Origin of the sequence: uncultured Veillonella sp., assembly GCF_963543145.1 — a bacterium.
Taxonomy (GTDB): Bacteria; Bacillota; Negativicutes; order Veillonellales; family Veillonellaceae; genus Veillonella.
Genome location: NZ_CAUTZP010000011.1, coordinates 1 through 57,671 on the forward strand (window position 1 = coordinate 1; position 57,671 = coordinate 57,671).

Annotated in this window: 49 protein-coding genes (1 of these 49 running past the window's edge); 36 read left to right on the forward strand and 13 right to left on the reverse strand. The window is 39.5% G+C overall.

Annotation, left to right across the window (positions count from 1 at the left end):
- Positions 1-659: aconitase family protein (locus RWZ05_RS06005; protein WP_314642931.1), on the reverse strand; the 659-nt coding region annotated here is incomplete at its 3' end.
- Between the two features lie 424 nt (positions 660-1,083).
- On the opposite strand from RWZ05_RS06005, the gene RWZ05_RS06010 reads away from it, so the two are divergent.
- The 3 genes from RWZ05_RS06010 (at position 1,084) to RWZ05_RS06020 (ending at position 5,553) form a co-directional block, all read left to right on the forward strand.
- On the forward strand, positions 1,084-1,989 hold the full coding sequence (locus RWZ05_RS06010) for a LysR family transcriptional regulator (RefSeq protein WP_314642932.1): 906 nt from the start codon (positions 1,084-1,086) through the stop codon (positions 1,987-1,989).
- Positions 1,990-2,405: 416 nt separating this feature from the next.
- A complete protein-coding gene (gene cooS / locus RWZ05_RS06015; RefSeq protein ID WP_314642934.1) occupies positions 2,406-4,571 on the forward strand; it encodes an anaerobic carbon-monoxide dehydrogenase catalytic subunit in 2,166 nt (721 codons plus the stop codon).
- 619 nt (positions 4,572-5,190) lie between these two features.
- Entirely contained in the window at positions 5,191-5,553 is a 363-nt protein-coding gene (locus RWZ05_RS06020; RefSeq protein ID WP_314642935.1) for a hypothetical protein, read from the forward strand.
- A 124-nt stretch (positions 5,554-5,677) separates the two neighbouring features.
- On the opposite strand, the gene bioB is transcribed toward RWZ05_RS06020, so the two are convergent.
- Positions 5,678-6,706, reverse strand: coding sequence for a biotin synthase BioB (gene bioB / locus RWZ05_RS06025; protein ID WP_314642937.1), 1,029 nt, complete (start codon positions 6,704-6,706; stop codon positions 5,678-5,680).
- Positions 6,707-7,034: 328 nt separating this feature from the next.
- On the opposite strand from bioB, the gene RWZ05_RS06030 reads away from it, so the two are divergent.
- The 6 genes from RWZ05_RS06030 to hemQ all read left to right on the forward strand — a co-directional run bounded on the left by RWZ05_RS06030 (position 7,035) and on the right by hemQ (position 15,925).
- Positions 7,035-8,306: a DNA repair exonuclease gene (locus tag RWZ05_RS06030; protein WP_314642939.1), complete on the forward strand. Its 1,272-nt coding sequence runs from the start codon at positions 7,035-7,037 to the stop codon at positions 8,304-8,306.
- Entirely contained in the window at positions 8,296-11,178 is a 2,883-nt protein-coding gene (locus tag RWZ05_RS06035) for an AAA family ATPase (RefSeq protein WP_314643000.1), read from the forward strand. The genes RWZ05_RS06030 and RWZ05_RS06035 overlap by 11 nt, the downstream gene beginning before the upstream one ends.
- Before the next feature lie 136 nt (positions 11,179-11,314).
- Positions 11,315-12,358: a uroporphyrinogen decarboxylase gene (hemE, locus tag RWZ05_RS06040; RefSeq protein WP_314642940.1), complete on the forward strand. Its 1,044-nt coding sequence runs from the start codon at positions 11,315-11,317 to the stop codon at positions 12,356-12,358.
- Between the two features lie 4 nt (positions 12,359-12,362).
- Positions 12,363-13,283, forward strand: coding sequence for a ferrochelatase (hemH, locus tag RWZ05_RS06045; RefSeq protein WP_314642941.1), 921 nt, complete (start codon positions 12,363-12,365; stop codon positions 13,281-13,283).
- Complete coding sequence (gene hemG / locus RWZ05_RS06050) at positions 13,280-14,920, forward strand: protoporphyrinogen oxidase (RefSeq protein WP_314642942.1); 1,641 nt, start codon at positions 13,280-13,282, stop codon at positions 14,918-14,920. The genes hemH and hemG overlap by 4 nt, the downstream gene beginning before the upstream one ends.
- Positions 14,921-15,193: 273 nt before the next feature.
- On the forward strand, positions 15,194-15,925 hold the full coding sequence (hemQ, locus tag RWZ05_RS06055; protein WP_314642944.1) for a hydrogen peroxide-dependent heme synthase: 732 nt from the start codon (positions 15,194-15,196) through the stop codon (positions 15,923-15,925).
- 390 nt (positions 15,926-16,315) lie between these two features.
- Here the strand turns inward: hemQ and RWZ05_RS06060 are convergent, their stop codons facing one another.
- The gene (locus tag RWZ05_RS06060) at positions 16,316-17,653 is read right to left on the reverse strand and encodes an MFS transporter (RefSeq protein ID WP_314642945.1); all 1,338 of its coding nucleotides are present in this window, start codon (positions 17,651-17,653) and stop codon (positions 16,316-16,318) included.
- 358 nt (positions 17,654-18,011) lie between these two features.
- On the opposite strand from RWZ05_RS06060, the gene RWZ05_RS06065 reads away from it, so the two are divergent.
- The 10 genes from RWZ05_RS06065 to RWZ05_RS06110 all read left to right on the forward strand — a co-directional run bounded on the left by RWZ05_RS06065 (position 18,012) and on the right by RWZ05_RS06110 (position 30,726).
- The gene (locus tag RWZ05_RS06065) at positions 18,012-18,698 is read left to right on the forward strand and encodes a Crp/Fnr family transcriptional regulator (RefSeq protein ID WP_314642946.1); all 687 of its coding nucleotides are present in this window, start codon (positions 18,012-18,014) and stop codon (positions 18,696-18,698) included.
- A gap of 71 nt (positions 18,699-18,769) precedes the next feature.
- Positions 18,770-22,447, forward strand: a complete 3,678-nt coding sequence (locus tag RWZ05_RS06070) for a nitrate reductase subunit alpha (protein ID WP_314642947.1) — start codon at positions 18,770-18,772, stop codon at positions 22,445-22,447.
- The gene (gene narH, locus RWZ05_RS06075) at positions 22,437-23,864 is read left to right on the forward strand and encodes a nitrate reductase subunit beta (RefSeq protein ID WP_314642948.1); all 1,428 of its coding nucleotides are present in this window, start codon (positions 22,437-22,439) and stop codon (positions 23,862-23,864) included. The genes RWZ05_RS06070 and narH overlap by 11 nt, the downstream gene beginning before the upstream one ends.
- Positions 23,864-24,388 (forward strand): nitrate reductase molybdenum cofactor assembly chaperone, encoded by a 525-nt coding sequence (gene narJ, locus RWZ05_RS06080; RefSeq protein WP_314642949.1) that lies wholly within the window; start codon positions 23,864-23,866, stop codon positions 24,386-24,388. Before narH ends, narJ begins: the two co-directional genes overlap by 1 nt.
- Positions 24,385-25,056, forward strand: coding sequence for a respiratory nitrate reductase subunit gamma (gene narI, locus RWZ05_RS06085; protein WP_314642951.1), 672 nt, complete (start codon positions 24,385-24,387; stop codon positions 25,054-25,056). The genes narJ and narI overlap by 4 nt, the downstream gene beginning before the upstream one ends.
- 281 nt (positions 25,057-25,337) lie before the next feature.
- Positions 25,338-25,940, forward strand: coding sequence for a hypothetical protein (locus RWZ05_RS06090; protein ID WP_314642952.1), 603 nt, complete (start codon positions 25,338-25,340; stop codon positions 25,938-25,940).
- A 251-nt stretch (positions 25,941-26,191) separates the two neighbouring features.
- Positions 26,192-27,463 carry a putative porin gene (locus RWZ05_RS06095; RefSeq protein ID WP_314642954.1) on the forward strand — a complete coding sequence of 424 codons (1,272 nt, stop codon included), beginning with the start codon at positions 26,192-26,194 and terminating at the stop codon, positions 27,461-27,463.
- Between the two features lie 142 nt (positions 27,464-27,605).
- On the forward strand, positions 27,606-28,211 hold the full coding sequence (locus tag RWZ05_RS06100; protein ID WP_314642956.1) for a hypothetical protein: 606 nt from the start codon (positions 27,606-27,608) through the stop codon (positions 28,209-28,211).
- A 288-nt stretch (positions 28,212-28,499) separates the two neighbouring features.
- Entirely contained in the window at positions 28,500-29,705 is a 1,206-nt protein-coding gene (locus tag RWZ05_RS06105; RefSeq protein ID WP_314642957.1) for an MFS transporter, read from the forward strand.
- A gap of 136 nt (positions 29,706-29,841) precedes the next feature.
- On the forward strand, positions 29,842-30,726 hold the full coding sequence (locus tag RWZ05_RS06110; RefSeq protein ID WP_314642958.1) for a LysR family transcriptional regulator: 885 nt from the start codon (positions 29,842-29,844) through the stop codon (positions 30,724-30,726).
- 42 nt (positions 30,727-30,768) lie between these two features.
- On the opposite strand, the gene RWZ05_RS06115 is transcribed toward RWZ05_RS06110, so the two are convergent.
- Positions 30,769-31,383, reverse strand: a complete 615-nt coding sequence (locus RWZ05_RS06115) for a LysE family transporter (protein ID WP_314642959.1) — start codon at positions 31,381-31,383, stop codon at positions 30,769-30,771.
- A 135-nt stretch (positions 31,384-31,518) separates the two neighbouring features.
- Positions 31,519-32,559, reverse strand: a complete 1,041-nt coding sequence (locus tag RWZ05_RS06120) for a putative sulfate exporter family transporter (RefSeq protein ID WP_314642960.1) — start codon at positions 32,557-32,559, stop codon at positions 31,519-31,521.
- A 347-nt stretch (positions 32,560-32,906) separates the two neighbouring features.
- Between RWZ05_RS06120 and RWZ05_RS06125 the strand changes: the two genes are divergently transcribed.
- The 4 genes from RWZ05_RS06125 to RWZ05_RS06140 all read left to right on the forward strand — a co-directional run bounded on the left by RWZ05_RS06125 (position 32,907) and on the right by RWZ05_RS06140 (position 37,766).
- The gene (locus RWZ05_RS06125; protein ID WP_314642961.1) at positions 32,907-33,452 is read left to right on the forward strand and encodes a carbonic anhydrase; all 546 of its coding nucleotides are present in this window, start codon (positions 32,907-32,909) and stop codon (positions 33,450-33,452) included.
- Positions 33,453-33,956: 504 nt separating this feature from the next.
- A complete protein-coding gene (bioD, locus tag RWZ05_RS06130; protein WP_314642962.1) occupies positions 33,957-34,709 on the forward strand; it encodes a dethiobiotin synthase in 753 nt (250 codons plus the stop codon).
- A 111-nt stretch (positions 34,710-34,820) separates the two neighbouring features.
- Positions 34,821-36,209 carry an adenosylmethionine--8-amino-7-oxononanoate transaminase gene (gene bioA / locus RWZ05_RS06135; protein ID WP_314642963.1) on the forward strand — a complete coding sequence of 463 codons (1,389 nt, stop codon included), beginning with the start codon at positions 34,821-34,823 and terminating at the stop codon, positions 36,207-36,209.
- A 216-nt stretch (positions 36,210-36,425) separates the two neighbouring features.
- On the forward strand, positions 36,426-37,766 hold the full coding sequence (locus tag RWZ05_RS06140; protein WP_314642965.1) for an anaerobic C4-dicarboxylate transporter: 1,341 nt from the start codon (positions 36,426-36,428) through the stop codon (positions 37,764-37,766).
- A 91-nt stretch (positions 37,767-37,857) separates the two neighbouring features.
- Here the strand turns inward: RWZ05_RS06140 and RWZ05_RS06145 are convergent, their stop codons facing one another.
- From RWZ05_RS06145 to RWZ05_RS06155, 3 genes are all read right to left on the reverse strand, one after another.
- Positions 37,858-38,268: a transcriptional repressor gene (locus tag RWZ05_RS06145; RefSeq protein ID WP_314642966.1), complete on the reverse strand. Its 411-nt coding sequence runs from the start codon at positions 38,266-38,268 to the stop codon at positions 37,858-37,860.
- A gap of 102 nt (positions 38,269-38,370) precedes the next feature.
- Positions 38,371-39,189: a metal ABC transporter permease gene (locus RWZ05_RS06150; protein ID WP_314642967.1), complete on the reverse strand. Its 819-nt coding sequence runs from the start codon at positions 39,187-39,189 to the stop codon at positions 38,371-38,373.
- Positions 39,182-39,967 carry a metal ABC transporter ATP-binding protein gene (locus tag RWZ05_RS06155; RefSeq protein ID WP_314642969.1) on the reverse strand — a complete coding sequence of 262 codons (786 nt, stop codon included), beginning with the start codon at positions 39,965-39,967 and terminating at the stop codon, positions 39,182-39,184. Before RWZ05_RS06155 ends, RWZ05_RS06150 begins: the two co-directional genes overlap by 8 nt.
- 147 nt (positions 39,968-40,114) lie before the next feature.
- Here RWZ05_RS06155 and RWZ05_RS06160 point away from each other — a divergent pair, with 147 nt between their 5' ends.
- From RWZ05_RS06160 to RWZ05_RS06180, 5 genes are all read left to right on the forward strand, one after another.
- Complete coding sequence (locus RWZ05_RS06160; protein ID WP_314642970.1) at positions 40,115-41,020, forward strand: metal ABC transporter substrate-binding protein; 906 nt, start codon at positions 40,115-40,117, stop codon at positions 41,018-41,020.
- A 199-nt stretch (positions 41,021-41,219) separates the two neighbouring features.
- Positions 41,220-41,891 carry a hypothetical protein gene (locus RWZ05_RS06165; protein WP_314642971.1) on the forward strand — a complete coding sequence of 224 codons (672 nt, stop codon included), beginning with the start codon at positions 41,220-41,222 and terminating at the stop codon, positions 41,889-41,891.
- A 181-nt stretch (positions 41,892-42,072) separates the two neighbouring features.
- Positions 42,073-42,756, forward strand: coding sequence for a hypothetical protein (locus tag RWZ05_RS06170; RefSeq protein WP_314642972.1), 684 nt, complete (start codon positions 42,073-42,075; stop codon positions 42,754-42,756).
- A 29-nt stretch (positions 42,757-42,785) separates the two neighbouring features.
- Positions 42,786-43,415 carry a hypothetical protein gene (locus tag RWZ05_RS06175; protein WP_314642973.1) on the forward strand — a complete coding sequence of 210 codons (630 nt, stop codon included), beginning with the start codon at positions 42,786-42,788 and terminating at the stop codon, positions 43,413-43,415.
- 149 nt (positions 43,416-43,564) lie between these two features.
- Positions 43,565-44,173 (forward strand): hypothetical protein, encoded by a 609-nt coding sequence (locus RWZ05_RS06180; RefSeq protein WP_314642974.1) that lies wholly within the window; start codon positions 43,565-43,567, stop codon positions 44,171-44,173.
- Between the two features lie 15 nt (positions 44,174-44,188).
- Here RWZ05_RS06180 and fliB read toward each other — a convergent pair whose 3' ends face one another.
- The gene (gene fliB, locus RWZ05_RS06185; RefSeq protein WP_314642975.1) at positions 44,189-45,097 is read right to left on the reverse strand and encodes a flagellin lysine-N-methylase; all 909 of its coding nucleotides are present in this window, start codon (positions 45,095-45,097) and stop codon (positions 44,189-44,191) included.
- A gap of 159 nt (positions 45,098-45,256) precedes the next feature.
- On the opposite strand from fliB, the gene RWZ05_RS06190 reads away from it, so the two are divergent.
- The 3 genes from RWZ05_RS06190 to RWZ05_RS06200 all read left to right on the forward strand — a co-directional run bounded on the left by RWZ05_RS06190 (position 45,257) and on the right by RWZ05_RS06200 (position 47,382).
- Positions 45,257-45,820, forward strand: a complete 564-nt coding sequence (locus RWZ05_RS06190; protein ID WP_314642977.1) for a peptidase — start codon at positions 45,257-45,259, stop codon at positions 45,818-45,820.
- Between the two features lie 516 nt (positions 45,821-46,336).
- Positions 46,337-46,945 carry a ribonuclease E gene (locus tag RWZ05_RS06195; protein WP_314642978.1) on the forward strand — a complete coding sequence of 203 codons (609 nt, stop codon included), beginning with the start codon at positions 46,337-46,339 and terminating at the stop codon, positions 46,943-46,945.
- A gap of 158 nt (positions 46,946-47,103) precedes the next feature.
- The gene (locus RWZ05_RS06200) at positions 47,104-47,382 is read left to right on the forward strand and encodes a PepSY domain-containing protein (protein WP_314642979.1); all 279 of its coding nucleotides are present in this window, start codon (positions 47,104-47,106) and stop codon (positions 47,380-47,382) included.
- A 528-nt stretch (positions 47,383-47,910) separates the two neighbouring features.
- On the opposite strand, the gene alr is transcribed toward RWZ05_RS06200, so the two are convergent.
- On the reverse strand, positions 47,911-49,023 hold the full coding sequence (gene alr / locus RWZ05_RS06205; RefSeq protein WP_314642980.1) for an alanine racemase: 1,113 nt from the start codon (positions 49,021-49,023) through the stop codon (positions 47,911-47,913).
- A 349-nt stretch (positions 49,024-49,372) separates the two neighbouring features.
- Here alr and RWZ05_RS06210 point away from each other — a divergent pair, with 349 nt between their 5' ends.
- The gene (locus tag RWZ05_RS06210) at positions 49,373-50,326 is read left to right on the forward strand and encodes an NAD(P)-dependent oxidoreductase (RefSeq protein WP_314642981.1); all 954 of its coding nucleotides are present in this window, start codon (positions 49,373-49,375) and stop codon (positions 50,324-50,326) included.
- Positions 50,327-50,460: 134 nt separating this feature from the next.
- Here RWZ05_RS06210 and pflA read toward each other — a convergent pair whose 3' ends face one another.
- The 3 genes from pflA to pflB all read right to left on the reverse strand — a co-directional run bounded on the left by pflA (position 50,461) and on the right by pflB (position 53,682).
- Positions 50,461-51,237 carry a pyruvate formate-lyase-activating protein gene (pflA, locus tag RWZ05_RS06215; protein ID WP_314642983.1) on the reverse strand — a complete coding sequence of 259 codons (777 nt, stop codon included), beginning with the start codon at positions 51,235-51,237 and terminating at the stop codon, positions 50,461-50,463.
- Positions 51,238-51,249: 12 nt separating this feature from the next.
- Positions 51,250-51,489 carry an autonomous glycyl radical cofactor GrcA3 gene (gene grcA3, locus RWZ05_RS06220; RefSeq protein ID WP_005387698.1) on the reverse strand — a complete coding sequence of 80 codons (240 nt, stop codon included), beginning with the start codon at positions 51,487-51,489 and terminating at the stop codon, positions 51,250-51,252.
- 75 nt (positions 51,490-51,564) lie between these two features.
- A complete protein-coding gene (gene pflB / locus RWZ05_RS06225; protein WP_314642984.1) occupies positions 51,565-53,682 on the reverse strand; it encodes a formate C-acetyltransferase in 2,118 nt (705 codons plus the stop codon).
- Positions 53,683-54,199: 517 nt separating this feature from the next.
- Here pflB and RWZ05_RS06230 point away from each other — a divergent pair.
- From RWZ05_RS06230 to RWZ05_RS06245, 4 genes are all read left to right on the forward strand, one after another.
- Positions 54,200-55,066: a DMT family transporter gene (locus RWZ05_RS06230; protein ID WP_105084089.1), complete on the forward strand. Its 867-nt coding sequence runs from the start codon at positions 54,200-54,202 to the stop codon at positions 55,064-55,066.
- Between the two features lie 163 nt (positions 55,067-55,229).
- Positions 55,230-56,252 (forward strand): ATP-binding cassette domain-containing protein, encoded by a 1,023-nt coding sequence (locus RWZ05_RS06235; RefSeq protein ID WP_314642987.1) that lies wholly within the window; start codon positions 55,230-55,232, stop codon positions 56,250-56,252.
- Entirely contained in the window at positions 56,252-56,923 is a 672-nt protein-coding gene (locus RWZ05_RS06240) for a methionine ABC transporter permease (protein WP_005381510.1), read from the forward strand. Before RWZ05_RS06235 ends, RWZ05_RS06240 begins: the two co-directional genes overlap by 1 nt.
- Positions 56,924-56,977: 54 nt before the next feature.
- A protein-coding gene (locus RWZ05_RS06245; protein WP_314642990.1) for a MetQ/NlpA family ABC transporter substrate-binding protein crosses the window boundary here: on the forward strand, positions 56,978-57,671 show its 5' portion. It continues 131 nt past the right edge of the window; the window shows 694 of its 825 coding nt (coding positions 1-694); its start codon is at positions 56,978-56,980; its stop codon lies beyond the right edge, outside the window.

Below are 57,671 nucleotides of genomic sequence, written 5' to 3' on the forward strand. Positions count from 1 at the left end.
AGCTCTAATAAATCTATTGCGTCACTGACGACAGTAGTGGATAGTTGTTCAAACGTGACACGTATGTGTCGTGTTTGTAATTGCTCTGGGAAGTTTATAATTTTTAATTCGTCATCCTGGCTGATACGGTCGTAGTCAGAAGGGTTAACAAAGTTAAGTGGTACGACGCCGTGGTTAATTAGATTATTTTTATGAATACGTGCTAAGGATTTAGTGATGACTGCTTTTACACCTAAATACATGGGTGCAATGGCTGCGTGTTCACGGCTAGAACCTTGTCCATAGTTTTCGCCACCAACTATAAAGGATTTACCATATCGTTTGGCACGAGATACAACCTCTGGACTGCTGAGATAGATGGATGCATCTAGTGTGCCGCTGCGACCTTTAAAGTTGCGATTCGATGTGCGAAGGGATACACCATTAGTGCGAGGTGCTTGGACGATCCCTACGCAAGGACCGCAACCACATTCCAAAATACGAGCCCCTGCATCGACTAATGTTGAAATAATGCCATCTCGTAATGCCATGGAGAAGATTTGTCGACTACCGGTGGCTACTACAAGGCTCACATCAGGATGGACTGTATGGTCTTTTAAAATAGCCGCCGCCTTAGCTAGGTCTGTGTAAGATGCATTTGTACAACTGCCGATAAACACTTGGTCGAACCATTGCCTGCACGAGATAGGTAAAGACCATATTTTTTAGCAATAGACTGTAAATAAACGTGATCATCAGGATTTTTATTGTCAGCATATAGTAAATTGTGATCTACATAGCTGACGGATAATTCGGTTTTAACACGAGGTATGTTCATTGTTTCAAAGGCTAAGTATGCCTGTGTGCCTGTCACGTCATGTGTTAGTATTAGTATTAGTATTACTATTACTATTAGTACCAGTATTAGGCTATAGTGCTTTTGGTAGTTCTTTTTCTAGTACTTTTGTCGTTAGTTTGCTAATTAGAGGGATAACAACAATAAAATATCTAATGATTTTTCTGTATTCATACTATCATTTGTTATGTAATGATGATAATATTTGTTAATGATAAGGTAATAAGGTTTTGTTATAAGGTGTTTTTATGGATATCAAGGATATAAAATATATTAGTACTATCGTTGAGATGGCATCGTTTTCAAAGGCGTCTAAAAAATTATATATTTCTCAGCCCGCGTTGAGTCAAAGTATTCGTCGTATCGAAGCAGAGTTAGGTGTTCCTATGTTTGCTCGTGATCGCACTAAGGTTGTGCCGACGGCAGCAGCGTTACAAATTGCAAAAGAGGGAATGCCTTTGGTTCAAAAGGTAGAGGCCCTAACGCAGTCTATCATCAACCAAGGCACTGATGTGGCATATCATGTGCGGATTGGTTTGTCTCAGTTTTATGGTCATCATATGTTGGGGAAAACATTAAAGAGTTTTCAACAAATTGAACCGTCTTGGGAGTTCCATGTGGTAGAAGGGGAGTCTCATTTCTTAGAGCAACAAATTTGTGATGGTTTAGTTGATGTAGGCCTGTTCCCGACACCTATTTATTCTCAAGCTCTTGAAAGCTATCCCGTACTTGATGAGCAAATTTTACTAGCTATTAGCGCAAATAATAAGAAAGCCATTGCCGTTGCAGATTCTCTCATGACACCTGATGGCATTCGAGAAATTGCACCGTTTGGACCATTTCCATTCATTTTATTGCGAGAGGGATTAAAGCTACGGTCTTTGGTAAATCGATTATGCCAAGCGGAGTCCTTCGTGCCAAAAGCTGTTATTGGTTCTGAAAACTTAGATACCTGCCGCTCTTTAGTAGAAGATGATTATGGTATTACTTTCTTGCCTAGCACACTCAATAGGAAAGGCGATGATGATAAAGTTAAATTCTATCCTTTAGCATCAAAACTTTGTTTCCGTCAATTAGTTCTTGTAGCAAGATCAGATAGAGCGAAGCGATTCCATTTGCCGGAAGTAGCAAATATTATGCAAAAATTCTTATAAATTATACAGATGGAATATTGGAGTATTTAGTACTAGAAGTAAATACTAATTCGGATTTATAAATATATACATAAAGTATTATATAGATAGATATATATATAGTATTATATAGATAAAAGAGTCTAATTCCTTAAAAATAACGAATTAGACTCTTTTGCTTTATGAAGAGAAACTGAAGATATCGAATTTGATAAATATGGTAAAATACAGGGTTTTTAGATACAAATGAGTCAAAAAATTCTCAAAAAATAATTGACAAATGTCCTGTCAGAAAATATACTTAAAGTATCTTAAAACATATTCAGAAGATAGGATTTAAAACCCACAAGTATGGTGGAGTTAAACAAGTGAATAAAAGTAGAATATGTTTTCTTGTTGTTGACGGTTGGCCTATGTAGGCCCCTAGGAGGTTTAAAATGAATAAAGATGTGGAAAATAAAAACACCCATGACCACAACCATGGCGAACACCATCATGACCATGACCATTGCCATTGTGGCGGTCATCATCACCATCACGATCACGACCATGATCATCATGACCACGATCATGAACATGGTCACGACCATAGTCATGGCAAAGCGCTACCAACGGATAAATGGGTGCCACACACTCATGAACCAGGGGTACCGCATGAACATGGCGTAAACGACTACATGAAAGCCGTTGCGGAATACCGTAAAACATGGCCTACAAAACAAGATGTAATTGAACAAACACCAGATCCTGCTGTGCGTGAAATGATTCTTCGCATGGAGCAAATCGGTTGTGATACAGTATTTGACCGTTTTGATAAACAACAACCACAATGTACATTCGGTATTGCAGGTGTATGTTGCCGTATTTGTTTCATGGGTCCATGTAAAATTACACCTAAGAGCCCTCGTGGCGTCTGCGGTGCAGATGCTGACCTTATCGTAGCTCGTAATATGACACGTGCTGCTGCAGGTGGTTTGACTCAACATGGTGCGCATGCTCGTGAAATCTTGATTTCTTTGAAAGCTGCTGCTAATGACCAATTGGATATTCCAATTTTAGGGGAAGAAAAAATCCGTACTGTATGTAAGGCTTTCAACATCCCTGAAGAAGGTCGTTCCTTGAAAGAAGTGGCTAATGATTTAGCTGACGTATTGCTCGAAGATTTAAGCCGCGCATTGCCAGGTGAATATAAAACAATTACAGCTATGGCTCCTGCAGAGCGCCGTGAAGTGTGGAAAAACCTAGATATCTTGCCTGTTTCCGCGTACAATGAAGCATTTGATGCATACCATCGTACATGCGTAGGTACAGATGGCGATTGGGAAAGCAACATGAAACAATTCTTGCGTTGTGGTCTTGCTTTCACATTCACAGGCGTAGTAGCTGCTGACATCGCAACAGACGCATTATTCGGTCTTGGTGGTCGTCGTACATCCAAAGTAAACATCGGTGCCTTGAAAAAAGGTTATGTTAATATCGCTGTTCATGGGCATTTACCAACATTGGTTTCTCAAATTTGTAAGATTGGTGCGTCCGAAGAGTACTTAGAAAAAGCGAAAGCTATCGGTGCTAAAGGTATCCAATTCTACGGTATCTGCTGCTCTGGTTTGTCCAGCATGTACCGCTATGAAAACGTTATTCCATTGTGTAATGCTATCGGTGCTGAACTTGTACTTGGTACAGGCGCTCTTGATTGCTGGGTAGCTGACGTTCAAGACGTTTACCCTGCTATCATGGACGTAGCACGTTGCTTCAACACAAAAGTTATCACTACATCTGATGCAGCTCGTTTACCAGGTGCAGAACACATCGGTTACGATCATCACCACACTAATTTGGCTGAAACAAAAGAATTGGCGCGCAAAATCTTGGATCGTGCTCTTGAAGCTCATGAATTGCGTAAAGGTATGCCTGTATTCATTCCGCCATATGAAATCACTGCAGAGGTTGGTTTCTCTCCAGAATCCACTGTTAAACATTATGGTTCCTTCAAACCATTGGCAGAGGCTTTAAAATCTGGTAAAGTTCGTGGTATCGTTAACGTAGTAGGTTGTTCCAACCCTCGCGTTATCTACGAAAAAGCTACTGTAGATATCGTTGATACACTCATTAAAAATGGTTGTATCATCTTAACAAATGGTTGTGCATCCTTCCCATTGATGAAACTTGGTTACTGTAATACAGATGCTATTAAAAAATGTAGTCCTGCATTGCAAGAGTTCTTGGGCGATGATCAACCACCAGTATGGCATGTTGGCGAATGTGTAGATAATGCACGTTCTTCTGGTATCTTCGGTGGTATTGCGGCTGAATTAGGCTTAAATTTACCACAGTTGCCGTTTGCTATGTCTAGCCCTGAATGGTCCAATGAAAAAGGTATCGATGCATCCCTTGGCTTCCGCTTGATGGGTATTAACTCTTATCACTGCGTTGAGCCACCTACACAAGGCTCTGATGCTGTAACAAAATGGCTTAAAGAAGACACTAAAGACATCTTAGGTTCTGTTATGTATGTTAATACAGATCCTGCTAAAGTAGCTGAAAAAATCTTAGCAGATATTGATGCTAAACGTGCTGCTTTAGGCTGGGCTGAAGTAAAATAATAAAATTGTAAATCATACATAGTAGTTTGTCGTTATAAAACAACACCCTCAAAAGCTAGAGGAGATTATTTCCTAAAGCTTTTGAGGGTATTTTTGTGGATTATAGGGTAACATATGGGTTATAGGACAAAAGGGTTATAGGACAAAAGGGTTATAGGACAAAAAGTGTTGCTATTTCAGTCCCAAAGATTGGGAAGCTTGCGATTATAATTAGTTAGACAACGAAAAAAGGACTCCATAAGGAGTCCTTTTTTCATGTAAGGGGAGTGTTAGTATTAATATCAAATGAACCATGTATTTAAACAAGTAGTAGGTTTGGGGTTAGTAATACTTGTCGGGAGATAAATACACGTATAGTAACCAGGGAATTGTTACCTCTGTTTATCATTTGACATTGTTATTATAAAAATAATAAATGAGCTAAAAATGAAGATATTTAATAAATTGCTTTAAATTTCTTATATTTCTAAAAAACTTAATAATTAAGTTTAATTATTGTTGATAAATATGGGGTAATTTTGGTATTATATATAAAGGAGAAGTTGTATATTTTATAAAGGTTTGATGGTATTAAGCTTTTATAAAGTATACAGCTCTATAGCATGAGAGGAGCAGTCATATGAGTAAAATATTAACCATATTATCGCTTTTGTGGCTACTCAGTATCGGGGGGACTGCTAACGCAACGGACTGGTACTATGTTGGGCCAGATGCATCAGGAAACCAATTATTTATTGACAACGACAGCGTACAAAAGAGTGACTATGATGCGCTTTTGTGGCTGCGAGTTAATGAACTGGGTGGCGACGAATTGCGATATAAAGTGTATATCAGTAGATATAATCGAACCATGGAAACATTGAAGGTAGATGCGTACATGGCAGACGGGACGCCGTATGAAAATGTAGAATTTAATGAAAACCCTGAGCCTATTGAGGGCAATACGAATGGCCAAGCCATTTACAATTTATTATGGCATTAAAAGAACCATCTAGCACAGCAAACTAGATGGTTCTTTTTGTGTGTAAAATATTTATAAATCCTTAGGAATATTTTTTATATACTACATCCTCAAAAAGTAGAGAATGGTATATACATGAAGTTCATTAGACTTGAGCCGTATTACGTTGTAGTTCTAAGTCTTGAATCATTTGGAGATCGTCCTTAGGAGAGCGACCGCCTGTTGTTAAGTAGCCACCAACCATGATGCCGTTAAGGCCACCTTTTAAAGCATAAGCCTGTAAGTCGCGTAGATTTACTTCACGGCCGCCAGCGGTACGAATCAATGCATTTGGCAAGATGAAACGGAATACGGCGAAGGTGCGTAAGATATCTAGTGGACGTAAAGCTTTGTTGTTTTCAAACGGAGTACCTTTAACAGGGTTCAAAATGTTTAATGGCACGGAGTCAATATGTAAACGTTTAAGCTCGAACGCCATTTCTACGCGTTGTTCTAATGTTTCGTTGAGACCGAGGATGCCGCCAGAGCAAACGCGAATGCCTGCTTTTTGTGCATTATCGATGGTAAACATTTTATCTTCGTAGGAATGTGTTGTACAAATATCTGGGAAGTGGCTAGGTGCAGTTTCGATATTGGAGTGGTATCGAGTTACACCGACTTCTTTCAATTTGATCGCTTGTTCGTAAGTTAACAAACCGAGAGAACAGCAGATTTCAAGGCCGATTTCGTTTTTGATACGGTCTAATACATGAATGATTTGGTTGAATTCATCTGGGTTATTAGTATTACGACCACTCGTTACGATGGAAAAACGAATAGCGCCTGCTTCTTTAGCTTTACGTGCTGCTTGGAGAATGCTTTCTTCATCCATGAAAGGATACTCTTGAACGCCTGTGTTGTGGTGTGCGGATTGAGCACAGAATTTACAGTTTTCAGGGCATTTGCCAGATCGTGCATTTACAATGGCGCATACATCCACAGAGTTGTCATTGAAATGCTGGCGAATTTTATCAGCCATAGCAAGTAAAATCATAGTGTCATCGTCTGAAGTGTGAATCAGCTCGATTGCTTCTTCCTTAGTGATTTCACCGCCGTTCATAATACGATTTGCGATAGTAAGGATTTTTTCGTATGTACCCACTTGGGATGGTTGTTGATCTGTAGGCAAAGCCATAATAGCCTCCAAAAATTGTTAACTTAATAAAAACATAAAATATTGACAATTTGATTGTAAACGTTTGAATATAAATTGTCAACCTGTTGGATTTAGTGGTTAACATAATTGAATAAAAATTTACTAACTATCTATTACATGAAAAAACTATGTGATTATCCTATAATTTATATTTATTAATGTTTAAGAGAAGTTTATTTTAACTATGTGTTTTTGTCCCTAATTGATAGCTATTTTTAACTTATCTTTAACGTTTTGTAGTATAATAGACTATTGTAATTACTATATATAACTATAATAAAAGTACTAATACAAGGAGTGGATATAGATGCAGCCATTTCGATTTATACACTGTGGTGACCTGCATTTAGGGGCACCCTTTCAATATGCTACAGGTATTAGCCGCGCCATTGATCGCGCCGTGAGCGAAGCTACCTACGTAGCCTTTGATACAATCATTAACACTGCTATCGATGAGCATGTTCATGCGGTCGTCATAGCTGGTGATATTTATAATAGCGAAGACCATAATTTAGAGGCCCAAGTGCGTTTTGTGCGCGGTATGTATCGTTTGGCAGAACATCGCATTGCAGTCTATATGGTGCAAGGAAATCATGATCCTGCTGAAAGCTGGAAGGCGCAGTTGCAGATGCCAGATAATGTACATGTATTTTCTAGTGAGCAAGTACAACGTTTTCCGTTAATTGTTAACAATATTGAAATCGGTGGCGTTTATGGTATCAGTTGTGGTCATGGTAATGAAAGCGAGAATTACGCTCGTCAATATCGTGCTTTTGAACGAGATGAGTTTTCTTTGGCCGTCATGCATGGCACGGTAGGTTCTAGTGTAGGTGCCGAAAATCACAACGTGACTGGTCCCTGTAATTTGACGGATTTAGCTGAGGCTGCAATGGATTATTGGGCCTTAGGACATATTCATAAATCCCAAATTCTTAGTGAGGAGCCTCTCGTTGTATATGCGGGCAATCCGCAAGGTTTACATCGTAAAGAGCTTGGTCCTAAAGGTTGTTATTTAGTTTCCGTATCTCATAATGGTCATTGTGAACTGAGATTTATTGAAACTAGTGCCATTCGCTTTGAGGAAATCAAAATCGATATTGCTGGTATGCAAAATGAAGCTGATTTCTTAGAGATTTTACGCCATAAAAAAGAGAATTTACGTAAACAGCACAAGAAAAATATTTTGCTATCCATTGTTCTCAGTGGTACTGGCCCGCTACATCGGCTATGTACACAAGAGGGCGTGCGTAATTTGTGGCTTCAAGAGTCGCAAAGTGAAGAAAAAAGTAAATCTGTATTTGTAATGCCTTATCGCATTATCTCCAATACGCGCCCTACCGTTAATTTAGCGGAGCGCCGTTTATTATCCGATGTAGTAGGCGACTATTTGCGTGCTTACGACGATATGGTGGAAGGGAATGCTGTACAGACGGCACGACAAATCTTGGCGGATCGCCCTGAATTTAAACGGTTAGGCGTATATGCAGATGTATTGAGCGATGAATTAATAATGCGTGCTTTGAAACGTTGTGAAATAGAAGGTGTTACTGTATTGATGGGGGCTAATGATGAACATTAAACGCATACGATTTGATGAATTTGGCCCGTATCGTGATTGGTCTTTTACAACGGGTAACAATGGGGTTCAGCTCATATATGGCCCTAATGAAAGCGGTAAAACATCGCTGCTTGAAGGGATGCGCACCTTATTATTTGGGGGCACGCATAAGGCCTATGGGCCTATGACTGGCGCTCTCGATGTGGAACGCAATGGTGAAAGCTACTATATTGGCCGTAAAGGTAAACAACTAGATTTTTATAAACCAGGAAATCCTGCTATCCATGAAGAGCCTGCTCAGTATTGGTGGCATGGCATTGATAAAAAGACATATAATCGCATCTTTGCATTGACCTTAGAAGACTTGCAAGGCCTTGATGTATTGCAAGAGGTAGAGGTTCGGTCTCGTTTCTTTGGTGCTGAAGGGGGAGAGCACTTAGGCTCTGTCGTTAAGGATGTGGAAAAAGGGGCAACCAATTTGCTGGTAGCATCCTCAAATGGCAAACGTCGTATTAATGTATTGATGGATGAGCTGAAGGAAAATCGCCAGAAGCTAAGTCAATTGGCAGAACACGAAGCACAATACGTGGAATTGCAGAAAGCCTTTCACAGTACGGAACAAACGGAAGCTGAACTACAAGGTCAGTTGCAAGAGTGGAAGGAATACCGTGATGGCGTAGATGTCGTATTGCGCGCATGGGATACGTATCGCCGCAGTGAAGAGGCGCGTATGCACATGCAGCAGTACAACAGTGAACTCGCCTTGAGCCGTGATGAGTTCCTTACTATCGACGAAGACATCAAACGAGCTCGTGACAATATGCAATTATGGCAAGAAAAGGAAGCGGCGTTAATGCCAGCTAACTTTAGCCCAGATAGCCCGTTTGGTACTTATGGTCAAGATATTGAGGCTCTCATTCAACAAGGTGCTAAGTGGGAACAATTACGCCGTGAGTGCGAAGAAGGCGATGCATATATCCATAAGGTGAGAGAGCAATTAGAATTCTCTCGCAAGATGTATTCCGCATGGCGTGATGATGAACCTATGGCTGAGGATGTTAACTGGTTTGAAGGTGAACGCTTAGCTAGTCGTCTGCGCACTGCTAAAGACCAATTGTTGCATTGGCAAGACCGTAAGCCTGCAGAGGTTTCTGATGATTTACCAACAGCTAACCTGGAGGGAGCATCTTTGCCAAATTATAGCGAAGAAGAGTTGGCGAAAAAAGAACATCTTGAACGTGAGTTAGAGTTGATCTTAATGGATATAGATCGAGTGACTACAAAACGAGATAGTTATGGTCCAGCTGCGCAACCGACGAATTTACCAAAATGGTTACAACGCATTAGTGGCATAGGTGCCGTTATTAGCGTATTGCTTGTGTTAGCAGGATTATTAGTTCTTGAATCTGTGCTCTATACGATAGGCGGTTTCATCCTATTGATTCTGTCTATGGCGTTATTCTGGTATGCTACGTGGAGAGCCCATAATGGTAACTCCGATGTATCTAAATTAAACTATGAGTTACAAATCTTATCATCTCGTAAATCCGATGTAGAACATCAGTTAGAGGCTTTGATTAAGGCGGCTACGCCAGTTATAAGCCCTGTACCATCGTTAGCAGGGGCTGCTCATCTCGATCGTTGGATTCAAGAAGGCCATACATTACAAGGTATTTATGATGAAGCCCTTGCAGCTTGGCAGAATTGGTTGCCTCAAGGGGCTGCGAAGAGCCTCACAGAAAATGATTTCTTCGGCCTCAAGCAAGAATATGATCAATACCATGAACAGTTGCGGACTATTGAAGGTTACGAGAAGCGTTTAGCAGAGCATAAAGAGGGGTTACGCGTTATCGAAGACCAAGCGATGACCTTGTGGTATAACCTTGGTGTAGAGGCGCCTGTATCTCCCACTGAGCTTAAACGCATTTATAATCAATATAAAAACTTCCAACAAAATAAAATCGTATGGGAACAAAAGGAAGCACAACGCAAAAGCTTCCGCAACGAATACGATAACTGGCACCGCAAAGAAAAAGAGTTGTTACTTCGTCAACAAGAACTATTGCATAAAGCTGGTATGGAAAGCTCCAATGAGTATCGCCAACATCTTATCGACGAAGACCAATATAAGCAATGGCAGACCATTTATAAGCAAAGTCAAGTTCAGTTAGATTTATTAGCACCTGATGCGGAGAATAAAGACTTGTTCTATCGTCGTTTGCGAGAAGGTAATAAAGATAATTGGCTCGATGAACTGGCTCATTCCGAACGGGAGATGGCATCTATTGAAGATAAATTAGCTACCTTGTACGAGCGTCGTGGTCAAATTGTGGAGGCTATGCGCACTCTTGGATCTGACCAAGAGCAACATCAAATGTTGCAAGAGCGCGAAGCTCTTCAGAGTGAATTAGAGGATGCCTTGGAAGACTGGGCTACACAAGTTTTGATGAGCCACTGCATGGATAAAGCACAACAATCTTACGAGCAAGAAAAACAACCTCACATGCTTGAACTGGCATCCTCTTATATAGAACGTTTAACTGGTGGTATCTATACCTTTGATATCCTCGGTATCAACGAAGGGGTTGCTCTTGTTAACGGTAATGGTGAGCGATTAGAGCTTAAGTTCTGGTCTAGCGGCTTAGCTGACCAAGTGTACTTAGCGTTGCGCTTGGCATTGGCAAAGGTGTTCTCCTACCAAGTCGAGTCCTTGCCGATTATCTTAGACGATATTCTTGTGCGTTTTGACGAAAACCGTCAACGTAGTGCGTTGGAACTATTGGCGGAAATTGGTAAGAGCCAACAAATCTGGTTATTTACATGCCAACGTACTGTATATGATATGGCTCAATCTATTACTGGTATTGATCGGCATAGATTAAGTCGCAGTTAATTAAAATCCCTGTGGAGGCTCTTAGCTTTCACAGGGAATAATAAAGAATAAAATCATGTAAGCGGTTGTAACTAAAGTAACTGTTTTAGTTATGTAACTGTGTTAGTATACATTTAGAAAGAAAGGGGTTGAGTACTTGAATACAGCATATTTGGACATGATCCAAGGGAAGAACCCTGGTGTGACGCCTGTGTGGTATATGCGACAAGCTGGTCGTAGTCAAGCGGAATACCGCAAAATTAAGGAAAAATATACGCTCTTTGAAATTACAAAAGAGCCTGAATTATGTGCTCGCGTTACGGAGTTACCTGTTAAGGAATACGGCGTTGATGCGGCCATCCTTTACAAGGACATCATGAGCCCTATGGTGGCGATGAATGTAAATGTAGAATTGAAAGCTGGCGTAGGACCTGTCTTTAGCACGCCTATTCGATCCATGGCCGATGTAGATAGATTAGAAGCCTTTGATCCTACAAAGGTGGATTATATTGCAAAGACGATTACGTTGTTAACATCTGGCATGCTCGACGTACCGCTCATTGGGTTCTGTGGTGCGCCGTTTACGATTGCGTCCTACCTCATCGAAGGGGGCCCGACGAAGAACTATAATAAAACTCGGGGCATGCTCATCGGTGCGCCTGACGTGTGGAATGCGTTGATGACAAAATTGGCTGACATGTCTATTGCTTACTTGTCCATGCAAGCCGAGGCAGGTGCTAATGCGCTACAAATCTTCGATTCTTGGGTAGGGGCTGTGAATGCGGATCAATACAAACAAGGGATTTACCCTCATATGGAACGTATTATCAAGACGGTAAAAGCAAAATACCCTCATTTACCGATGGCTATGAATGGTGTTGGTACAGATCATTTAGTATCTATTTGGTCTCATTTGCCACTCGACGTTATCGCGCTAGATTGGCGTAGCTCCATCGTTATGGCTAACGAGCGTGGCGTAACACAAACGGTACAAGGCAACCTTGATCCGGCGTACTTATTCGGAGATGAAAAAACATTGGCCCGCGAAGTGGACCGTATCTTGCTCGAAGGTATTCGTTATGGTCGTCATATCTTCAATTTAGGGCATGGTGTATTCCCAGAGGCAGATCCTCAAAAGCTCCATTGGTTAACGGACTATGTCCATGAACGTAGTCGTGAGCTGTGGGCTCAAGAGGGTTAAGTTGGTGAAAGTAGAGAAAAAAGGATTATTATTTCTATCCTATGGAAGTCCTTCAAGTAAGGAAGAGCTAGTGCCATATATGACGAGTATTCGTCATGGCCGCGTACCCACAGAGGGCGAGATTGCAAATCTTACTCGTCGCTATGACATGATACAGCAATGGTCTAATATAGAGTTGCAGAATATGGCAGAGAGTCAATATAAAACGTTGATGACTTTATTGCCAACCATGCCATCAGCTATTGGTTATTTACATATGAAACCATCTATTGCTGAGGCGGTAGACTCTTTAGTCCGCCAAGGGGTGGAGCATATTATCGCTATTGTGACGGCTCCATTCTTTACATCGCTTGGTACAGGTGCCTATGAAAAACAAGTGCAAGCAGCCATTGGTAAGCATGGGGCTGTAACATTCGACTTTATTCGTTCTTGGTGGGACCAACCAGCTTTTACAGAATATTGGCAAAAAGCAGTCGCAGATTGTGCTACTAAATTAGAGAGTGTTCATACATCAATTGAAGATGTATTCGTTATTTTTAGTGCTCATAGCATACCTCTTATCGATAATCACGGCGGTGATTCTTATGCATTCGCATTACATGAAAGTGCCCAAGAGATTGCAGAGCATTGCAAGTTATCTAAGTGGACAGTGGCGTGGCAAAGTGCGGCTCCTCACGGTCAATGGTTAGGGCCTACCGTGGAGGATGCTATCGACGAGGCTTTACAGACTGGTGCCACACACATTGCTTTCGTGCCCTTTGGCTTTGTAAGTAATCATGTTGAGGTCTTATACGATAATGATGTAGAGTGTAAAGAGCTCGTTGAAAATGGGGGCGCCATTTATTTGCGGGTACAGATGCCGAATTGTAATGAAACATTCTTACAAGCCATGGCGAGTGCAATAGTAGAAAGGATTCATTCGTGAACGTAACAATTGTGGGCGGTGGCCTAACAGGGCTTACAGCGGCTTATTATCTAGGCCATGCTAAGCCAGAGTGGAATATTACTCTTTACGAACAAGCACCACGATTTGGTGGGAAAATACAAACACAACGAGTTGATGATTTCGTTGTAGAACTCGGGCCAGATTCTTATTTGGGTCGAAAGACTGAAATGACAGATTTAGTACACGATTTAGGGTTAGGTGATACCCTTGTATCGAATGAGACGGGGCAAGCCTTTGTATATGATCAGGGCACAATTCATCCGATTCCAGGGGGTTCTATCATGGGTATCCCTACGGAAATGATGCCCTTTGTGAAAGCAACGCTCATTTCTTGGCCTGGAAAATTGCGTGCTGGCTTAGATTATTTCAAAAAGCCTTATAAGCTCGATGAACATGGTGATGTGTCCATTGGTCATTTCTTCCAATACCATTTAGGTCAAGAAATGATGGATAAGCTTATCGAACCACTATTAGCTGGTATCTATGGTGGAGATATCTATAAAATCAGCTTATTATCTACGTTCCCTCATTTTATTCAAGTAGAACAAAAATATGGGAATATGGTAAAAGGTATGATGGCTGCTAAGATGGGCCACTCCAAAGCGGGGGTTACTAAAGCGGCTAAAGTTGCCATTGCTGAAGGTGACGTTCCACGTGCTGGTAAAGGGACTATGACAGACCGCCAATTTGAAAACCATGAAGCAAAGTCTAGTCAAACAGCATCTATGAATCATAGCTCAAACAGTTCTGGACATAGCACAAATACTAGTCCACACCAACAAACTAGTAAGGTTCAAGCAGATATGGCAAGTCGTAAGGGGACTGCGGCTCAATCTGGTATGTTCCGCCAGTTAACAGGTGGGCTTGAAAGCGTGATTACCGCAATTGTTGATGCTATGCCTAGTAATGTGCACTTGCATACAGGAACACTAGTTTCTAATATTCGCTATGTTGAAGGTATGTATGCTATCGATGTGGTTAAGGGGCATAATGACTCAGCTGAAGAGGTGCTTCTTGATAAAGCTCCTACTATGGCGGACCATGTGATTATTTCTACACCGCCTGCAACATATACGCAATGGTTTAAGGATGACCCGGGTTTTGATTTCTTGCGTTCTATGGAGCAATCAAGTTGTGCTATTGCTATTATGGCCTTTGATAAAGCTACCTTTGATGGCGATTTAAAGGGCTCTGGACTTTTGATTACACGTAAGACGGATACACCGCTTACAGCGTGTACTATTCTAAATCAAAAATGGCCCCGAACAACGCCTGATGATAAAGTTGTATTGCGCGTCTTTATCGGTAAACCAGGAAATGATGTGGTAGAACAATATAGTGATGAAGAACTTTCAGAATTAGCAGTGGAAGAAATTCAACACATCATGCGTTTCGCTGCTAAGCCTGAATGGGTGCGCATCAATCGCCTCATCCACTGCATGCCACAATACAATGTAGGGCATCGTGCAGGTATTAAGGCTGTACGTAAACATGTAGCTGAAAACTATCCAAATTTACACCTCATCGGTACGCCATTTGATGGCATTGGTATTCCAGATGGTGTAAAACAAGCAAAAGAATTAGTGCAGGCTATGGTAGACGGCAATGAAAACTAGTAAATATTAGTAAATATCAGTAAATATTAGTGAATATTAGTGAATATTAGTGAAATACAAATACTGATCTGAACGAAAAGTAATACTAATATGGGACAATTAATTACAGTCTACTATTAGCTGTATATTGATATTTCATATTGAAAATTAATATTAATAAATAATTATAAGAAAAGACTCCATATGCTATAATAGTATATGGAGTCTTTTCGATTCTTATAGTAATAGAAATATATCATTTTAATATAATCACCATAGATAGGAGTGATCATAATGGGAAAAGCAATCCCTACAGTAGAAGGTTGGCATAGCCAACACATGGTATTTGCCATGGATTTTAGCGCATGGAACTGTTTTACAGCTGATGAAAAAGCAGCAGCGCGCAACGAATTAAAAGCATTCTTAGCAGAGCTTGAAGCTAAGCATCAAGCTAAAGAAGGTAGCTATGCATTCTATGATTGTAATGGTGCAAAAGGGGATTTGATTCTATGGATCCTTGGACCATCCCTTGAATACTTGGCACAAGTAGAACGCAAGTTCCGTCGTCTAGCAATTGCTAGCGTATTGGTACAAACTTATTCCTACACATCTGTAACAGAAGTAAGTGCTTACGTTAAGGCTAAACTTGATACGGAAGAAGTTAACCAAAAACTTTATCCTCATGTACCTCGCGATAAATACATCTGTTTCTACAATATGTCTAAAAAACGCGAAGGCGATGATAACTGGTTCATGCTACCACCACAAGAGCGCGGTATGTTAATGAAATCTCATGGCGAACTTGGTAAAACATACTTAGATGTTCTATCTGAATTCACCACAGGTGGCTGTGGTCTAGATGACTGGGAATGGGGCATTACGATCTTCAGTAACGACGATATCCAATTCAAAAAAATCGTATACGATATGCGCTTTGAAATCGCCAGTGCAAAATACGGCATCTTCAGCGACTTCTACGTTGGTACCATCATCGACGATGCACTACTAGAAGAAATCTTTGGATAATAAAAGAGCCTGCTTTTAGCAGGCTCTTTTTTCTTCCCTTAAAATGAAGGTTATAATTTTGAACAGAAAATTTGCTGTACGCACTGTACTTGTACTGCGTAAAATATAATTCACTATGTCTGAGTATCTTATTCATAACTATATTTTTATAAAAGAGAACCCCGCATCAATCCGACTTACGAGGTTCTTCCTGCCCACTAAGATAACAGAAACTATAATTTACATTTTGCTAAAATGCTAATACACATCTAACTTTTAATAAAAGAACTCCCGCATAAAATCCGACTTGCGGGTTCAAGGCCTATGGCCGCAGAACTAATTCGCATGGAGGATTGTTGAGGGAGTCTTTTATTACCTTATTTGGTTGTAAATTATAGTTTCTGTTACATCTTATACGTTCATGTTCGCACCTTTACGTACATAGAACCAGAAGCATACAGCTACTGTTACAAGGTTGAAGATTAATAATACAGCAAAGGCTGGGTGAATATTACCGAATGTGGAATACACAAAGCCGAAGATTTTAGGTGTAATGAAGGCACCGTATGCAGCTACAGCAGCAACGAAGCCAGTAATTAAAGAGGATAACAACGGATTGCCGAATACGTGTGGAATCATACGGAATGTTGCACCTGTTGCGAAACCACAGCATACGAAGGTCAATACGGACATAGCAAAGAAGAATGGGAAGTTGTGCATATCTACGCCAACTGCAATCAATGCAGTTGTTGCACACAAGCCGAGGAGGCTAACAAAGGTAACTTTTGTACCGCTGTTAATTTTGTCGGATAACCAACCACCTACAGGGCGGAGAGCACCTGCTACAAGGGGACCTACGAAGGCGATAGATGCAAATGGAACTTCAGGGAACTCTTTACCTACTAATAAACCTAGTGCTGCTGCATATCCAGAGAAGGCACCGAAGGAACATGTATAGAGTAATGTAAGTGCCCAGGTGTGCTTGTTACCAAAGATTTGAACAAGGTTCTTAGGATTTGGTTTTTCTAGTGGCAAGTTATCCATGAAACGTGTCATCAATGCAAGGATAACAACGAGTGGTACGACCCACATGAAAGCTGCGTTGGCAAGATATACGGTGTTGCCTTTAATAATAGCTGGAGTTACACCGAATACACTACCTAATGCGGCAGAGCCCATAGCGAATGGAGCCAAGAAGTAGATAACGGAAATACCAAGGTTACCAACACCACCGTTGATACCAAGGGCTGTACCTTTTTCGGATTTAGGGAAGAAGTTGCCAATGTATGCCATGGAGGACGAGAAGTTAGCACCCGCCAAACCGATAAGGGCTGTTAAAATCATGAATGTCGTATAAGAAGTTGTTGTATCTTGTACAGCAAAGCCGAGCCATACAACAGGAACTAATAAAATAAGTGTAGAAATAAATGTCCAGTTTTTTCCACCAATCAATGCTGGCATATAGGTATATACAAAACGTAATGTAGCACCAACAAGACCAGGCAAGGCAGCCAAGGTAAATAATTGATCGGTAGTAAAATTAAAGCCTGCACTATTTAGCTGAGCAGCAATGGTAGCCCATAAATACCATACGCAGAATGAAAGTGTTAAGGCGATGGTGGATACTACCAAATTTTGTTTTGCAATTTTTTTGCCAAACTTTTCCCAAAATTCTGGATTTTCTGGTTGCCAATTAGCCACGATTTCGCTGCGGCTTGCCCCTACTTGAGGCATCTTTAGTTCACTCATTTTGAACTTCTCCTTACTGAAAAACTATACATGTAATGAAGACATAATAGATACAATTTAGGTCCCATATATATAAATATTACAATTTATAACTCTAATTTTACAGAAAATATTCAAATTATTTATGGAACTGCGTTATAATTATCGTATCAATAAATTTTTCAATGTCTTATATCACAAACATATTATATAGTGTAAAAAAATCTGTGAATGTGACATAAAACACACATATTCTGAAATTAATAAGTTATAATAATCTTATATATACGAGAAAGTATATAATACATGTACTTTTACTATAAATGGATTAGTATAACTAATGTTGTTTATTTTAAAAGTATTATGGAGCGGTGATTGTATGGATCAAAAATTAATTAACCAATTGCTTGCTTTGCCGGGCGAGACAATTCATCTTAAAAAAGGTGATTTTCTCTTCCACGAGGGGGACAAGGCAGAATACTTTTACGTAGTAGTAAAAGGTAGAATGAGCATTAAAAAGTTTGAAGCTAGTGGGCATATATTTGCGCTACGACTAGTAGGACCGAATAATGTAATTGGTGAAGTTCCTTTGTATGAAGAACATAGTAAAATTTACGTGTTCAACGCCATTGCTCGGGAGGACTGCTCTGTTTATTGTATTCGCTATGATTTGTTAGAAGAGGCTATTGCAAAAGACCATTCCTTGGCCATTGCAATGATGAAAATCTACACACTCCATATGCGGCGTCAACAGGCAAAATACCGAGACTTGCTGTTATACGGCAAGAAGGGAGCATTTTATTCTACCTTGTTGCGCTTAGCCAATAGTTATGGTGTGAAGCGCGAGGACGGTATCTTTATTGATATTGCTCTAACAAATCAAGAGTTAGCTGAATTTGCTGCCACATCAAGAGAAAGTTTAAATCGCATGCTAAGTGAGTTGCGTAAGTTAGGCTATGTAGCCTATGACAAACACCATCTGGTCATCTGTGATTTAGACGGATTAATCGGTTTGCTAGATTTAGAGGTTGATAATGTCGACCCTGTAATTTGTAATATCGAATAAAAGGATCTTCTCCCTTGTGTTAGCTCAGCTAGCACAAGGGATTTTTTTGTAGTTTTGAAGGAGGACATGAGATGAGCTTGTTGTCTCAAAAGTTTAAGTTTCTTCGCAAGAAGGACGTATCTCCAAGCGGCCATCAAATAACTGAAGATGGCGGTCGCGAGTGGGAAAATTTTTATCGTGACCGTTGGTCTTACGATAAAGTTGTCCGCACAACGCATGGCGTAAACTGTACTGGTTCTTGTAGCTGGAATATTTACGTTAAAAATGGTGTTGTAGCATGGGAAAATCAGGCTACTGACTACCCAGAAACACCAGATGATATGCCGGATTACGAACCGCGTGGGTGCCCTCGTGGTGCTACATTCTCTTGGTATCTCTATAGCCCATTGCGCGTAAAATATCCATATGTACGCGGTGAATTGGCTGAGCTTTGGAGAGAAGCGAAAAAGAATGCTAAGAACCCAATCGAAGCTTGGAAATCTATCGTAGAAGATCCAGAAAAAGCGAAAAAATACAAATCTGCCCGTGGTATGGGTGGCTTTGTGCGCTCCACATGGGATGAAGCTACAGAAATTACAGCAGCATCCTTATTATATACAGCAAAAACATACGGCCCTGACCGCAACGCAGGCTTCTCTGTAATCCCAGCGATGTCCATGTTGTCCTATGCAGCAGGTGCTCGTTTCCTTAACTTAATGGGTGGTACACCATTGTCTTTCTATGACTGGTATGCTGATTTACCACCTTCTAGCCCTCAAGTTTGGGGTGAACAAACTGATACTCCTGAATCTGGTGACTGGTACAATGCTGGTTATATCATGACTTGGGGGTCTAACGTACCGTTGACTCGTACGCCAGACGCTCACTTCTTAACAGAGGTTCGTTACAAAGGTACTAAAGTAGTATCTGTATCCCCTGACTATGCAGAATCTACTACATCCTCCGATGCTTGGCTCAACGTAAAAGCTGGTACTGATGCAGCTCTTGCTATGGCAATGGGCCACGTAATCTTAAAAGAATACTACATCGATAAGGAAACTCCATACTTTAAAGAGTATGCAAAAGAGTTTACAGATATGCCATTCCTTGTACGCGTTGAGGACATTAATGGTGCAGTTCAACCAGGTCGTTTCTTAAACGCTAAGGATTTGGGTCGCCAAGAGGAAGGTGCTGACTTCCAAATGGTATTGATCGATGAAATTACAAATGAAATCGTTATCCCTAATGGTACAATGGGCGAACGTCACACAAATCCACAAAAATGGAACTTACGCCTTGAAAATCGTGATACTGGTGCTAAAATCGATCCTCGCCTATCCGTCTTTGATCAACGAGAAGATGTAACGATTGTTAAATTACCATACTTTGGCGATGAAGAGCACGAAGGTGTTATTGAACGTGCTATTCCAACGATTACAGTACAAACTGTTAATGGTCCTGTAAAAGTAACTACAGTATATGACCTCATTCTTGCTAACTACGGTATCGACCGTGGTATCGGCGGTGAAGTGGCTAAAGCTTACACTGATGACACTCCATACACACCTACATGGCAAGAAAAAATCACTGGCGTAAAAGCAGATATCGCGATTGCTACAGCTCGTGAATTTGCAGACAATGCAGAAAAAACTAAAGGCCGTTCCATGATTATTATGGGTGGTGGTATTAACCACTGGTACCATGCGGATATCATTTATCGTACTATCTTGAACCTTATCATGTTCTGTGGTACAGAAGGTGTTAATGGCGGTGGCTGGGCTCACTACGTAGGTCAAGAGAAACTTCGTCCTGTTGAAGGTTGGGGCGGTATTATGACAGCTAACGACTGGAGCAAAGCTCCTCGTTTGCAAAATGGTACATCTTGGTTCTACTTTGCTACAGAACAATATCGTTCTGACTGCATCGACTTGGCAGACCGCGTATCTAAATTAGCTAAGCCTCGTTACCGTCACCCTGGTGACTATAACGTATTGGCAGCTCGTTTAGGTTGGTTGCCATCGTATCCTACTTTCAATAAAGGCAGCCAAGAATTGATTAATGATGCTCGTGCAGCTGGTGCTGGTACAGAAGCAGAAATTAACCAATATGTGGCGCAAGCGTTGAAAAACAAAGAATTACAATTTTGCGTAGAAGATCCAGCGGCTAAAGAAAATCATCCACGCAACTTATTCGTATGGCGTGCAAACCTTATCGGTTCCTCTTCTAAAGGTCACGAATACTTCTTGAAACATTTATTGGGCACTAAAAATGCGGTATTGGAAGATGATGATGCTCCTACACGTCCAGAAGAAATTAAATGGCGAGAAGCTGATGGGGCAGGTAAGCTTGACCTCTTAATCGACATCGATTTCCGTATGGCATCTACAGGTTTGTATTCTGATATCGTATTCCCAGCGGCTACATGGTACGAAAAAGAAGACTTGTCTTCTACAGACATGCATCCATATGTACACGTATTCCAAGCAGCTGTTGATTGTGCATGGGAAACTAAATCTGACTGGGATACATTCCGTACCCTTGCAGAAACAGTATCTCGCGTAGCAAAAGAGTCTGGCTTCACAGAATACGAAGATATCGTAGCATTACCTCTTGGTCACGATAGCCCAGGTGAAGTGGCACAACCAGAAGGTAAAGTCCTCGATTGGAGCAAAGGCGAATGTGAACCAATTCCAGGTAAAACAATGCCTAACCTCGTTCATGTAAAACGTGATTACAGCCAAATCTTTGAAAAATTCATTGCCTTGGGACCTAATATTGAAAATAAAATGGGTGCCCATGGTTTGGCGTGGGATGTATCTGATGAATATAAGACATTGTATGCACAAAATGGTACAATTGATAACCCTGAATTCATTTCCCATGGTCGTCCAAGCATTTACGAATGTAAAGAAGCTTGTAATGCGGTATTAACATTATCTTCTTGTACAAACGGTAAATTAGCTGTTCGCTCTTGGAAGGCGATGGAAGAAAAAACTGGTCTTTCTAATCTTGAAAAGAACGCAAAGGGTCGTGAACAAGAAAAAATTACCTTCGATGATATGGTTCGCCAACCACGCTTTATCATTAGCTCTGTAACAAGTACTGGTAAGAATGATAAAAACCGTCGTTACTCTCCATTTACAACATCTACAGAGGATAAAGTACCATTCCGTACCGTAACAGGTCGTCAATCCTTCTATTGCGATCATGAAATGATGCGCGATTACGGTGAAGCTATGGCATTGTATAAACCTGTATTGTCCTACAAACCAGTACAAGGTGATTACAAACAAGAAGGCATTCCAGAAATTACATTGAAATACTTAACACCACATAATAAGTGGTCTACACATAGTATGTACTTCGATAGCCAACAAATGTTGACATTGTTCCGTGGTGGCCAAACAATTTGGCTCAACGAAGACGATGCAGCAGAAATTGGTGTTAAAGATAATGACTGGGTAGAAGCTTTCAACAAAAACGGTGTTGTAGCAGCTCGTGCAGTAGTATCCCCTCGTATTCCTCGTGGTATTTCTTACATGCATCATTCCCAAGATCGTCACATCAACGTTCCTGGCACGCAAGTTAAGAAAGATCGTCGCGGTGGTACACATAATGCACCAACTCATATTCACATGAAACCGACACACATGATCGGCGGTTATGGTCAATTGAGCTATGGTTTTAACTACTATGGACCGACTGGTAACCAACGTGATATGACAATTGTGGCTCGTAAATTGAAGGAGGTGGATTGGCTTGAAGATTAAAGCTCAAGTATCCATGGTCCTAAATTTGGATAAGTGCTTAGGCTGTCATACATGCTCTATCACTTGTAAAAATACATGGACGAACCGCGAAGGCGCGGAATATATGTACTTTAATAACGTGGAAACTCGCCCAGGTGTAGGTTATCCACGGAATTGGGAAGACCAAGAAAAATGGAAGGGCGGCTGGACGCTAGACAATTCCGGCAAATTAGCTCTTTCTACCGGTTCTAAAACAAATCGTTTGATGAAATTATTCTTCCATCCTGAACAACCAGAATTGAAGGATTATTTCGAACCTTGGACATATGACTATGAAACATTGATTCATGGTGGTCGTAAAAATAACCAACCAGTTGCTCGTCCTCGTTCCCTTGTAACGAAACAAAAAATGGAAGTGACTTGGGGTCCTAACTGGGATGATGACTTGGCTGGCGGTCAACATGCTCGTTCTGATGTGAACTTGACTAAGATGGGGCAAGATATCGTATTTGATTACGAAGAAGTATTCATGCGCTACCTACCACGTCTTTGTAACCACTGCTTGAACCCTGCGTGTGTAGCTGCATGTCCATCTGGTGCGATCTACAAACGCGATGAAGATGGTGTAGTTCTCGTATCTCAAGATGTATGTCGCGGTTGGAGACATTGCGTTCCATCTTGCCCATACAAAAAAATCTTCTATAACTGGGAAACTAATAAAGCTGAAAAATGCGTATTCTGTTACCCACGTTTGGAAAATGGCTTGCCTCAAATCTGCGCTGAAACTTGTGTAGGTCGTATGCGCTACGTGGGCGTTGTATTCTACGACATGGACAAAGTAGAAGCTATGGCAGCTACAAAAAATGAACAAGATATTTACGAAAATACATTAGATTTGATTTTGGATCCTCATGATCCAGAGGTTATTAAAGCAGCTCGTGAGGAAGGCATCTCTGAAGCCTGGATTAAAGCAGCTCAAAAATCTCCTGTATATAAACTTGTTAAAGAATGGGGCGTAGCATTACCGTTGCATCCTGAGTACCGTACATTGCCAATGGTTTGGTATGTGCCACCGCTTAGCCCAATCTTGCAACGCGTTACATCTGATGTATACTTACCAGATGCACACGAAATGCGCGTACCTGTACAATATTTAGCTAATCTGTTTACAGCAGGTAATACAGAAATCTTAGCTCGTACATTGCAACGTGTTCTCGACATGCGTGAATATATGCGTCGTCGTGAAACAGGTGACGGTCCTATTGAACACAAAGTTGATTTAACAGAAGATCAAATGTACGGTATGTACAAATTGTTGGCGTTGTCTAAATACAATGATCGCTTTGTTGTTCCTTCTGATGTCAAAGTATCTCGCGAAGGTCGCTTAGAAATGCAACACAATCGTGGCTTTGCTTGCCCTACAGGGGGATGTCAATAATGAAGGATGCTCAGAAAATCGCTCTTATTGCGTCATTTCTTCTACGCTATCCTGATGAACAATGGTATAACGAACTACCTGAATGGAGAGAGGACGCCCAATCCGTTGGGCATCCTCAACTTCGCCAAGGTTTATTAGAGTTCTTTGACTATGTAGAGGATGCTAATAAAAAAGAGTTCGAAGACCAGTATGTTCGGACCTTTGATTTTAGTCAAAATACAACGATGTACTTATCGACTTATGAATTACAAGGTACAGGGGAACAAGCAGAAGAACTCGTTAAATTTAAAGCTTTCTTCCTTGAAAATGGCTATGATTTACCAAAAGAAATGCCAGATTATATTCCAGCACTGCTTGAATTATGTGCTGTTATCGATGAAGATAAAGCAAAAGAAATTTACGACTATTGTAAGCCAAAATTGGAATACATTAGAGAACGCTTCATTGAGGCTAAACTGCCTTATGCCTTCTTGTTTGATATTATCTTGTCTGTTGCAAATGGATTGGAGGACGGTGCACGATGAATCTATTTCTTTGGGGCGCGTTGCCTTACATCGCATTCACCTTCTTAATCGTAGGTACCTTGGTTCGTTTCTTCTATTTTGAAAGAAATTGGACTACAAAATCGAGTCAATTTTTAGAGAAAAAACAATTGCGTATTGCCAATCCAGTGTTCCACTTTGGGTTGCTATGCGTTATCGCTGGTCACGTAGTAGGTATATTAATCCCTAAAACTTGGACTGCTGCTATTGGTATTAATGACCATATGTACCATGAAGGTGCGTTATATATGGGGGTTGTAGCGGGTATTATCATTATTGTAGGATTCTTGCTCTTGATGAAACGCCGCTTCACAGTAGCTGAGTTGCAAGTTAATACATCTCGCCTTGATAAATGGTTATATTTGTTCTTAACATTAGCTATTTTCAGTGGTATGGCCGGTACATTGCTTAATGCATCCGGTCTCTTTGATTACCGCGTATCCGTCGGTCCTTGGTTCCGTAGCCTATTAGCGTTTATGCCGGATCCATCCTTGATGGAAGGTGCACCATTTATGTTCAAATTCCACATGTTGACCTGGATGGTAGTAGCAATCATCTTCCCGTTCAGCCGTTTGGTACACTGCTTGAGTGCTCCACTCAATTACTTAACACGTCCGTTCATCGTTTATCGTAAACGAGATGAAAAATAATTAGGATATGATTGATTTGTATGCACTTTATAATATGACAAATTAATCTTAGCCCCTTGTATTGGTATTAGTGTATGCTAATCCGTACAAGGGGCTTTTATTTGCCAATTTTACCGAAATATTTTGCAATCGTTTATATAGTTAGCATAAGAGATTAAATTAGAATTATTCTTATAATAGATGTTACCTATCTAATAAAAGTAATCTACAAATTTCAATTTAAATGATAAAATATATTAAGTAAATTAGATATTATAGGTGTTATTTTAGAGAGGTTTAAGATGAATCAAGTGGAAACGAAACAGTATAAGAGTATTTACCATATCTTTATATGGATTGCTGTATTTTCTTTAATTATGATCGGTTTACTAGAGTGGGGTTATATCGCAGGTGGTCGTGCCTTTGGTAACTATAAAGTATACACAGGACTTGTGCCTTGGTGTGCGTGGATTGTGATGACTTACTTAGCTACGCGCCCTAAATGGTTTACAAGCCGTTATAATTTAGGTGAAATGTTCAAGGTTCACCGTGCGTTAGGTATTGCCTCTGTAGCTGTTATCGCATTCCATTTATATTTTTATTTTGGTAAAGCTGCTAATTCTGTCCTCGGCTGGTGGGGTGGCTATGTAGCTCTTACTGCTTTCTGTATTGGTACAATCTCTGGCCTTGCATTCTTAACTCCAAAACTTAGAAAAGTAACTGCATCTAGCCGTAATATTGGTATTTGGTTGCACCGTTTCAACTTAGTTGCATTAGTTGCTGCTTCCGTTCATATTCATGGCTTTAATCGTATCTCTAAAATGGTACCATTCCTTCCAGTGTTTGATATCATCACATATGGACTTGTCATCTATTGCATCTACTTGATGTTTAAAAAGAAATAATATGTATTCCGAGCATCCCTTCTGTGTTATACAGAAGGGATTTTTCGTTATTTTTTTATTATTTACGAAATTAGATAGGGCATATTATTAGTTAAAGGCATATATGATTGTGAGATTGATATACATTTTCTCTTTACTCAGTTAATGAAAGTTGTTATTATTTTTATGTTATATATGATAATGATAATTAAGTTCGTATATTCGTTATCCATTCATTTTATTTTTTCTTATTTTAGTGTGTGAGGTTTATTATGATGAAACGTAAAATGACTAGTGCTTTTGCAGTAGCAGCCATGATGGGGGTGGCTACAGCCTTTGCTGTTAATCCATTTTCCGATGTTCCGTCCGATAGCTGGGCTTACCAAGCTGTAGATCAATTGGCTACAGCTGGTATCATCAATGGTTATCCAGATGGTACTTTCCGAGGTCAAAATAACATTACTCGTTATGAAATGGCTCAAATGATTGCAAAAGGCATGGCTAATCAAGACCGTGCAAACGCTGAACAACAAGCTATGTTGAATCGGTTAGCTGATGAGTTTTCCAATGAGTTACATACACTTGGTGTACGTGTCGCAAAATTGGAAGATCGCGTAGGTAATGTAAAAGTTACAGGTGATGCGCGTATTAATTACATCGGCAAAGAAGGTGGCGATGGTTATGATTATGACGATAAAATCGCAGCCCGCGTGCGTTTAGGCCTCGATGCAAAGGTTAACAAAAATACTTCCGTGAAAGCTCGTATTACGACTGGTCCTATAGAATTAGGTAATAGTGCTAAAGAGGCTCAAGCTAATTGGGATTTGGCATATGTAGAGCACAAGTTTGGTAAAAACGTTGTAGTAGATGCAGGTCGTTACACTCAAAAATTTGGTGGCGGTCTCATTTATAACTCCAATTTTGATGGCGTTGGTGCTACAGCTAAGCTTGGTAAAAAAGTGACATTAAATGGTGCTTATGGTTATATGACAGCAGGTCGTTTTGCTAAGGTTAACAAAGAAAATAATGGCGATGTGGGTATCGTGAATGCTAATGTAGCTGTAAATGAACACTTTACTTTGGGTGGTATGATTGCTCATGTAGGGACTGCAAATGTTCGTATGGGTAACGGCTTGAGAAATAATGATTTTGATAATGTATATGGCTTTAATGCAAAATACAATGTAGGTAAACTAGATGTTTATGGTGAATGGGTAAAAGCATCTGGCTTAAGTGATTCCGATATTTGGAATGTAGGTGCTAAATGGGGGAACTACAAAATTGATAAAAAGAACTCCTGGTCAGTAGGCTTAGACTACTACGATCAAGCTAAAAATGCACCAATCTTCAAAACGCAAAAATATGAATCTAATGATTTACAAAAAACAACACGTTTTGAAGGGTATAAAGCTTGGCAGTTAGGTGCATCTTATGCGCCAGAGAAAAATGTTGGCATTAATGCATACTACGGCTTCCATGCTAAAACTCAAGATGGTAACCGTGTAAACGATTACTACCGTGCAGATCTTAACTTCAAATTCTAATTTTAATTTGAAAAAATTGACTTGAATGTTAATATAATTAGTTCTAAGTAGAATGCTATAAGGAGAGTATTGTATTAGCATGCTACATTAGACCAAACTAGATGTATACTTGTAGTTCGTATAAGACATAGAGAGGTTTATTATGGCAGAAGTAGTAAAAAAACAGTTTAAGAGTAAATATCATATTTTAATTTGGATTGCAGTTTTATCCTTAATATTTATGGGTATGGTGGAATATGGTTATGTAACAGGTGGTAGACCATTCGGTAATTGGAAGGTTCACTTAGGCCTTATTCCTTATGTGGCCTGGCTTGTATTAACATACATTGCAACTAAACCAAAATGGTTTATCAAACGATACAATCCAAAAGAAATGTTTGAAGTTCATCGTATCGTAGGTATTGTTAGTGTTGTTCTCGTATGTGCACACTGGTATGTATACTTCTTGAAAGCTTTGAAATCCTTCTTAGGCTTCTGGGGTGGGTATATCGCCCTTGTGTCTATGTTTATTGCTCTTATCTTTGCAGTGTTATACTTAACACCTTGGGTGGGCAATATGGCAAAATCTGTATCCCGTAAGAAAGCAATCTGGATTCATCGCTTGAATCTTATTGCTATTATTGCGGCAAATATCCATGTTCATGGATTTGGACGCTTATCTAAAATGGTGCCATTCTTGCCTGTGTTTGACGTAGTGACTTATGCACTTGTTATTTACTATATCTATTGGATGTTTAAACAAAAGTAATAGAACGTAAACGTTATCTTTGTTCCCTAAAATGGGATTATTATAATGTGAAAAGACCATCTCTAAACCTTTTATAGTAAGAGATGGTCTTTTTTTGTTCTTTACGATACAATAAGATTGTAAGTATATATTCTAGGTATTTATGTAAGTATATGCTGATTGTTGTTTGGTTTTGAATAAAATTTGGCACTATACACATTACTGATGTGTTATAGTATCTTTTAAATTATATTGAGCTGGTTAGCGTTATCCATATATAGATAAAACCAGATAGGAAAGAAGGTCATTATGGATTCTTCTTGGAAACGAATTATATACCTAATCTGTACCATACAGGTTGGTGGGGGTATAACGATTATCGGTGTACTATCATTTATTCCATTATTTTTAGCTGAACTAGGGCTTCATGATCCTGGTGAGGCGGCTATGTGGGCGGGCATTGTGTCGGGGGTGACCCCATGTATGGTAGCCCTCAGTGCTCCGTACTGGTCTCGAAAGGCAAACCAGTTGGGGCCGCGCAAGGTAATGATGTTCATCTTATTTACCCTCATGATTACTGTTGGTGCTTGTGCTTTTACACAGACGCCAATGCAATTGTTGATTCTACGTATTTTGCAAGGTGTTGTGGGTGGCTATGTACCGATAGGCTTAGCTATTATTATCCTTGTAACACCTGAAGAAAAGGTTCCTTGGGCAATGGGACTATACCAAGCATCTATGGTTATGGGCCTCGTTTTTGGCCCCCTTATGGGTGGGCTAGCTGCTGACCTATTAGGCTATCGGGCGCCATTCCTCTTATTTTCAGCTTTAACGGGGATTTGTTTGTTAGGAATTTATCTGTTAATGCCTAATTTACAGTTCAAGCATAAGGTTGATGAAAGTGTATCAGAAATTTCGCTGATTAAATATTTTTTATCTATACCTCGTGTACGTCTCCTAGTAGGATTGCTATTCCTATGTAATTTTGGGATCACAGGTATAGGTCCTATTTTACCGTTATATATTAAGCACTATATGCATATGACTGACGAGTTTGTAGCGACTATTGTTGGTATTATTATCTTTGGCGCTGGTTTATTCAGTGCCTTAGCATCGGTTTCAATTAGCAAGGTAACTAGATGTGTGACCATGCCTCGAATAGTATTTACTGCTACGTGGGCTGTGGGGACCTTGTTTATACTTCAATATATGATGCCTAGTATATGGGGCCTTGGTATATTCCGTGCTATTGCAGGGTTCTTTATGGGGTTCGTTACTCCTATTGCAAATACCCTCATATCTAAGGCGGTTCCTGTTGAGCGCCGAGGCATAGTGTTTGGTACTGTATCGAGTGTAGCTATGATGGGCAATGTGTTTGGCCCTGTTATTAGTGGTATGATTGCTCGTACTTTTGGCTATGGTGCTGTATTCTGGACTACGGCAGCTATATTCTTTGTAGCAGCGCTATTTGTGTATCGTAACTTAGTGATTCCTAGTGAAAGTAGCGTATCCTAGTTTAGTGACTTTCACAATTACATACAATTAAATATAATTAGTAATATAGGTAACAGAAGCCAATGAGAGGGGTTGGTTTGTGTTGTGGTTGTACGGTGGTAGTCCGTACGATATTGAGAGATGAGAGTGTATAGTTATGATATTAAAACAGTTAGAGTATTTTGTGTGTGTAGTAGATAATAATAGTTTTACCCAAGCTGCAACAGAACAATATGTGTCCCAGTCTGCAATTTCACAACAAATTAAAGCGCTAGAAACTAGTCTTGGTGTTGAGTTGATGGTACGGGAGAAACGCAGCTTTTACCTAACACCAGCAGGGCAATATTTATACCGGTCTGGGAAAAAATTATTAGAACGATTTCATGATATTAAGGTAGAAACGACACGCATTGGTACTGATGCGAGAGTAAGCTTGCGTATTGGCTATTTGAATCGGTATAGTGGCATTGCAATGCAACAGACTGTAATTCGTATGGCAAAGCGCTATAAGAATCTAGATATTCGCATGTATAGCGGCAGTCATGAAGAATTATATGGTATGTTACAAGATCGTCGTGTAGATGTAGTATTTAATGATCAATGGCAAGTTTTATCTGATGATTATGAAAGCCAATTGATCGATAAAGCCACTACTATCATCGAGGTTCCACAAGGCTACACGGATGTAGGTAGTGTGGAGCTAAAGACTATTGATGATTTGCCGCTGATTTTAGTGTGTCGTGGTAAATATACTTTGACGGAAGAAGATCATTATCGAAAGGCACTGGGCTATAGTGGTGCCTTTGCGTATGCCCGAACTTTAGAAGAGGCTCGTTATTTAGTAGCTGGACAACAAGGTTTACTATTGTTGGATCGCTTTAAATACCTAACAGATGCACTGCCAGGAATTGAACGAAAGGTTCTTACGAATCATGGTAAGACTATGGAACGTCATTATTATTTCGTAACTCAAAGGAATCAGAATAACACCTATGTAGAAGCCTTTAAGGATATGTTTATACAAGTATTAGCTGAATTCTAAATACAAATTAAAAGGCCGTTAGCATTGCTAACGGCTTTTATATTAGAGAAACTCTAGTAACATCGTAATACCATCAATGAATAATTTAATACCATAAATAGTAAGAACCGTGCCACAGAAGCGGTTGATCCATACCATATGGCTAATTTTAATTTTCTTAGCTAATAGATGCATCGTTGTGGCTAGGGCGCTAAACCACATGGGGGTCATAGTGAGGAACCCAGCGAAGAAATAGTATATGCCTTCTTTTGGAATATTGGCTTGAAAAGCACCTAGCATCATTGTCGCATCGAGGATGGCTTGAGGATTGCCCCAAGATACAACGATAGCAGACATAATGATTTTTTTGATAGGAATATGCGTATCTACATTGCGCATATCTGGCTCAGTTCTAAATATATTACCGCCCATGTATACGATGAGGAGACCGCCAAAAATGAGAACAATCAATTTGGTGATAGGCCATATTTCAAGTACGGCACCGATACCATAGAAGGCGGCTGCACTGAGACTCATATCAAAGAGTGCCAAGATGATGAGCGTTAGTATAATACGACGTACTGGTTGGACTAACGCCGTATTAATAATAAACAGATTTTGCATGCCAACAGGGGCAAACGTAGCGAGGCCGACAAGAAGTCCTTGTAAGAAGTACATATTAACCCTCCTGACTATGGTATGATAAAGCACTAATAAGGTGAATAGTAGCACGAAACCCCTCCATCACTGGAGGGGTTCTTACTATTCTAACTATATACAATTATAGCACATTATACAAAGCATGTATATTTCTTACCATAAGCCAATCATATGTTGTGCTACAAGACTTACGGCAGTGATGGCAATCCAGCAACAAGCTCCTAATGCAAGGGCAGAGCCACCAGATTTCAACAATTTCACGATATTCGTATTAAGACCAATCGCCACCATGGCCATGGTAATAAAGTATTTGGAAATTGTTTTGAAGATACTTAAGAAGCCGATATCTACATTAGCATAAGATAAAGCTGTTGTAATAAGGGAGCAAATGACAAAGTAGAGAACGAATTTAGGGAAGATTTTAGCAATGCTTACGCTAGCACCATCTGTTTGAGCCACATTTTGTTTTGCTTTGTATACTTGGTAACTAGCAAGACCTAAACAAATCGGAATAATAGCAAGGGTACGAGTTAATTTAACGATTGTTGCATATTCTAGTACTTGTGTACCAGTGCCTTTCATACTATCCCATACAGCAGCAGTTGCTGTTACGGAAGATGTATCGTTTACAGCAGTACCAGCGAATAAACCAAAGCCCATATTGGAGAGACCGATGGCATTACCAAATTGAGGGAATACGAAAGCGGCTACAACGTTGAAGAAGAATACTACAGAAATCGCTTGCGCAATATCTTGATCTTCCGCCTTTATAATTGGTGCTGCCGCAGCGATAGCGGAGCCACCACAAATAGAGGAGCCTACACCGATGAGAACCGCTGTGTTAGAGTCGATGTGGGTTAAACGGAAGATAACATAAGACACGATTAAGGATGTAGCGATGGTAGAAATAATGACTGGTAAAGAAATCCAACCTACATGTAAAATCTGTGTGATGTTAAGACCAAAGCCCAATAAGATAACAGCCCATTGTAAAATCTTTTTGGATGTAAATCCAATGCCAGCACCTGTTTTTTCTCGCTTCCAAGAGGTGAAGATAGAGCCAATAATTATACCTAAAATGATGGCAAAGATTGGACTACCTACTAGATGAAACTGCTGTCCTAGTAGCCAACAAGGAATAGCGAGAACAGCACAGAGTAAGATGCCTGGCAACGTTTTTTGATTGATACCCATTATAAAACCTCCTTACTGTACATACAGCTTACGTCATATGCGGTATCATGTGGCGTTTCTTTTCTATAGTTTTAATAGTACCATATTGTAGGTTTTTTAATCTACTATTTATGTAAGAAATATACAACATATTCATTTTTGTGAATATAAAGGTGTCAAGGGCTATAAAGATGAATAATAATGATAAGTATAGAATTATTATGTAATTAATGGCATTTTTGTGAGTTAAATAGGTTATAATAATTATTTATAAGTGATAAATTTAACTTGTTTTGTGCTGAATAAGGTGTATATAATGAGTAGAACCTATTTCAAGTGGAAATAGAACACATATAGTGAGGTGCCTTATGATAGACATTGAAAAAATAATTGAAATTAATAAAAAATATGTAGATAATCATCCTGAGCTACCAAAGGCGGGGCTAACAAGTCACCCTACGAAAAAACTTGGTATTGTAACTTGCATGGATACCCGTTTGGTATGCATGCTAGAAGAAGCTTTAGGCTTTAACCGCGGTGAAGTTATCGTTATTAAAACAGCTGGTAATAGTGTAACGCAACCTATCGATAACATCGTACAAAGCTTACTCGTTGCTACTTATGGTATGGGAATTGAAGACGTATTAGTCATTGGCCATGAAAACTGTGGTATGATTGACTTCTCTGCTACAACATTCATGGAATCTATGAAAGAAAAAGGAATCAGTGAAGATGCGATCCGTATGATAGAACCTGGCCTTATCGACTGGATGGACCGATTCCATATCTCTGAAGATAATGTAATCTATACAGTTAACTTCTTGCGCAACCATCCGCTATTCCCGAAGGGAATGGGATTCTATGGGGGGATGATGGATCCTGATACAGGCGAATTCCGTTATATTGAGATTTAGTGGTGGCCTCGATTGGGCCCCGTTACATAACTACATTTAGGTAAAAAAGAGTGATGACTAACCTTTACGCTCCAAAGCGAGCTAAGTCGCTAATCGGTTAGTCATCACTCTTTTTATAACTGTATTTATGAACTAGTCCCATCGAGTCTATTCATAAATCAATAAAACGGAATTCACTGTATCTAAATCAACCTATTATTCTCGCATTTATGGTTGTAGATAGGACTATATGGGACTATTACATAAGTATAGCTATAAAAATCACAGAACCTAGTGAGGAGCGACTTAGCTCGCTTTGGAGCGATGAGCTAGGTTCTGTGATTTTTAACAAGGCTCACACTAATGTATCGGGGCCCCATATAGTCCTATTACGGTAAACCTTAAGCGTAATAATAGGTTGACTATATATTCCTTTTAGCTGTATATTGTAGTTAGATTGTAAACTTAATCACATAAGTGAGTTAACCTATGCAGCGGTGAGTATTCGCTTGAGAGGAGCCATGTATGAAGCAGTTAGGTATTTCTATAATTGGTACGGATACGGATGTAGGCAAGACGTTTGTAACAGGCTTGTTAGGGGCTATGGCTGTAGATGATGGTTTTGCCGTTGGTATGGTGAAACCTGTATCTTCTAGCGCGGTACCTTTTCCTGAGTGCGTAACGATGGATGAGGATAATTATAATGTAGGTCTTGAAAGTAAGGATGCTACGCATTTAATGCGTGCTGCTGGTATTCCTGAATCTCGTCGTCATGAAGTGAATCCTTATGCGATTGCAGGAGATTTTTCTCCTCGTCTTGCAGCGGAATTATCTGGTATCGAAATTGACTATGATGGCGTTGTAGCGCACACCTTAGATGTGGTGAACCGCTATGATCTAACCTTTGTAGAGGGGGCTGGTGGTATCACGACTCCTCTCTATGGGGATAAAACTTTCACAGATTTTATGAAGGCTATAAAATTACCAGCTATTGTCGTAGCAGATGGCCGACTTGGCTCTATTAACCGTGTCATTCTGACTTGCGAATATGCAAGGATGCATGGTATCGAGGTAAAAGCTATTATCGTAAATGATACGACGGCCGTAGATCCATTCTTGTTGAAAACAAATGTAGCTGACATGGAACGTTATACCGGGATTCCTGTGGTAGCCGTTGTACCGCCATACCAAGGGCCGGATATTCAAAAGGTTCAACTTGGTTGGGCTCGCTCATTTATTGATTCTAAGAAATTATGGCATACAGTGTTAGGTCTATAAAGCTTAGATAGAATGATTTTGTAGAGATTAAATCTACAATTTTGTATAGATTAGATAGTTATGTAATAGAGAGTTATAGTTTGTAATACTTGTTAAGTATGAGGTGACAAAATGGCAGAGAAACAGCTTTCACAAGCAGCACAATGGGACCACGAGTTTGTATGGCATCCATTTACACAAATGCAAGATTGGCTAGCACAAGAGCCGGTAGTAATCGAACGGGGTGAGGGGGTATTCCTTATCGATGAGAATGGTAAAAAGTATTACGATGGCGTTTCTTCCTTGTGGGTTAATATTCACGGTCATAATCATCCTGTGTTAAACCAAGCCTTGAAAGAGCAAATCGATAAAATCGCCCATAGTACATTATTAGGTCTTGTAAGCCCACCGTCCGCACAATTATGTAAAGAGTTAGTAGAACTTGCTCCAGAAGGCTTAGATAAAGTATTCCTATCTGATGATGGCAGTACGGCTATCGAGGTAGCTATTAAGATGGCGTATCAATACCGTCAACAAGTAGGGCAAACGAAAAAGACTAAGTTTATCGCACTCAATGCTGGCTATCATGGGGATACATTAGGTACCGTATCTGTAGGTGGGATTCAGTTGTTCCATCAAGTATTCCATAATCTATTATTCAAGCCATTAACTTTGCCAAGCCCTGGCGTATATGCAGATGTAGCCGATCGAGATAAAGCCTTTGAAGAATCCTTGGCTGAACTAGAGCGTATCCTTAATGAAGAAGGGGATGAAATTACAGCGCTCGTTATGGAGCCACTCGTACAAGCAGCAGCAGGTATGCTCGTAATGCCTCACGGCTATTTGAAACGAGTTCGTGAGTTGACTGCACAACACGATGTATTCCTCATTGTTGACGAAGTAGCTACAGGCTTTGGCCGTACTGGTAAATTCTTTGCTTGCGAACATGAAGGTGTATCTCCAGATTTCATGACCTTATCTAAAGGTATTACAGGCGGTTATATGCCATTGGCGGCGACTTTGACTACAAAACGCGTATTTGATGCATTCCTTGGCACCTTTGAAGAAAAGAAAACATTCTATCATGGTCACTCTTATACAGGGAACGCCTTGGCGTGTGCCGTTGCACTGGCTTCTTTGAAAGTATTCCGGGATGAAAAGGTTATTGAAGGATTACCTAAAAAAATCGAGGCTTTCACCAATGCATTGAAGCCAATTGAAAAATTGAAACATGTTAAAGAGGTTCGTCAACGGGGCCTCATTGTAGGTATTGAACTTGAAAAAGACGTGACTACGCACGAAGCATATCGTCCAAATGATGCGGTTGGTGCTAAGGTGGCCATCCTTGCTCGTGAACAAGGTCTCATCTGCCGTCCTATCGGTGACGTAGTTATCCTCATGCCTCCATTGGCGTCCACTGTAGAACAATTAGAGGATATGGTCCGCATTGTTGGTGAAAGTATCCAACGTGCTACCGAAGAAGAAGGCTTGCTAGAAGATTTACGTCCTATTATTTTGTAATATGAATATATCTATAATCTAATCCTAGGTATAACCATATATTTAAAAGCTACACCGATTGTCTTTTACTAGTGTTTAAACGCAGTCGGTGTAGCTTTTTTATATAGAAAAATCAATATTTTCATGACATTTTTAAAATATATTCTATACATTCTCAAAATTCTATGATTAATTAATATATCTATGATACTATATATGTATAAAGGAGGTCATCGTATGGACATTTATGTAATTATGCAAGTTCTTATTTTATTTGGTGCCATCTTCCTTGGTGTTCGCCTTGGTGGTATGGGCATCGGTTACGCTGGCGGCCTTGGGGTAGTATTGTTAAGCCTTGGTATGGGTATGTTCCCAGGACAGATTCCTTGGGATGTAATTCTCATCATCATGTCTGCTATCGCTGCCATCTGTGCCTTACAGTTAGCCGGCGGTCTTGATTATTTGGTGCGTATTGCGGAAAATATTTTGCGCAAAAATCCTAAACATATCAACTATTTAGCACCAACAGTAACGTATTTCTTAACTCTATTGGCTGGTACTGGTCATACAGCATTCTCTATGATTCCGGTAATCGTAGAGGTGGCAAAAAGTGAAAACATTAAGCCATCTGTACCTTTATCCATCGCCGTTGTAGCGAGTCAAATCGCTATTACAGCAAGCCCAGTATCTGCAGCAGTTGTTGCGATGAGTGGTTTCCTTGAGCCCTATGGCGTAAATTACCCTACATTGCTCGCTATCTGTATTTCTACAACCTTTGTAGCGGTTATGATTACTGCCTTTATCATGTCTACATTTGCGAATAATGATTTGTCTTCTGATCCAGTATACCAAGAACGTTTGGCAGCAGGTCACGTGGCACCACCTCGTGAAAAAAATGCTGATTTCCACTTGAAACCAGGCGCAAAAACTTCTGTATTGATTTTCTTAATTGGTATTATTTGTATCGTATTCTATGCCACTGCCATTTCCCCAAACATCGGTCTTATTAAACCAGTTATCTTTGGTCGAAATGACGCTATCATCGGGTTCATGATGACTATCGCAGCAGCCATCACTTACTTCTGTAAGCTTGATACAGCACAACTTGTTGATACTAGCACATTCAAATCCGGCTTGTCCGCATGTGTCTGCGTACTAGGTGTAGCATGGTTGGGCGATACTTTCGTAAGAGGTCATATTCCTGCAATTAGAGATCTTGCTTCTAGCCTGGTAGCGGCATATCCGTTCTTGTTAGCTGTAGCATTCTTCTTTGCAAGTACATTGTTGTATAGCCAAGCGGCAACTACACAAGCGTTGGTACCTACTGTAATCTTAGCTCTCGGCATTACGCCAGAGAACACAGGATCTGTATATATTATTATCGCATCCTTCGCAGCTGTATCTGCACTTTTCGTATTGCCTACATATCCAACACTCTTGGGGGCTGTACAAATGGATGATACTGGCTCTACACGAATCGGAAAATTTGTATTTAACCATTCGTTCTTCATCCCTGGCGTGCTTGCCATCGCTATTGCAGTAGCACTTGGTTTTGTAGTTGCTCCAATGATGCTGTAATGGTAAAAGCTAAATAAGGCTGATACAAAACACATTAAAAATACACAAGGACGTAACTTTAAACGTTACGTCCTTTTTGTTTGCTTATACATTATTTGTTGTTACTATTACATTTTTTACAGAGCCCTGCAATTTCTAGGTGATGTTCTGTGACGGTAAAACCTGCATCGGAGAGCTCTTTTGGGATCTCTACAACAGGGCATGTATGGAGTGGAATCATAGAACCACAGCTAGTACATACTGCGTAGTGACGGTGTGTATGTGGTGTAATTTCATAGTAGGCCATATCGCTACCCATGAGTGTTGTACGGGTAATGATATCTTTTGTTTCTAATAATTCAAGAGTACGATAAATTGTGGACATCCATGTCGTACTACTATCGCCTAATCGCTCTGCGATTTCCATAGCGGTAATAGGTTTATCTGTACTCGTTAATACAGACCAAATGGCTTCACGCTGCTTGGTCTTTTTTATGCCTTCTGGCCAAGTTGTTGTATTCATAACTTTCTTTCGATTCTGATTTATACTAAGCTACTGTACATTTGAATAGTTGAATAATTTGTTTTCCTAATACATATCTATCTAAATGTATTGATGATTTGCTTATTTGCTAAATTGCATACGGCGTAGGATGGTACGAATATTCTTGATGATTAATACTACAAGTAAAATTGCTACAGATGTAAGGGACACGAAACCACCTGGAGCCACATTGAGATAGTAAGATCCGAATAGACCTATAATCATGGCAAGCAAACTAAATCCAATGGAGCATAGTAAAGTTGTTCTAAATCCTTTTTCTAGTTGTAGTGCCGATGCTACAGGCAAGGCAATCATGGCGCTTAGTACAAGAACGCCGACGATTTTGATGGAGATAGACACGGCGGCAGCCATAAGAATAGCAAAGATATAGTTAATAAAATCTACCTTAACCCCTGCCACACGGGCGGCTTCTTCATCGTAAGCAATATAGAGTAAAGAGTTATACAAGAAGTATAGAGTTAATACTGACAAAATAGTAAGCACTGCAATGCTGATCATATCTGTTGTATTTACCGTTAAGATACTGCCAAAGAAAAATACGTTGGCGTTAGCCTTTAACTTGCCTGAACTAATAAGAGTAATAGCAGTACCAATACTTAGTGACAATATAATTGTTAGAATTAAATCGAGGTGGTGGGAAAAGTATTTCCTCAAGAACTCGATGAGGGCACCGCAGATAGCGGTAAAGATAAATGCTCCTAGAATAGGATTTGTATTTGTTAATAGACCTAATGTAATACCTGCAAGGGAGGCATGGCTCATGGTGTCGCCAATCATACTAGAGCGTCGCAATACCATGAAAATGCCGATACATGGGCATAAGAGGGAAATGCAGATGGCTACGAAGAAGGCATTTTGCATAAAGTCATAACTAAACATGGCGCACCTCCTTCGCTGTAGTATCATCGGCCTGAGCCTGAGCCTGAGCCTGAGCCTGAGCCTGAGCCTGAGTGGTTACATCTGTGAAGCAGGAACAGTTTTCGTGATCTACAGGGTTACGACCTGTACTATGCATGATTTCGTTAGCATATTGCTCAGGTGAGCAAAGGTGGCCGTGACCATTTGTGATATGGTAGATATTGGTAGAATTAGCAATTGCCATTTCAAGATTGTGTTCAACAGAGATTATCGTAATATGATGCTTTTGGTTTAACTCGCATAGAAGAGCGTAGATGCCTTCCTGGCTTTTTCTATCGATGCCTGTGGATGGTTCATCGAGGATGATGAGGTCAGGACTACCGATGAGGGCACGAGCGATGGATACACGCTGTGCTTGGCCGCCTGATAACTTGCTGATAAGACGGTCTTTAAATTCCGTCATATTCGTGAGCTCTAATACGCGATTAACTTCGTTTTTATCTTTAATTTTTAAAAGCTTGCGATAGGAGTCGAGAATTTCTTTGACCGTAATAGGAAAGCCTGCATGAGAGAAATCATTTTTTTGTGATACATAGCGAATGTTGTTGCTATCTAGTTTGATTAAGCCTTTCACAGGGGTAAGAAAACCTAAAATGAGGCGTAGAAGGGTACTTTTACCAGACCCATTGTCCCCAACAATGGATATATAGTCACCTCTGTGAATATGAAGATTTAGGTCGTTCAACACGTAAGGTGGCTGACCTTGATAGGAAAAATAAAGATGTTCTATGGATAACATATAAAAACCACATTTCTAATTGACAAAATTCTAAGTAAGTTTATACTATAACTATATTACAAATGCAACTGAGTCGCAACTGCAATTGGAGAATGAGAAGTATTCTGTGAAGGCATAGCGTTCAGGATTAACAAAAGGAGGACTACGATGGTCAAGAAACTGGTTTTGTTAGTTGTAGGCATCATGATGGCCGCTTTATTTGCAGGCTGTGGTAATGATGCACCGAAGGAACAAGCAAGTAAGAAGATCCAAGTGGTGACAAGTTTTAATGCAATGGCTGAATTCGCAAAGGCTATTGGCGGTGACAAGGTAGAGGTGTCTACTATTATTCCAGATGGCGTTGAGCCCCATGATTTTGAGTTGAAACCAGAAAATATGAAACAATTGGCGACAGCTCAAGTGTTTGTTTATAACGGTTTTGGTATGGAGCCTTGGGCACAACAAGCTATCGAAGCAGCTAAAAATGATAAGCTCGTAACTGTTGTAGCTACTGAAGGTGTAGAAGCTATTAAAAATACTGATCCTGAAGAAATTAAGGAACATGGCGCAGAAGATCCTCACGCATGGTTATCTTTGAAAAATGCTAAAATTGGAGTAAAGAATATCAAGGATGCTCTTGTAAAAGTTGATCCAGCAAACAAGGCTTACTACGAAAAGAACTACACTGAATACGTAGCAAAATTAGATGCAATGATTAAAAAGTATGAAGAGCAATTCGCTAAAGCTCCTCGTAAAAACTTCGTTACAGGCCATGCCGCATTTGCTTACTTAAGCCGTGACTTTGGTTTGGAACAAAACAGCGTAGAAGATGTGTTTGCTGAAGGCGAACCAAACGCAGCGCAATTAGCTAAACTCATCGAATACGTTAAAGAAAATAACATTACTACTATCTTTGCAGAAGAAATGGCTAGCCCAGAAGTATCTAAAACTTTGGCAAAAGAAGTTGGTGCTAAGGTAGAAACTATTTACACTATTGAAAGTAATGAAAATAACAAATCATACCTAGAACGTATGGACGAAAACCTTGAAGAAATTCTTGAATCTTTGAAATAAGGTAAACGAAAAGCAGCCCTCAAATGATATATCGCCCTTTACTGGTTATCCCGTAAAGGGGGTACATCAAAAGGGCTGCTTTTTATTTGCTAATCATGATTGTCAAATACTTTTAAAATAAATTTATATTTATTTTAAAAGTATATTATGATACAATGAGAAAAGAATACGTGTGCTATTTACGTTTGTAGGAGGTTGTATGGAAAGAAAATGGTATTTAGATCTATGGTTATTAATTAGATTTCCCTTTAAACGTGGTATTTCAGAGATTGTAGAGTTTGGTACAATTCAACGAGGCTTTGCTTCTGCTATAGGGATGCTTGTTATTAGCCTTTTGGTAAGTTGGAGTATAGGCCTTGTAGAGTCTTATTCCTTAGGGTATTCAGCTTTACCGCTAGGCACTGTTTTGGGGATTATGGCTGGAGCAGGTATTTTTACAGTCGTTTTTTATGCATTAATAGCCTTTGCTGTATTAGCCATTTACTCAGTTATTTTCAGCAAAATAGCTAATAAATTTGGGGCTCATACCAATTATGAGTCTGTATTAAAGATTTGTTGGTACCAAAGTGCATATTCTATGGTTATATCCCTTGTTTTATCTATTGTTCAAGCGATATTAGTCCTTATCGTTAACGGGATTAATTTAGATGTTTATGCGCCTGATATTATCTTATATATTATTAGTTTCTCTTATATGATACTCCAAGTGGTAGTTTATATTTGGTATTTCTGGGTGAGTTTGACACTTATGGCACGTCAAATAGAAAAAGGGCGTCTTTCGACTTTTGGTATCGGTATTTTAGCGAGTCTTGTTCCCGTAGTCTTTATTGGTATATTGGTAGGCTTAGTTATGCTTGCTGTTCGTATGTAATTAAATAGTCATAAAAATATGAAAGCAAGGTATGAATGTACCTTGCTTTTGTGCTATAATAATGAACAGAAAATGAATTAATAATAAACTCATTATTTAAATTCGTGATCCTTGTGTTGTGTGCTGCATCATCCAAATTTGGGTGGTGCTTATTATTATTGTGTAAAAGGTGGTGAGCGATATGATGGTTGGTTTAGTAGAGTTTGTATATCGATTATTAAACCCCATTGAAGAAAAAAATCCACGTATGTATCACTTTGATGTTGCTTACGGACAATTAATAGGGATGATACTATTAACACTCATATGTTATCAATTCACACTTGTTGGTGAAGGTGTATATATAGATGCAATACGTGCGTTTATACGTAATTCTTCGTTATTAATAAAGGGGCAATTATTTGCCCTTCCAGTGGGGCAACATGAAATACAAGTTTTCTTTGATCAATTAGGTAAACCTCGAGAGTTTTGGAATGTAGGCCGTTTTATAGGGGTCATTGTAAAAGGCATTCTAATGGCAGGGGTCATTGTAGGTTATGCGTTTTTACAAAAACGTAAGTTTTACATCCGTGCTATAACGACAGGTGTATTTCATATGATGGCCTTTGCTCAACTGGTGGTTGCTTTGTATACATTTACAGCAGGGATCATGTTGATTCTTACATCTGTACCATTATTGATACAGGCCGTTATCGGATTCTGTATGATTGTTTTATGTGTTTTAAGTACAGGATTACTGTTACAAACGATGGGACGTATTACAGGGGCTTGCATTAATGGAACTACTTATGAAGGTTTGAGCGTTATGCTGGTGGCTATTCTTGTGGCACTCTTGTGTGAAGGTCTTTATATGTTGACTCGATAAAATACATAGGTTGAATATAAGGAGTATCTATGAATTGGTATAAGGATATATTGCACTTGTTTACAAAGTTGAGTGAACAATCCTTTCAAAATATTCTTGCCTATGGCACTATAGCGAGAGCACTGGCTAATTTAGTGGTCTCTACTATTGTATTATATGGCATGATCTATGCCTTGCCATTGCTAGTGAAAGCAATAGCACCTATACTTGGCATAAAGCGTATGACCGGCTTTTCACATTTTGATATGGTCAGCGCTATTGCCAATGCATCTTTTTTGATTTTCCAAATCCTCATAGGAGCCTTTGTTATATGGCGCTTACTTATTTTATTAGGTGGTAGTGGTACTTATAGAGGGGTTATGAGCAATTATATATATGGATTAGCCTATACGAATGCACTTCGTACAGTTGTATTAGTGTTTGTTCATATTCTAGGTCTTATTTTATTCGGCATATCAAAGCAAAAATACGTAGCGGATATAGCGTATTTAGTTACTATGTTTAGTCAGTATTATGCTGTATTTATAGGTGCTCAACTTATGCGACGCTATGTAGGTCTTGGTATTGTTAAGACCTATATTGTAATGTTCATTGTAGCCTTGCTGTCTGTATCTGTTTTACCTCAATGGATTCGAGTTTTCCATACTTTGCTCAAGTAAACAGCTTTAATATAGCTCTATATAACCGTAAGATGAAAGTCTTGCGGTTTTTTATGTTTTAATTTATATTAAAATAAATTATATATAATTTAAATCTTGGAATTTGTGATATAATTAACTTTAGAGTGTAGTTGAGAGCGGAGTTAGTTATGGATACGACATTTTTACGAGAAATATCCCTATTGGTACGTTCACCAAAGAAGGGGATAGATGAAATTTTCTGGTTTGGTACGTTAGAGAAGGGTATCAAAGCGGGGCTAGCCGGTTGGTGTGCTACCCATATTTTAGGCTTTGCCTTAGGGATTGTATTATTGCCTTTGGTTGCCACTTTTGGAGGCTTTTTATTAGGCTTTATACCTGCCGTATATGGTATATTTTCCATCCTGCGTGAGGTCATTGGACTGGGCATTTATTGGTTTGTTGGTAGTTTTATTTTGTGGAAACTACTGAGTGCACTACTTGATCGTGAATTTGACTTCAAACAAGTATTAATGGGAACAGCTTATATCGAAGGGTATACAGGGGTATTGGGATTGGCATTAATCTTAGTATCTATCGTTTGTATTTACATTGCTCCTGTTTTGATGGTCCTCTTAGTTCCATTGGGCTTAGCGTATATGGGGGCCGTTATTTACGTAGCAGTCATGCTTTTATCTCGTCTTATGAAAGTTGAGCCTCTTACAGTAGGGGCCGTTTATGTGGTCTTATTTATTATTAACCTTTTATATAACTGGATTATGCGTATGCTCTTTGCGTAAATACATTAAAACCTCCTAGTTTATGCTAGGAGGTTTTTTAGTGCTTAATAATAGCTCTACATTATCTTCGTCGTATTCAATTTGTTGTGACCATCGGGCAATTTGTTTTAAAGGCTTTCCTTCGATGGCGCTCGTCATGAGCATGTATTCAGTACCATCCTTTGCATAGGCGATAATAGCTTCTAAGGAATAGTCTGCAAGCATATCGATTTGGCGATACAAGATATATTGGTAGACTTTATTAAAAATGCTCATATCCTGTTGATGTATATAACTTTTAACAGATGTAACGACCAGGTCTATATCCTTAGACAATGTGTTGACTTGTGTAGTCCAGTCCTCATCGATAGGCTCCGTAGTCTTGTAGAGATCTAATAGCTGTTTATAATACTTTGCACTCGGGGTTGGCGTATATTGAAATAGGGCAGGCTCCAAATCGAAGGCTAATAGTTGAAATACATTTTCTAGCTTTAACCGCTCATCAGGACCAAATTCATTATCATCATCTTCAATAGTAAAAACTAACTCTCTATTAGTATCGTCTTTTGCGAGTAGTTCCACGGATGCTTCACAAGATAAACCAATACCACATAGCTCTAGGTCTTCGATATATTTATAAAAGCGAGGATGCATATGACAGGTGTCGCAAAGACCTTCTTCACCTAATTCGAGCACTACTTTGCAAAGACCTTTTTCATTGAGTAAAGGGCACATAGGTTGTTCTTTTGAGAATACGAAATGGCTGCCTTCATCATCAACGGTAATCGCTTGGCGTAAGCTTTCACCAAGAGGCCCTGTCATAGTATGATAGCGCTCAGCTGTCGGTTCATCGATATCGATGGTCCAAAGTTGGCAGCATGTATTTTCACAGCGATCAGCTTTGCACTGAAATTCGTGATATATTGTAGGGTAAATTGAAATCATAGTCCGCTCACTTGTAGTTACAAAAATTATTCTACGTGCATTGTATCATAGGGCGTAGGTCCATGCACTAATATTATAAATAAAGATTCATAAAGCTTATCAATTTAGTGTATAATTGTATATATACTATATGGTCCTGTTAGAGAGATGGAGGAGCCTATGAAATCATTACTTATAAAAGGTAGCCTTGTATTGGCGTTAGCAGCAGTGTTTGGCATGCCTAACGCGAGTGCCGCCCCTTTAGTAGCCGTAGAGCCAACTGTTGCAGTTGTTGATGGCAACCATGCAGCGATTGTCGGTGCTAATGGTTTGTTAAATGCCTTTATTCAAAATCATCCTAATGCTGTTATTACGGAGATTGCTTTTGATGCTGACGGCGGTCAAATCAAGTATGAAGTAGAAGGGGTTGATGAAAGTGGCAAGTATGAGTTAACTTATATCTATGCAACTAATCAAATCTTTGAAAGACGTGAAGGTGACTATCATAAATCCTTGAAGAAAAAATCCTTTGATCCTCGTGTAGTTTTGCCTCCAGCTGCAGTAGTTAATTTTGCTTACGCTCAAACGCAAGGAAAAGCTACGAGCCTTAATGAATGGTCTGTGCATCATGAAAAAGGTAAGATTATTTACAAAGTTACCTTTGGTACCGAAGGGGACAAAGAGGTTGATGTACGCATTGACGCTATAAATGGTACATTACTTTCTGTTAAGTTTGCTGACTAATGCATAGTTGACTAGTAATTATAGCTTAATAATTCCTAGTTAATTAATTTTAATTATAATAATTAAATGCCTCAATACTAGTTCTTTCATAAAAATTTACTAGTATTGGGGCATTTTTTGTGAAAGTTTGCTCATGAATGCAAATCTAAAGATAGTGAGACTTGTAGCTGTATGCCGTTCGTCCTTTATACATGGGATGGACGGCTATTAATTTTGTATTCATAGAATATTTAGATAGAAATCGGAAACTATAGAATTTCATTTTAAATATATGCAAATTCATTTTAGACTCACTACAAAATAGGGCTTTCGTTATGGTTCTACATTTTTATTTCATCGACTGTCGATAGTATGTGTACCAGTCTAAGGACGAAACTCAAATATATCGGATTTTCCAGACTATATATCTACAGTCCACGCTAGATATATGTTTTGGAACTATATCGATAACACCGAGTTGGTTAAAAAATATATATGTGAAATGTTACATGTATATGAATTATCAAGGAGGATATTATGAAAAAATCTATTCTTAAAAGCAGTATTGCGTTAGCGGTAGCTGGCGTATTCGGTGCTACTGTAGCAGTAACAGCTGCTGAACAAGCAACACCAGTACCTGTGGCACAAGAAGTAGCAGTAACAGCAACTCCAGTGGCACAACCTGCAGCAGGTCAAGCTGCTCCTAAAATTGAAGTGGCTCAAGTGGCTAAAACTGAGGTTGCTCCAGTGGCGCCTAAAACAGAAACTACTCCAGTACAACCTGTTCAAAATACTACACCAGTTCCAACTGCTACTCAAAATATTAAAACTCCAGTAGCTCAAGAAACTGTAGTTCCAGCAGCAGCTAATCCAGCAGCAGCAACTCCTGCTATTGAAACAGCAGCTGTAGCAAAAGCTCCTAGTGAAGCTAAAGTAGTACGCGTCGGTGATAAAAAAACAGAGACTTCTGTAAAAGCTGAAAAAGAAGTTAAAAACAATAACAAAGCGCAAGCAGATAAAGCTACTAAAGCAAAAGCTGTAAAAGAAGAGAAAAAAGCTGATAAAAAAGAAACTACAAAAGAGGAAAAAAAAACTCTAAAAGTAGAAAATCACAATCTAACACAACAAGTCAGCCCGCAGGCGTAGTCGATCAAAATAGTATTTTCGTAATTGGTGCTAATTATTTAATCAATCAATTCGAAACTAAATTTGGTGACTCTAAGATTACGAATGTATCCTTCAAAGCGGCAGATAAGACTGCTATCTATGAAGTAGCTGGTTTCAATGCCAATGGTGCTCATTCTATGACACTTGATGTAGCCACAGGCAATGTAACTGAAGGTACTCCTAAAGCATATGATGCATCTATGGAAGCTAGTGCTATTGATGCCGGCACTGTGTTACCTCCACATGTGGCAATCAATGCAGCCTTCGCACAGACTGGTAACGTAGCAACGGGCATTAACTCTTGGTCTGTATCTAATCAAAATGGTAAACCTGTATACAATGTAGAGTTCCATGATGCACAAAATAAACCTGTGTCTATCGTATTAGATGCAAAAACAGGTATGGCAGTAAAATAAGTAAACCCTTATTCCTATACCACTGTAAAGCAAACCCTTTTAACACGAACACTAAACACCCAATACTATACACACAAAACATAAATACACTTACACACACATACACAATACACACATAATACACATACAATAAACAATTACACACACGCAGCCCTCTGGATTGGATAGACAAACATTGACTCTCTCCTATGCCGTCTGTCGTTCAGAGGGCCCCTTATGAATTGTGGTTCCCTCCCAATCATAAGATTATATACTTGGTATATAATACTCTCTCTCACAATAAGAATGTAACTGCTTTACAGTACGCTAGGTATAGGGGAGCCGGAAAGCCCGTAATGCATGTAGACCGCTGCATGTATTACGGGCTTTTTTCGTGGCATATTTTATATCACATAGAAGACATAAGGTATAAGATATAAGTTTATAAGAATTGCAAAAAGAGCAGATGTTTAATTTCATCTGCTCTTTTTGCCATAGTGTTGCCTCCTTAAAAAGGAGGCGATATTTAATTGTAAAGTACAAATAACTTTATATATATTGGCGAGGTACGCGTTCTGAGAAGCCACAGAAAATCTCGTAAGGAATCGTAGACGCAAGGGCGGCAATCTCAAGTGCGGAGATACTTTCATGGCCTTGAGAACCTAAGAGGACAACCTTGTCACCAGGTTTCACCGTAATTGTATCTGGAACGGCTACCATGAATTGGTCCATACAGATGCGGCCTACTACAGGGCAGCGAGTGCCGTGAATCAACACGGTGCCTCGATTAGATAAGCTACGAGGATATCCGTCAGCATAACCTACAGGAATTGTAGCAATTGTCATAGGCTCAGTTGTGATATACGTAGAACCATAGCCGATGCCTTCGCCTGCCGGAACTTGTTGGACGTGAACGACTTCGCTATGGAAGGATAAGACCGGTTTTAAGCCTAAGCGATTTGGCACATCTAAAGACGGCATAATACCGTATTGAATGATACCAGGACGAGCATCGGTGAACAAGCTATCTTTTACGGACAATAAACCAGCGCTATTGGCGAGGGAGAAGCGATAATCTGCATCTGGTCGAAAGGCTTTGATTTCATCTACCATGCGATGAAATTTCATAGCTTGGCTATGTGCATGTGTTTGATCTGCAGCGTCCGCATTACTCATATGGGAGAAGAAACCATCTACTTCAAGATTTTCGTAGGATTCGACGCGTTTAATGAACTCTACAGCATCTTCAGGTTTAATACCGATACGATGCATGCCCGTATCAACAGCGACAGCGACGCGGATGATCATATCGTGATTTTCTGCTACTTTATCGAGCGCTTCCAAATCAGTAGATTCGCATACAGCAGGAATGGAATTGGTGTCTGCTATAAGCTCAAATGATTGTGGGCGTGTGAGACCTAGTAGATAGATTGGTACCATAATACCTGCGTTGCGAAGCGGTACAGACTCCTCGGGAATGGCAACCGCTAAGGATTCATACCCTTCCTCTACAGCAATACGGCCCATCATAACGCTGCCGTGGCCATAGCCATTGGCTTTGATAACAGCAGTAGATGTGCTCCATTCCGGTAAACTATCTTTAATTTTGCGCAAGTTCTCACGAACGAGACTAGTATTTATGGTCAAATAGGTGGGTCTCATGGTATTCCTCAATTCTATATAACATTACTTTTATTTTATAACTTTTGGGGAATTACACAATACTTTTGTGAAAGTTTTATACAGAAATATTGGTTTCGTTATGAATTTCATAGCTTTTCTGCATATATTATATACAATAATTGTGAAAGTATACTAATTAATGTAGTATCTAAATAGCAAAGGATTTTAAAATAAGTTTTATTATTTTAGTTGTTTTCAAAAGGACATTTTCCTTTAATATGTCTGTATGGTATGGACTATGAGTTATTGGTAATATCAACTTATTCAATTTATAGTATAATTTATATAGAACAGTCTATAGAATTTAATTTATATTTAGGAGGCTCATATGAGCGAACGTGTAGTAGTAGTAAATGCAAGTAAAATGAATTACGACAATGCATTAGATTTTTCTGTATTATCTAGTGATGTACAGGTTTATGATGATAGCACAAATACAGAGCTTATTGAACGTATTCAAGGGGCTCGCGTTGTAGTTACAAAAGAATTACCAGTAGGGGCTGATTTACTTTCACAATTCCCAGATACTGTAAAACTCATCGTAGAAGCGGGGACAGGCTATAATAATATTGACCTCAACGCGGCTAAGGAACGAGGTATCACTGTATGTAATATTCCAGCCTATAGTACAGAGCGCGTAGCACATACGGTAATCATGATGATTCTGAATTTTGCGTCCACTATGCAGCAACAAATCAGCATGCTTGCTAAAGGTGATCGCAGTAATTTCACAAAATATTTACAAGTGAGCCATACAGAAGTGAATGGTAAAACATTAGGTGTTGTTGGTGCTGGTCACATTGGTATGGAAGTGATTAAAGTTGCAAAAGCTCTGGGCATGAATATCTTGGTTCATACACGTACACCAAAGGCTGATGGTGATGGTATTCGCTATGTAAGTCTTGATGAATTACTAGAAAATAGCGATTATATTACATTGCATTGCCCATTGAATGACCAAACTAAGCACATGATTAATAAAGAAACTATCGGTAAAATGAAACCTAGTGCAGTCATCATCAATACTGGTCGTGGTCCACTTATTAATGAAGCAGACCTTTGTGAAGCATTAGCGGCTAAACGCATTGCAGGTGCAGGTCTCGATGTACAAGAGGTAGAACCTCCAGCAGAGGATAGCCCTCTATATACATTAGATAATGTTATCCTTACACCTCATATGGGCTGGAAAGGTCTAGAAACACGCCAACGCTTGGTAGGTATCATTCGTGACAATGTACAAGCCTTCTTCAAAGGTGAACCTATTAATGTAGTATCTAAATAAAATAGATATTAGAACAAACAATAAGAGCCGTCCCCGGTTGTGTGGGGGCGGCTCTATTGTTTAGGGCTATCATAGATCAAGTCTTGGTATATATGTATATATATATCAAGGGAGGTAGTTATCCTCAAACTTGATTATGATTGATGTTGTGTTTTGATGGGACTCCACCAATGGCGTCGATAGGCCTTGATGCCTTCCACCACGGTTTTTGTCGCTTTAGCTGCAATGTCTTTTGTGGCAGCTGGTATGCCCTCTAGGCGATAGGTAATACCTAACTCCTTATATTTAGCAGTACCCATAACGTGATATGGTAAGCAATCAACGGCTTGTAAGTTTTTCAGGGATCCTAGGAAAAAGCCTAGACGATAGTGATGATCCGCATTATCTGTAATCGTAGGGACTACAACGTGACGAACCCAAATGGGAACTTCTACGTCTGCTGTCAATCGAGCAAAACCGAGAATGGGCTCTAACGGTTTGCCTGTTAACCACAGATGTTTATCAGGATCGATTTCTTTAAGGTCTAGGATGACGAGACTAGTGACGCTGAGTAACTTACGATAGGCCACCTCTTGGTGGGGATCAAAACAAATTCCACTTGTATCTAAACAGGTATGGACGTTTCTTTCACGGAAATATGTGAAAAGCTCAGTAACAAAGTCAATTTGCATGAGAGCTTCCCCACCTGTGACGGTGATACCACCATTAGTATAAAACTGACGGTTACCTTCGTACTGGTCCCACAACTCCTCAACAGTCATGAACTTCGCATCATCGCTAGTTTCATTCCATGTGTCGGGATTGTGGCAATAAGCACAACGCATGGGGCATCCTTGGAGAAAAACCACCATGCGCATGCCTGGACCATCAACCGTACCCATCGTTTCGACCGAATGAATACGTCCTGTCATAGAAAACCTCGATTAGATTTGTTGATGGAATGTACGGGAAATAACTTCGTCCTGTTGTGCTTTAGTCAATTTGCTGAAGTGCACTGCATAACCAGACACACGAACAGTCAATTGAGGGTACAACTCAGGATGTTTTTGAGCGTCTAACAATGTTTCGCGAGTGAACACGTTAACGTTCAAATGATGACCGCCTTTTTGGGAATAGCCATCCAATAACTCTACCAAGTTATCGATTTGTTGTTGGTTGCTCATGGGTATTACCTCCTTTCAACCAAGACTAACACTCATATCGGTGCCGGTGAAAGCAACTCGATACTATGGAAGACGTTATTTATCTTCCTTTATAGTAACATTTGGTTCGCTGCAAGCGAAGTTTGTATTGGAATTAGGCAATTGAGATGGATCTAACTCAATATCAAAATCGCTGACGGACACAAATGTTTCACCAGATTTACCTAATGCGTCAGGAATGATAGAGAAGGTATTGGAAATACCATCGGAGCTATCACGCCATGGCATTTTTGCTACGGATGCCAACGAAGAAATAGCGCCGTGAGTGTCACGACCATGCATTGGGTTAGCACCAGGAGCGAAAGCTTCACCAGCTTTACGGCCATCTGGAGTAGAACCTGTTGCAGTACCATATACTACGTTGGAAGTAATTGTTAACAAGCTCATAGTAGGAACGGATTGACGGTATGTAGGATGTTTACGAATTTTATTCATAAATGTGGAAACAACTTTTGCTGCCAAGCTATCTACACGATCGTCATCGTTACCATATTTAGGGAAGTCCCCTTCGATTTCGAAATCAACAGCGATGCCGTTTTCGTCACGAATAGGTTTTACCTTAGCATATTTAATAGCGGACAAGGAGTCAGCTACTACGGATAAACCAGCGATGCCAGTTGCAAACCAACGAGTTACCTTGCGGTCATGCAATGCCATTTCTAGTTTTTCATAAGCATATTTATCGTGCATGTAGTGAATGATATTCAATGCGTTTACATATACGCCTGCTAACCATTCCATCATGTCGTCGAATTTCTCCCATACTTCATCGAATTCTAAATATTCAGAAGTGATAGGGCGGTATTTAGGACCAATTTGTTTTTTCAATTTTTCATCAACGCCGCCATTGATTGCATAAAGCAAGCATTTAGCTAGGTTAGAACGAGCGCCGAAGAATTGCATTTCTTTACCAATACGCATTGGGGATACACAGCATGCGATAGCGTAGTCATCACCAGAGTTAGGACGCATTAAGTCGTCGTTTTCGTATTGGATGGAAGATGTTTCAATAGATAGTTTTGCACAGAAACGGCGGAAGCCGATAGGCATGCGAGGGGACCATAATACAGTGAGGTTTGGTTCTGGAGCAGGACCAAGGTTAGTCAATGTATGTAGGTAACGGAAGGACATTTTAGAAACTAATGTACGGCCGTCAGTCCCCATACCACCGATAGATTCAGTTGTCCAAACAGGATCGCCTGTGAACAAGTTGTTGTATTCATGGATACGTGCGAAGCGAACCATACGCAATTTCATGATGAAATGATCTACGAATTCTTGGATTTGCTCTTCTGTATATGTGCCATTGCGAAGGTCACGTTCTGCGTAAATGTCTAGGAATGTAGAGTTACGGCCGATGGACATAGCAGCACCATTTTGCTCTTTAATAGCACCAAGGTAGCCGAAGTAAATCCATTGCATAGCTTCTTTAACGTCTTTAGCTGGTCCAGAAATATCATAACCATAAGACGCAGCCATTTCTTTCAATTCTTTTAAGGAACGGATTTGCTCTTGAATCTCTTCGCGGTCGCGAATTACGTCTTCTAGCATATCGCCCATAGTAATGCTGAATTGTTCTTTTTTATCTTCGATGAGGTAATCTACACCATACAAAGCGATACGGCGATAGTCACCGATGATACGGCCGCGGCTGTAAGCATCAGGCAGACCAGTTACGATATGAGCCGTACGAGCGGCACGCATTTCTGGTGTATATACATCAAATACGCCATCATTGTGAGTTTTACGATGTTTTTTGAAGAAGTCTTCTGTTTGCGGATCCATTTTGAAGCCATATTCTTCAATAGCGGATTTCGCAGTACGCAAGCCACCATAAGGGAACATAGCGCGTTTTAATGGTTTATCAGTTTGCAAACCAACGATTGTTTCAAGGTCTTTGTCGATATATCCTGGCGCATGAGCAGTAATGTGTGTGGCCACGGAAGTATCAGCATCAAGCATGCCGCCTTTTTCACGTTCTTCTTCATAAAGCTTCATTACTTGGTCCCATAATTTTGTGGTTCTTTCTGTAGGACCAGCAAGGAAGGAATCGTCCCCTTCATAGGGGATATAGTTTCTTTGAATAAAGTCGCGTACGTCAACGGCTTTATCCCACACACCTGTGTTAAAATCTTTCCATGCAGTATGTTGCATTTTGCACCTCCATAAAAGGATATAACTATAGATTTCTATGCCTATAGTGTACAATGTTTGTCCTGATTTAACAAATTTTAAATGATATAAATTTTCAATACTTGCTATGCACTTTTCGTAAGTATAGCAGTTATTTATATTTAAAGTTAGTGGTTTGTATTCCTTATAAAGCCTGTAGCTATAGTAACAGGAAGTAATATTTGAACGATGTATGCTAAGGTGTTAGGACAATTCTATTATTATCAGATAATGAAAATTTATATCAATAAATAGAAAGAATTCGATATAAGAGGTTTAAATTTTTATGGTATTAGTAATGTATTATGGTAATATTAAAATATGTTATGTAATTTATACGGTGTTTTGATAGACTTAGTGTAGTTAGGATGCGTTAGTCCTCAATCACTTTAGAATAAGTGTATTTAGCTTAACATAAGTGTGTTTTGTTTAACATAAATGTATTTAGCTTAACGTAAATATAAAGATCCTATAAAGATACTGCGAAAGGTGGATGTTAATGACAAATCGGATGAAAGCTATTTTGGGTGCATCTGCCACGATTGCCGTATGGGCTACCGCATTTCCGTTTGGTAAACTTGCATTGCAATCAGTAGATGCATTGACACTCTCTGTAGCAAGAGTTGTAGGTGGAGCTATACTAATGCTCATTATTGGTGTATTCAAAGGCTTACACATCCCTACATCTTGGCGTGAGTGGGGCATATATATTTTGTTAGGTGCTACAGGGAACTTCGTTTATCAAGTTGTTTTTAATGAAGGGCTTCGCACAATCCCAGCGGCTACATCAAGTATTATTATGGCGTTAACGCCCATGACGACAGCACTTTTAGCGTTAGTGGTGTATAAAGATAGAATACGTCCTGCCGGATGGATCTTTACCATCACTGCATTTATAGGTGTAGCCATAATTATTCTTTGGAATTCTACCCTTACAATTCCTCTGGGTGCATTGTGGACTTTATTAGGTATGATATTGTTTGCGATGTATAACATCCTCAATCGAGGCCTTAGTTTGAAAGGTTATAACTCCATTACTATAGCTATGTGGTCAATGTTTACAGGTGCCATTATGGCACTGCCTTTTGCAGATCATGCTATTGAAATGATTGTGCAGGCACCTCTTAGTGCACAACTGGCCATGGTGTATCTGGCTTTCTTTTCCAGTGCCTTAGGATTTGTATTCTGGAGCTATGCTTTTGAACATGCCGAAAAGGTGTCTGATGTAACTAACTTTATGTATATTTCGCCAATCGTGGCAGCTATAGTAGCAGCCTTTTTGCTCGGTGAAATACCAAACATGGGACTTTATATTGGGGCACCAATTATATTAGGATCATTATTCTTATTTAATCGATATAGATAAGTTAACAAAAAAGAATCTCAACCTTTTAATGGGCGAGGTTCTTTTTTTTGTTTGACAGTCCTTATAAATTGTAGTAATCTAGGTATATCATTAAAACATACCTTAAAGATATGTTTTAAAATAGGATTAATTCCTATAGATTTAAAAGGAAAGAGGTGGTACAGTGATTGCTATACGAAATGTAACGAAAACATTTGATGTTAATAAGCAAAAGGTTACCGCATTATCTGATGTAAACTTCACCATAGAAAAAGGCGATATATTTGGTATTATTGGTTTCAGTGGAGCTGGTAAATCTACACTGTTGCGAATGATTAATGCTTTAGAGGTACCTACCTCTGGTCATGTTGAAATAGATGGTGTGAATATCAATGGCTTGAGTTTTAATGACCTCAGAAAGGTTCGTAAGCGCATAGGTATGGTATTTCAACAGTTCAATTTATTGAATGCTAAATCTGTGTATGATAATGTGGCGATTCCATTGATTCTAAATAAGGTTCCTAAATTAGAAATTGATAACAAGGTTAAAACCTTGTTAGATTTTGTTGATTTAGGCGATAAAGCAAATGCATATCCTGGAGAATTATCTGGTGGTCAAAAGCAGCGTGTAGGTATTGCTCGTGCGCTAGCTACAGATCCATCAATTTTGCTTTGCGATGAAGCAACAAGTGCTCTTGATCCAGATACGACAGAGTCTATTCTTCAACTATTAGAGCGCGTTAATCGTGAACTGGGGGTAACAGTTGTTATCGTAACTCATGAGATTGATGTAATTCAAAAAATTTGTAATCGCGTTGTGGTTATGGAACATGGGAAGCTCATAGAGAGTGGATCTGTACTTGAGGTGTTTAGTAAACCTAAACATGAAACAACGAAACGATTTGTTAGAACTGTCATTCCTGATGAAATTCCATCAGCAGTGAAACATACATTGGCCTGTGATAAGCGACCATATACAATTCTTAAGATGCATTTCTTAGGTAATAATACGACCGATAATGTTTTATATCATATTAATAAAACTTTTGATTTAGAAACGAGCGTGTTATTTGCTACGGTAACAGAGTTAGAACATACAGTACTTGGTATTTTTATTGTTCAGTTTATTGGTGATGATCTTGAAGTGGGCAAGGTAAAAGAATATCTTGTGACACAAGGTATTGAATGGCAGGAGGTGACACTATAATGGACTTCTTTATGCAAGAACTTGGTGTTCCCGGCTCGCAATTATTACTAGCCGCAGAACAAACATTATATATGGTGTTTCTATCTCTATTCATTGGTACTGTATTAGGTCTAATTATCGCAGTTACACTGGTAGTAACAAATCCTAATGGTATCGTTAAAAATAGTATTGTTTATACCATTACAAATACAATTGTTAATATTGTGCGTTCCGTACCATTTATCATTTTGATGGTGTTTATCTTACCATTAACAAAGATGATTGTAGGGACTCGTGTGGGAACAACGGCAGCTATCGTACCACTTGTTATATTTATTGCCCCTTATCTAGCTCGGCTCTTTGAAAACTCTATTTTAGAGGTTAATAAAGGAATTATCGAGGCGGCACAATCAATGGGTGCCTCACATTTTGAGGTGATTTGGCATTTCCTTTTACCGGAGGCAAAGGGGTCGCTTATTCTATCTATTACAACAGGTACCATAGGTCTTATCGGTGCTACTGCTATGGCTGGTGCCATTGGTGCAGGTGGTGTAGGTGATTTGGCTCTTACCTATGGTTATGAACGGTTGAACTTCCCATTGATGCTATTTACCGTTGTTATTTTAATTATTTTTGTTCAAATTATTCAAACAATAGGTAACTACTTTGCACGTCGTGCGCGTCGTTCCTAATTTGATGAAATAGATTCTAGTTATTTTGATTGTGAAAGTGTAGGAGAATATATCATGAAATTAAAAAAAATCATTGCCCTTGGTGCGGCATTAGTATTTAGCGTAGCTTTTATTGCAGGCTGCGGCTCAAACAATAGTGATAATGGCGCTAAAAAGGAATTAAGCTATAGTAAATCTCAAGGCCCTTACTCTGAATTGTTTGAAAAAGGTGTAAAACCAATTTTGGAAAAACAAGGTTATACCTTTAAAGGTGTAGATATGTCTGACTTGGTACAAGCAAACCAAGTGTTGAGTGATGGTGAAGTAGATTTCAACGTTGAACAACATACAGCATACATGAAAAACTTCAATGAAAAACAAAATGGCCATCTTGTAGCCTTAACTCCAATTCCAACAGTACCAGCAGGTATCTTTAGTGGTTCTAAAACATCTTTAGACCAAGTGGCAGATGGCGATACTATTGCAGTACCTAATGATGCATCCAACATGGCTCGTGCGTATGCGTTATTGCAAAAAATCGGTTGGATTAAACTTGATCCAAATAAAGACTTAGCGACAGTAACACAAGCGGATATTATTGAAAATCCTAAACATCTTAAATTTACAGAAATGAAGTCCCTTACCATTCCTTCTGTACGTACTGATTTCGATTACATTGTCATTACTGGTGCGGTTATCTATAATGCAAAAATCGATCCTAAATCTGCATTGGCAAATGAAGACGTATTACCACAATGGTTGTTACAAC

Excerpts from the sequence above, each read along its gene's own strand:
- RWZ05_RS06010 (WP_314642932.1), top strand. The coding sequence starts at position 1,084 with ATGGATATCAAGGATATAAAATATATTAGTACTATCGTTGAGATGGCA.
- cooS (WP_314642934.1), top strand. The coding sequence starts at position 2,406 with ATGAATAAAGATGTGGAAAATAAAAACACCCATGACCACAACCATGGC.
- RWZ05_RS06020 (WP_314642935.1), top strand. The coding sequence starts at position 5,191 with ATGAGTAAAATATTAACCATATTATCGCTTTTGTGGCTACTCAGTATC.
- bioB (WP_314642937.1), bottom strand. The coding sequence starts at position 6,706 with ATGGCTTTGCCTACAGATCAACAACCATCCCAAGTGGGTACATACGAA.
- RWZ05_RS06030 (WP_314642939.1), top strand. The coding sequence starts at position 7,035 with ATGCAGCCATTTCGATTTATACACTGTGGTGACCTGCATTTAGGGGCA.
- RWZ05_RS06035 (WP_314643000.1), top strand. The coding sequence starts at position 8,296 with ATGAACATTAAACGCATACGATTTGATGAATTTGGCCCGTATCGTGAT.
- hemQ (WP_314642944.1), top strand. The coding sequence starts at position 15,194 with ATGGGAAAAGCAATCCCTACAGTAGAAGGTTGGCATAGCCAACACATG.
- RWZ05_RS06060 (WP_314642945.1), bottom strand. The coding sequence starts at position 17,653 with ATGAGTGAACTAAAGATGCCTCAAGTAGGGGCAAGCCGCAGCGAAATC.
- RWZ05_RS06065 (WP_314642946.1), top strand. The coding sequence starts at position 18,012 with ATGGATCAAAAATTAATTAACCAATTGCTTGCTTTGCCGGGCGAGACA.
- RWZ05_RS06070 (WP_314642947.1), top strand. The coding sequence starts at position 18,770 with ATGAGCTTGTTGTCTCAAAAGTTTAAGTTTCTTCGCAAGAAGGACGTA.
- narJ (WP_314642949.1), top strand. The coding sequence starts at position 23,864 with ATGAAGGATGCTCAGAAAATCGCTCTTATTGCGTCATTTCTTCTACGC.
- narI (WP_314642951.1), top strand. The coding sequence starts at position 24,385 with ATGAATCTATTTCTTTGGGGCGCGTTGCCTTACATCGCATTCACCTTC.
- RWZ05_RS06090 (WP_314642952.1), top strand. The coding sequence starts at position 25,338 with ATGAATCAAGTGGAAACGAAACAGTATAAGAGTATTTACCATATCTTT.
- RWZ05_RS06095 (WP_314642954.1), top strand. The coding sequence starts at position 26,192 with ATGATGAAACGTAAAATGACTAGTGCTTTTGCAGTAGCAGCCATGATG.
- RWZ05_RS06100 (WP_314642956.1), top strand. The coding sequence starts at position 27,606 with ATGGCAGAAGTAGTAAAAAAACAGTTTAAGAGTAAATATCATATTTTA.
- RWZ05_RS06105 (WP_314642957.1), top strand. The coding sequence starts at position 28,500 with ATGGATTCTTCTTGGAAACGAATTATATACCTAATCTGTACCATACAG.
- RWZ05_RS06110 (WP_314642958.1), top strand. The coding sequence starts at position 29,842 with ATGATATTAAAACAGTTAGAGTATTTTGTGTGTGTAGTAGATAATAAT.
- RWZ05_RS06115 (WP_314642959.1), bottom strand. The coding sequence starts at position 31,383 with ATGTACTTCTTACAAGGACTTCTTGTCGGCCTCGCTACGTTTGCCCCT.
- RWZ05_RS06120 (WP_314642960.1), bottom strand. The coding sequence starts at position 32,559 with ATGGGTATCAATCAAAAAACGTTGCCAGGCATCTTACTCTGTGCTGTT.
- RWZ05_RS06125 (WP_314642961.1), top strand. The coding sequence starts at position 32,907 with ATGATAGACATTGAAAAAATAATTGAAATTAATAAAAAATATGTAGAT.
- bioD (WP_314642962.1), top strand. The coding sequence starts at position 33,957 with ATGAAGCAGTTAGGTATTTCTATAATTGGTACGGATACGGATGTAGGC.
- bioA (WP_314642963.1), top strand. The coding sequence starts at position 34,821 with ATGGCAGAGAAACAGCTTTCACAAGCAGCACAATGGGACCACGAGTTT.
- RWZ05_RS06140 (WP_314642965.1), top strand. The coding sequence starts at position 36,426 with ATGGACATTTATGTAATTATGCAAGTTCTTATTTTATTTGGTGCCATC.
- RWZ05_RS06145 (WP_314642966.1), bottom strand. The coding sequence starts at position 38,268 with ATGAATACAACAACTTGGCCAGAAGGCATAAAAAAGACCAAGCAGCGT.
- RWZ05_RS06150 (WP_314642967.1), bottom strand. The coding sequence starts at position 39,189 with ATGTTTAGTTATGACTTTATGCAAAATGCCTTCTTCGTAGCCATCTGC.
- RWZ05_RS06155 (WP_314642969.1), bottom strand. The coding sequence starts at position 39,967 with ATGTTATCCATAGAACATCTTTATTTTTCCTATCAAGGTCAGCCACCT.
- RWZ05_RS06160 (WP_314642970.1), top strand. The coding sequence starts at position 40,115 with ATGGTCAAGAAACTGGTTTTGTTAGTTGTAGGCATCATGATGGCCGCT.
- RWZ05_RS06165 (WP_314642971.1), top strand. The coding sequence starts at position 41,220 with ATGGAAAGAAAATGGTATTTAGATCTATGGTTATTAATTAGATTTCCC.
- RWZ05_RS06170 (WP_314642972.1), top strand. The coding sequence starts at position 42,073 with ATGATGGTTGGTTTAGTAGAGTTTGTATATCGATTATTAAACCCCATT.
- RWZ05_RS06175 (WP_314642973.1), top strand. The coding sequence starts at position 42,786 with ATGAATTGGTATAAGGATATATTGCACTTGTTTACAAAGTTGAGTGAA.
- RWZ05_RS06180 (WP_314642974.1), top strand. The coding sequence starts at position 43,565 with ATGGATACGACATTTTTACGAGAAATATCCCTATTGGTACGTTCACCA.
- fliB (WP_314642975.1), bottom strand. The coding sequence starts at position 45,097 with ATGATTTCAATTTACCCTACAATATATCACGAATTTCAGTGCAAAGCT.
- RWZ05_RS06190 (WP_314642977.1), top strand. The coding sequence starts at position 45,257 with ATGAAATCATTACTTATAAAAGGTAGCCTTGTATTGGCGTTAGCAGCA.
- RWZ05_RS06195 (WP_314642978.1), top strand. The coding sequence starts at position 46,337 with ATGAAAAAATCTATTCTTAAAAGCAGTATTGCGTTAGCGGTAGCTGGC.
- RWZ05_RS06200 (WP_314642979.1), top strand. The coding sequence starts at position 47,104 with ATGACACTTGATGTAGCCACAGGCAATGTAACTGAAGGTACTCCTAAA.
- alr (WP_314642980.1), bottom strand. The coding sequence starts at position 49,023 with ATGAGACCCACCTATTTGACCATAAATACTAGTCTCGTTCGTGAGAAC.
- RWZ05_RS06210 (WP_314642981.1), top strand. The coding sequence starts at position 49,373 with ATGAGCGAACGTGTAGTAGTAGTAAATGCAAGTAAAATGAATTACGAC.
- pflA (WP_314642983.1), bottom strand. The coding sequence starts at position 51,237 with ATGACAGGACGTATTCATTCGGTCGAAACGATGGGTACGGTTGATGGT.
- grcA3 (WP_005387698.1), bottom strand. The coding sequence starts at position 51,489 with ATGAGCAACCAACAACAAATCGATAACTTGGTAGAGTTATTGGATGGC.
- pflB (WP_314642984.1), bottom strand. The coding sequence starts at position 53,682 with ATGCAACATACTGCATGGAAAGATTTTAACACAGGTGTGTGGGATAAA.
- RWZ05_RS06230 (WP_105084089.1), top strand. The coding sequence starts at position 54,200 with ATGACAAATCGGATGAAAGCTATTTTGGGTGCATCTGCCACGATTGCC.
- RWZ05_RS06240 (WP_005381510.1), top strand. The coding sequence starts at position 56,252 with ATGGACTTCTTTATGCAAGAACTTGGTGTTCCCGGCTCGCAATTATTA.